Genomic DNA, 56,095 nt, shown 5'->3' with positions numbered 1-56,095 from the left:
CGACGCGGACCGGACCCATGCCGCGATAGCCCGGCAGCGCGGGCGCGACGCGCTCGACCAGGGTCGCCTCGCCGCCGACGCCGTAGAGCGGCTGGACATGCCCGCCCTTCGACGCGTCGACGATGTTGCGCAGATATTCGAGATACCCCTCGAGCACGTCGAGCGCGCCGAGCCGGTTGAGCGCCTGCACCGTGTAATAGGCGTCGCGGATCCAGCAATAGCGGTAATCCCAGTTGCGCTCGGACCCCGCATGTTCGGGGATCGACGTGGTAAGCGCGGCGACGATCGCGCCGGTCTCCTCGTGCTGGCACAGCTTCAGCGTGATCGCTGCGCGGATGACAACGTCCTGCCATTCGACCGGGGTCGCGAGCCCACGCACCCAGTGGCGCCATTCGTCCTTGGTCCGCGTTAGCATCGCCTCGGCCGCCTCGTGCAGCACGCCGGCAAAGCTCTCGTCGGGCCCCAGGAACAGGTGCATCGGCCGTTCGAGACGGAACCAGCGCTCGCCGACGATATGCCCGACCGGCGCATCGGTGGTGAGCCGCAGCGTCTGGTCGTCCATCAGGAACCGGATATGGTTCGAGCCCTGCGTGTGAACGGTGGGCTTACCCCAGTTGGTCGCGACGCGCAGGCGGATGCGGATCCGCGGGCTGCCTGCGACCGGCTTGACGATCCGCACGAAGCTGGTCGGGCGATAGGTCCGCCCCTCGCGCACGAAGCGCGGGCAGAAATCGGTGACCTCGACCGCGTTGCCCGCCTCGTCCTCGTGCCGGGTGACCAGGATCGGGGTGTTGCGGATATAGGTCTGAGTCGTCTTCGCGCTGCCCTCGAGCTCGATCGCCCACAGCCCCGTCTCGGGGGCGTCACCACCGAGCAGCGCGCAAAAGGCGGGGTCGCCGTCGACCCGGGGCACACAGCCCCAGACGAACGTGCCGGTGCGGTCGATCAGCGCGGAGACCTGGCAATTGCCGATCGGCCACAGGTTCATGTCCGGCGTCGGGTTGCTGTCGGACGGGCGGGGGGCGAGCGGGGTAGCGGTCATCATGATTCCAATATGGCGGCAATCCAGCCGCGAAGGGCTGCGACATCGTCGAGGCGGTAGGTGGCGGCGGTAGGGCGTTCGGGGCCGATCAGGATGCCCGCACCGCCCAGCGCGTGTGCGGCGACGAAACCATCCTCGTCGGTGACGTCGTCGCCGAAGAAGAACGGGCGGCTGCCGACCAGCGCCGGCGCGGCAATCAGGTCGCGCAGCGCCGCGCCCTTGTCGCCGGGAGTGCGCAGCTCGACCATCATCTTGCCGCGCTGAAGCGTCAGGCCGTGCGTGCGGGCGAGCTCTTCGGCAAGGCTCACCGCATCCGCCTCGAACGCCGGCGCCATCCGGTAATGCAGCCCGGCGCCGAGCGATTTCGCCTCATAGACCAGCGCATTCGCCTCGGCATAGGCGCGCAGCGCCTCCGCGGCGGTTTCGAGCGAGGCGGGGCGTTCGGCGGCGACATGGCCGTCCTCGGGCGTGCGGCGTTCGGCGCCGTGGCTGCCCGCAACCGCGAACCGGCGCGCATGCTGGCCGAGCATCGCGTCGAGCTGCGCGATCGACCGCCCGCTGATGATCGCGACGCGCGCCGGGAAGCGCAGAGCGAGCCGGTCGAGCTGGTCGAGCAGACCTTGGTCGACGACCACCGCATCGGGGGTCGGGGCCAGATCGACCAGGGTGCCATCGAAATCGAAGAACAGGCTGGCGTCGTCGCGGACGTGCGGCGGGGGTGCGAGGACTTCAGTCGCAGGCTGGCGTTCGGCAAGCATGGTCGTCTAACCCCCGGCTGTGACGCTCCGTTCCGCTGCACTGCAAAATTGGAACGGGTGCGGTTCGATTGCCGTCATAGCAGGGCTTGGGGTTCGGGGCGATGCTTCGGGGCCGTCACGCCCTTCTTCGTCATCCTGACGAAAGTCAGGACCCAGAGCCACGAGCGTCACGCTTTGTTACCCTGGGTCCTGACTTTCGTCAGGATGACGGGCGAGAGGCCACCCACCCACAGCTCGCCCCGGTTGCGACAGGTTGCGACACGAAACCACTGGACGAGGGAAGGGGCATTGCGTCATGCCTGCCGCCCATGTCCCGCGTCCGAGCTTTCCTCCTCATGCCCGTCCTGCTCGCCGGCTGTTCGGTCGGGCCGGATTATCGTCCGAAGGCGGCGGCCGAGCTAGGGGTGCCCGACGCCTATTCCGTCACCCCCGCGACCAGCCCCGAGGACCTGACACGCTGGTGGCAGCGGTTCGATGACCCCGTGCTCGGCCAGCTCGTCGAACAGGCGGCGGCGACCAATCTCGACATCGCGCAGAGCGTCGCCCGCCTCCGCCAGGCGCGCGAGAGCCTGGTCCAGAACCGCGCGTCGCTGCTCCCCACGCTCAGCGGCTCGGGCGGCTATCAGCGCAACGAGAATCTGCGCGGCGGCGGCCGGTCGTTCACCTTGCCCGACGGCACCGTCGTCGACACCGGTGGCGGCGGCACCAACAGCTTCACGCTGGGGGCAAGCGCCAGCTACCAGGTCGGCGTATTCGGCGAGATCCGCCGCACGATCGAGGCGAGCCGCGCGGAATATGCCGCGTCGGGCTTCGACTACGCGACCGTGCTGATCTCGATCGAGAGCGAGGTCGCGCGCAACTATGTGCTCGCCCGGCTGTATCAGCAGCAGCTCGCCAATGCGCGCGCGTCGCTGACGATCCAGGACGACAATCTCGAAATCGCCGGGTTCCGCGTCCAGGCAGGGCTCGTCTCCAGCCTCGACCAGGAACAGGCGCGTGCGCAGCGGGCGCAGACCGCCGCGACGGTCCCGAGCCTCGACCAGCAATATGCCGCAGCCGTCGCGCGGATCGGCGTGCTGACCGGACAGGCACCGGGCGCGCTCCGGCCGCTGCTCGCGCCGGTCAAGCCGATCCCGGTCGGGCCGAAGGCGGTCGGCGTCGGCATTCCCGGCGACACGCTGCGCCAGCGTCCCGACATCCGCTCGGCGGAGCGCGCGCTGGCCGCCGCCACCGCGCGGATCGGGGTGGCCAAGGCGCAGCTCTATCCTGCGCTCGCGATCACCGGCAACATCAACACCAACGCCACCTCGATCGGCAATATCGGCGATGCGATCACCGGCGGGCTGTTCGCGGGGCTGACCCAGGCGATCTTCAACGGCGGCCGGCTGCGCAGCCAGGTGCGGACCAGCGAGGCCGCCGCCGATGGTGCGCTCGCCTTCTACAAGTCGACCGTGCTGACCGCGCTCGAGGATGTCGAGAATGCGGTTGTCGCGCTCCAGACCGCACAGGAACGCGAGCGCCAGTTCGCCATCGCGCTCGATGCCGCGAACAACTCCGCGATCCTCAGCCGCAGCCAGTATCGCACCGGGCTGACCGACTTCACCACGCTCAACCAGCAGGAGGTCGCCCTGCTGTCCGCGCGCAACGGCGCGACCCAGGCGCGCGCCGACGCCGCGACCGCACTGGTCGCGCTCTATGCCGCGCTTGGCGGCGGCTGGGACGCGACCGTGATCCCGCAAGCGCCCATCTCCAATCCAGAGGCACGCTGATGGCCGACGCATCGATCGACGACTTTCTGGGCGTGAGGCCGCAGGCCCCCTGGAAACGCTACATCAAATGGGTCGCGATCGCGGTCGGCGTCGTGCTGCTCTGCCTGCTGCTCGCCAAATGCTTCGGCGCGAAGGAGCAGACGCAATATTCGACCCAGGCGGCCGAGCGCGGCAACCTGACCGTGACGGTGTCCGCGACGGGCAAGCTCGCGCCGACCAACCAGGTGACGGTCGGGTCGCAGCTGTCGGGGCTGGTCACCAAGGTGGTCGCCGACGTCAACGACCGCGTCGTCGCGGGCCAGCCGCTCGCGCTGATCGATCCCGAACAGCTCGACGACCAGATCCGCCAGGGCAATGCACAGCTCGCCGCCAACCAGGCGCAGGTGAACCAGGCGCAGGCGACCGTCGCCGAATCGCGCGCACAGCTCAACCGGCTCGAGGAGGTCGCGCGGCTGTCGGGCGGGCGCGTGCCGTCCAAGACCGAGCTTCAGGCCGGCCGCGCCGACTATCAGCGTGCACTCGCCGCGCAGAAGGTCGCCGAGGCCAATGTCGTCGCCAGCCGCGCCGCACTCGCGCAGAGCCAGACGCAGCGCGCGCGCGCGATCATCCGCTCGCCGGTGACCGGCGTCGTGCTCGCGCGGCAGATCGATCCCGGCCAGACCGTCGCGTCGTCGTTCAACACGCCGACGCTGTTCGTGATCGCCGAGGACCTGACCAAGATGAAGCTCGAGGTTGCGATCGACGAGGCGGACGTCGGCGAGGTCAAGATCGGCCAGCGCGCCAACTTCACCGTCGACGCCTTTCCCGGCAAGACCTTCCCCGCGACGATCACGCGTGTCGATCTCGGCTCGAACCTGACGGTCAGCTCGGCGACGTCGTCGAGTTCGAGCACCAGCACGACGACCACCACCGGCCAGGTCGTGTCCTATGCCGCAGACCTGACCGTGGCCAATCCGTCGCTCACGCTGCGCCCGGGGATGACCGCGACCGCCGATATCGTCACCTCGGACAAGCAGCGCGTGCTGCTCGTCCCGAACGCCGCATTGCGGTTCAAGCCGACCGCCGCGTCGGGCGATGCGGGCGGCGGCATTGCCGGGTCACTGACCTTCAGGCCGCGGCGCGGCGGCGGGGCGGAGCGCACCGCGACGCTCGGCCGCGGCGCGCAGCAGACCATCTATGTGAAGGGCGCCGACGGCACGCCGCAGCCGGTGCAGATCACCACCGGCGACACCAACGGGACGATGACCGAGGTGCTGTCGGGCAATCTCCAGCCCGGCGCGCAGGTCATCACCGGCCAGCTCGCGAGCGGCTCGGACGAGACGAAGCGCGGTGGCGGTGGCCGTCGCGGCGGTGGCGCGAGCAAGGGCGGGGGCGGTGGCCAGTAATCCGCCCCTGATCTCGCTGCGCGGCGTCACCAAGACGTACGGCGCGGGCGCGACGATGTTCCAGGCGCTGAAAGGCGTCGACCTCGACATTGCCGGCGGCGATTTCGTCGCGGTGATGGGCCCGTCGGGGTCGGGCAAGTCGACGACGATGAACATCCTCGGCTGTCTCGACGTGCCGAGCGCGGGGACCTTCCTGTTCCGCGGCCATCATGTCGAGACGCTCGACCGCGACCAGCGCGCGCTGCTCCGCCGCAAATATCTCGGCTTCGTGTTTCAGGGGTTCAACCTCCTCTCGCGCACCTCCGCGCTCGAGAATGTCGAGCTGCCGCTCCTGTACCGCGGCGACGAGAAGCGCGCGCGCCGCGCGGCGGCGATGGCCAGCCTCGACACGGTCGGGCTCGCCGACTGGTGGGACCACACCCCCGCCGAGCTGTCCGGCGGCCAGCAACAGCGCGTCGCGATCGCGCGCGCGCTGGTGACGAACCCCGACGTGCTGCTCGCGGACGAACCGACCGGCAATCTCGACAGCGAACGCTCGGTCGAGATCATGCAGCTGCTGACGCGGCTCAACGCCGAACAGAACATCACCGTCCTGATGGTCACCCACGAACCCGACATGGCCGCCTTCGCGCGCACCGTCGTGCACTTCAAGGACGGCCTGGTCGAACGCATCGAAAGCCGCCACGAGCAAGGCGAAAGGGTCGAGTCGTGATGGCCCAACCCCCGATAAGCCCCTCCCCTTCAGGGGAGGGGTTGGGGTGGGGAACCACACTCGCCAAGCGAGCAACGCACATGCGTCGCGACCCAACAGAACCCGAAAAACGCCTGTGGCGCGGCCTCTCGAACAGCCAGCTCGGCGGCTTCAAGTTCCGCCGCCAGGCCGTACTCGGCACGAGGATCGTCGATTTCTTCTGCCCGGCCACCGGGCTGATCGTCGAAGTCGATGGCCACACCCACGACCCCGACATCGATCGAAACAGGGACGCCCTGATGCAGCAACTGGGCTTCACGACCATAAGGGTCGGCAACACCGACGTGATGGAGAATGCCGAAGGCGTTCTGCTCCACATCCTTTCCGTCGCGCAGGCGTTGCCGGCGCGGGCACGCTGGCGGCTGCCCCACCCCAACCCAGTGCCGGGTGAAGGATGCCCCGCATCCTTCAGGCCATGCCGGGGGCATGGCCGATCCGACACTCCTGAAGGGGAGGGGCTTTAAGTCATGTTCGGCACCACCCTCTCGCTCGCGCTGCGCTCGATCCGCCGCCATATCCTGCGGTCGTTCCTGACCATCCTCGGCATCGTCATCGGCGTCGGGGCGGTCGTGACGATGGTCACGCTCGGCAAGGCGACGACCGCCGCGGTACAGCAGTCGATCTCCGCGCTCGGCACCAACATCCTCCAGATCCGGCCGGGCCAGGGCTTCGGCCGCGGCGGCGGCGGACCGCGGCCGCCCGATTTCAAGCCCGAGGACGTCACCGCGGTCGCCAACCAGATCGCCGGCGTCACCGCGGTCGCCCCCCAGGCGCAGGCGACCGCCACCGCGATCTATGAAGGCGCCAACTGGTCGACGACGATCAACGGCACCACCAGCGCCTATTTCCAGGTCCAGCCCTGGCCGCTGGCGACCGGGCGGATCTTCACGCCGGTCGAGGAAGCCTCGGGCAAGGCGGTGTGCATCATCGGCAATACCGTACGCACCAACCTGTTCCGCGGCGGCGACGCGGTGGGCCTTCGCATGCGGATCGGCGCGATCAGCTGCGACGTGATCGGCGTGCTGTCGACGCGCGGGCAGGCGGGGTTCGGCGGCGATCAGGACGACGTGGTCATCATGCCGATCAAGGCGGTGCAGCGCCGCTTTACGGGCAATCGCGACATCCGCCTGATGCTGGTGGGCGTCGACCAGAAATTCTCGACCGCGACCGTGCAGGCGTCGATCACCGACCTGCTGCGCGAACGCCGGACGATCACCGCGGGCAAGGAGGATGACTTCAACATCTTCGACACCAAGCAGATTTCCGACACGCTGACCGGCACGACGACGTTGCTGACCGGCATCGTCGCGGCGGTCGCGGGGATCAGCCTAGTCGTCGGCGGGATCGGGATCATGAACATCATGCTGGTATCGGTGACCGAACGCACGCGCGAGATCGGCATCCGGCTCGCGATCGGCGCGGTGGCGCGCGAGGTGCTGTTGCAGTTCCTCGTCGAGGCGATCGTGCTGTCGTGCCTGGGCGGGCTGATCGGGCTGGTGATCGCACAGCTGGCGATCGCGATCATCGCGCCGTTGATCAAGGTTCAGTGGCTGTTCGTGCCCGAGATCAACCTGTTCGCGTTCGGAATCTCCGCGGTGATCGGCGTCGTCTTCGGCTATTTCCCCGCACGCCGCGCCGCCGCGATGAACCCTATCGACGCGTTAAGGCACGAGTGATCGCCGCGCGCGGGTCATGGACCAGCGCCTGCAGCCGCTCCAGATCCTCGGGCGTGTCGATGTCGATCAGCTCGGCCGGCGCAGTCACCACGTGCCGCCCCGCCTTCACCAGGTCGCGGGCACCCGCATCGCCGTCGAGCGAGAGCAGGAAATCGAACCGGTCGCGGGCGAACAGGGCAGGGGGCGACGGCTTCACCCCGTCGCTCGACGCGACCACCGCATCCGCGCTGTCGGCGGCGTCGAGCATCCGGTAGACATGCGCCGCGGTCACGCGCGGCATGTCGGCCAGCGCGATCAGGACCGCCTGCGCGCCGTCGTCCTTGGCGCGCTGCACGCCCAGCTTGACCGACTGCGCCATCCCCGCCGCGGGATCGTCGTTATGCACCACCGCATAGCCATGGCTCGCGAAATCGAGCGTGCAGTCATCGGTGACGACCAGCCGGTCGCGGAACGGGATCGCCTCGAACGCGGTGACGACGTGGAGCCCGACCGGCTTGTTGAGGAACGGCACCTCGAGCTTGTTCGGGATGCCGAACCGCTGCGAGCGACCCGCGGCGAGCAGGATGAGGACGACGTCTTCAGCGGCGATCATGGAAGGCTCCGATCATGGCGGCGGCGACCGACAGCGCAATCTCGGACGGCCCGATCGCGCCGATGTCGATCCCGACGGGCGCGTCGATCCGGTCGATATTCTCAGGGGTCACGCCCGCCGCGGCCAGCCGCTCGCGCCGCGCCGCATGGCTCTTGCGGCTGCCGAGCGCACCGACATAGGCGGCGTCGCTCGCCAGCGCGGCGATCAGCGCGGGGTCGTCGATCTTGATGTCGTGGCTCAGCGTCACGACTGCGGTCGACGGACCCGGGCGCAGCGCGGCGATCGCCTCGTCGGGCCAGCGATCGTCGAGCGTGACGCCGGGAAAGCGCTCGTCGGTCAGGAAGCGCGCGCGCGGGTCGATCACGACCGTCGCGATCCCCAGTTCGCGTGCGAGACCCGCCAGCGCCTGCGCGATCTGCACCGCGCCGACGATCAGCAGGCGGCGCGGCGGATCATAGCGGTTGACGAACACCTCGCCCGTCTCCGCCGGCCGCGCATCGCTGTGCCCGGTGGCGAGATCGGTGGTGACGGTCAGCGCATCGCCCTGGTCGCGCGCCTCGGCGATCCGGTCGAACAATTCGGGGTCGAAGCCCTCGGCGGACACCGGCTGGACCATCACCGCGATCTCGCCGCCGCAGGGCAGGCCGACTTCCCACGCCGCCGCATCCGCGACACCGTAGTTCCGCAGCTGGAACGGCGCGCCCGCGATTACGTCGGCAGCGGTGGCGAGGATGTCGCTCTCGACACAGCCGCCCGAGACGGAGCCTTCGAACCGGCCGTCCTCGTGGACCAGCATGTGGCTCCCCTTGGGACGCGGCGCCGAGCCCCAGGTCGAGACGACCGTGGCGATCGCCATCTTCTCGCCCTTCCAGGTCTTTGCCGCGGCAATCACGCTATCGTTTTCGGCCATGTCTTCTCTCTCTTCTCGTTCCTCCGCATCGGCGTGGGAACAGACGTTATACCGCGGGCAAGCCCTCGAGCAGCTTGTCGAGCGTCACCGGGAAATCGCGCACCCGCACCCCCGTCGCATTGTAGATCGCGTTGGCGACCGCCGCGCCCGCACCCGAAATGCCGAGCTCGCCGACCCCCTTGGCGCCCGCAGGGTTCGCCGAATCGTCGATCTCCTCGATGAAATAGGCCTCGAGCTGCGGAATGTCGGCGTTCACCGCGACGTGATATTCGCCGAAATCGGGGTTCACGAACGCGCCGGTGCGCGTGTCGACGACGCCCTCCTCGGTCAGCGCATAGGCGATGCCCCAGGCCATGCCGCCGATGATCTGGCTGGTCGCGGTCTTGCGGTTGAGCACGCGGCCGACGTCGAACACACCGAGCATCCGCCGCACCCGCACCTCGCCGCTGACCGCGTTGACCGCGACCTCGACGAAATGCGCGCCATGGCTCGCCTGGCTGGTCCGCTTGCTCTCCTTGCCCGGCCCGGTCTTGCCCGTCGCGACGATCGGCGCCCCGCGCAGCAGGTCGGCAAGCTTCACCTGCCGCCCGCCCGCGCTGACGCACCCGTCCTTGAGGCTCAGCTCCTCGGGCGCCGCGTTCATCCGGAGCGCGAGCTCGGCGAGGATGTCCTCGCACGCCAGCACCACCGCGGACACCGCGCTGCCTGCACCGAACGACCCGCCCGACCCCGCGGTCGGCGGGAAGTCGGTGTCGCCCAGCCGGACGTCCACGTCCGCGACCGGTAGCCCGAGCATCTCGCCCGCGGCCTGTGCCAGGATCGTGTAGGTGCCGGTGCCGATATCTGTCATGTCGCATTCGACCGCAGCGCGGCCGTCCGCCTCGAGCCGCACGCGCGCCTGCGCCTGCACGGTGAAATTGCCGCGCAGGCTGGCCGCCATGCCGATCCCGATCAGCCATTCCCCCTCGCGCACCGATGCGGGCGCGGGGACGGCGGCGGGCCAGCCGAACCGCTCGGCGCCTTGCGTGTAGCAGTGGAGCATGCGCCGCGTGGAGAAGGGCTTGCCGCTGCCCGGATCGCAATCGGGCTCGTTGCGGCGGCGCAGCTCGATCGGGTCGATCCCGAGCTGGACCGCGAGCTCGTCCATCGCGCATTCGACGCCGAACGTGCCGACCGCCTCGCCCGGCGCGCGGACCGCACCGCTCGCGGGCAGGTCGACGCGGACGAGGTCGGTCCTGAACCGCCGGGACTCGCCGCGATAGAGCGGGATCGTCCCGAACGGCACGGGTTCGAGGAACGGCGCGTCATCATTCTGCGCGGCGACGCTCTCATGCCCCATGCCCTGGATCACGCCGCGTTCGTCCGCGGCGATGCGGATGCGCTGCGTCGTATGCGAGCGGTGGTGGACGACATAGGCGGTCTGGCGCCGCGGCAGCGCGATCTTGACCGGGCGTCCGACCGCCTCCGCGGCGATCGCGGCGAGGATCGCCTCGGGGCCGACGCCGGTCTTGCCGCCAAAGCCGCCACCGACATAGGGCGCGAGCACGCGGACCTTGTCGGCATCGATCTTGAGCACCTTGGCGATCGTCTTGCGCGCGGCGCCGATCACCTGGTTGCTCGACCGCACCGTCAGCCGGTCGCCGTCCCACCAGGCGGTGGTCGCGTGCGGTTCGAGCGCAGCGGGGAAATGCACCGGCGTCGTATAGGTCGCATCGAGCGTCACGGCCGCGTCGCGCATCGCCGCATCGAGGTCGCCCATGTCGACCGGCGGCACGAAGCCGATCGCCGGATCGGTATCGACCGGCTGTGCCTCGACGTCGAACCGGTCCTCGCCCGCCTCGGTCTCGACGCGGACGAGCGCTGCGGCATCGCGCGCGATCGCCTGGTCCTCGGCGACGACGACTGCGACGGGCTGGCCGAGATGAAGGATGACGTCGGTGTCGAGCAGCGGCAGCGCGCTCGAATTGGACTCGCCCGCAGGCATGCGCGGATCGCCGTGGAGCACCGCGATCACGCCGGGCATCGCCTCGGCCGCGCTCGCATCGATGCTGAGGATCCGGCCGCTGCCGACCGGTGTACCGACGATCGCGGCATAGGCGATCCGCTCGGGCGTGCCCTCATAGGCATAATCGGCGACGCCGGTGACCTTGGCCGGCCCCTCGACCCGATCAATCCCGCGCCCGAGAACCCCCTGCGTCGCCCGGTCGAGCCCGGCCGGGCGAAACGTGGCGTCCATTACATGGTCGGTCATAGGCTCGTCCTCGGGTGTGGAGGGTCTGAGATAGGGGGGGCGGGGGTGTTTGACGAGGGTGGCGGCGTGGTCTCAGCGCAACCCCGACGCAGGCCGGTGCCACGCCAGCCCGGCTCACGCGAGGCTCGCTGCCGTCCCCTCACCACCACCCCGGCGGAGGCCGGGGCCCAGTTGGTAAGGTCGTCATAACGAAGGACGATCCGCTGCCAGGAAAGTCCCCCAACTGGGCCCCGGCCTTCGCCGGGGTGGTAGTAGGGAAGGTAGCGCCCACTCCACCTGTTTCCCCGCGAAGGCGGGGATCCAGGGTCACAAGCGACACCGCCCGTGACCCCTGGGCCCCCGCCTCCGCGGGGGAACAGGTCAGACGGCCGGCAACTGATCCAACAGCTTGTCCAACGTAATCGGGAACTCCCGCACCCGGATCCCCGTCGCATTATACACCGCATTCGCAACCGCGGCGCCCGCGCCCGAAATCCCCAGCTCGCCAATCCCCTTGGCGTGGATCGGGTTCGCATGGATGTCGCGCTCGTCGACGAAGTGGACGTCCATCTGCGGCACGTCCGCATTGGCCGGCACGTGATATTCGCCGAGATCGTGGTTCACCAGCTTGCCGGTGCGCGTGTCGTGGATCAGATCCTCGGTCAGCGCGGTGCCGATGCCGAAGGTCATGCCGCCCAGGCACTGCGACCGCGCGGTCTTCGCGTTGAGCACGCGCCCCGCCGCGAACGACCCGAGCATCCGCCGCACGCGCGTCTCGCCGGTGATGACGTTGACCGCGACCTCGGCGAAATGCGCGCCGAAGCCTGCCTGCGACGTCTCCTTCTCCTGCTTGCCCGGCTTGATATGCCCGGTCGCCTCGAGACCCTTGCCGACCAGCTCGCCGATCGGGGTCGAGCGGTTGTCGCCGATCGCCTTGCCGTCCTTCAGCGTCAGGCCGTCCTCGTCGACGCCCATCGCCTTGGCGATCTTGCCGCGCAGCATCTCGCAGGCGAGATAGACCGCGGTCCCCGAAGAGGCCGCACCCCAGGACCCGCCCGAACCTGCCGCGGGGGGATCGTTGGTATCGCCCAGCGACATGGTGATGTTCTCGACCGGGATGCCCAGGATCTCCGACGCGATCTGCGCGAGGATCGTGTAGCTGCCCGTGCCGATATCGGTCATCGCCGACGATACGGTCGCGGTGCCGTCGGGATGGATTTCGACCTTGGCGGACGATTCCATCATCATGTTGCCGCGCACGGCGGACGCGACGCCCATGCCGATCAGCCACTCGCCCTCGCGGCGCGAGCCCGCCTTCTGGCGCTTGTCCCAACCGAACCGGGCCGCACCCTCGTCGAGCGCGCGCGTCAGGTTGCGCGACGAATAGGGGACGTCCTTCTCCGGATCGATCCGCGGATCGTTGCGCTTGCGCAGCTCGATCGGATCCATGTCGAGCTTTTCGGCGAGCTCGTCCATCGCACCCTCGAGCGCGAGCATCCCGACCGCTTCGCCCGGCGCGCGCATCGATCCCGACAGGACGAGGTTCACGTCGACCAGCTCATGCGTGATAAGCCGGTTCTCGCCGCCATAGAGCAGGTGCGTACCGATGCCCGCGGGCTCGAAATAGTCCTCGGTCGACTGGTTCGACGCGAGCGTCTCGTGCCCGATCGCGGTCAGCTTGCCCTCGGCATTGGCCGCGAGCCGGACGCGCTGCTCGGTGTTCGAGCGACGCACGGTCGCCTCGAACACCTGCGGGCGCGACATGACCGCCTTGACCGGACGGCCGAGCTGCTTGGCGGCGATCGCCGCCGCGACGCTCTCGGGCGCGATGCCGAGCTTCGACCCGAACCCGCCGCCGATATAGCGCGCGACGATCCGGACCTTCTTCTCCGACAGGCCGAGCGACTTGGCGAGCTGCTGCGCGTCGGACGTCGGCATCTGATAGGCGCCGTACAGCGTCAGTGAGCCGTCCTCTTCCCATACCGCGGTCGAGGCATGCGGCTCCATCGCCGCCGAATTCTGGCTCGGCGTGACATAGGTCGAATCGACCGTCACCGCCGCGTCGGCCATCGCCGTGTCGACATCGCCCTGCTTGAAATGCGCAGGGGCGGCATCGTCGGGGGGCGTCCGCGTCTCGTCGCGGTGCGCGGCGAAGTCATACTGGCCCTCCGCTTCGTCATAGACGATCGGCAGGCGGGCCGCCGCATCGCGTGCGACCTCGAAGCTCTCGGCGAGCACGATCGCGACGATCTGGCCGAAGAACGCGATGTCCTTGACGCCCTGAGTCGGTGCATCGGTCGCGCCGCCCTGTGCGGACACGCGGATGAACTGGTCGAAGTCGGTGACGACGTCGAGCACGCCGGGGATGCTCTTCACCGCGTCGACGTCGATCGACACGACCTTGCCCGCAGAGATCTTCGTACCGACGAGCACGCCGTAGGCCATGTCGTCGAACTGATATTCCGCCGCATAGGTCGCGGTGCCGCTGACCTTCAGCGGACCGTCGATGCGGTCGAGCGGCTTGCCGATGACGCCCTGGACGCCGCTGTCCAGAAGACTGTCCGGATGCGGCTTGTCCATCGTCAGGCTGTTGGTGGTTCCAAAACCGAACATGATTATGCTCCCGTTACGGTGCGCAGCGTCGCGATAAGCGTGCGACGCGCGAGGGGGATCTTGAAGTCGTTCGAGCCATAGCCCTTGGCATCGGCGAGCAAGGCGGTCGCCGCGGCCTCGAAGGCCTCGTCCGACGGCGCCTTGCCGACCAGCGCGGCCTCGACCGCCGGATTGCGCCACGGCATCGGCCCGAGCCCGCCGAACGCGAGCGAGGCGGACGCGATCACGCCGTCCTGCACGTCGACCACGGCCGCGACCGAGACGAGCGCGAAGGCGTAGGACGCACGATCGCGCACCTTGCGATAGGCCTGCTTGCCCTTGGGCGGTGCGGGCAGCTCGATATGCGTGATCAGCTCACCCGTCTCGAGCACGGTCTCGATCTCGGGCGTCGATCCCGGCAGGCGGTAGAATTCGTGCACCGAGATGCGCCGGCGATCGCCGTCCGCCTTCAGCGTCACGATCGTCGCGTCGAGCGCGCGCATCGCGACCGCCATGTCGCTCGGATGAGTCGCGATGCACTGCTCGCTCGTGCCGAGCACCGCGAGGATGCGGTTGAAGCCGCCGATCGCCGAACAGCCGCTGCCGGGCTCGCGCTTGTTGCACGCGGCGGCGGTGTCGTAGAAATAATAGCAGCGCGTCCGCTGGAGCATGTTGCCCCCGGTCGACGCCTTGTTGCGCAGCTGGCCCGATGCGCCCGCGAGCAGGGCGCGGCTCAGCACCTCGTACTTCGCGACGACGCGGCGGTCGGCGGCAAGGTCGCTGTTCGGCACCAGCGCACCGATCGTCAGCCCGCCATCCTCGCGCTCCTCGATCTTCGCCAGATCGAGGCGGCTGATGTCGACGAGCGTGTCGGGCGTCTCGACCTGCAGCTTCATCAGGTCGAGCAGGTTGGTCCCGCCCGCGATGAACCGCGCGCCGGTCGTCCCGGCATCCCGGACCGCGGCCTCGGGGGTCGCGGGTTTCTCATAGGTGAAGGTCTTCATGCTACCATCTCCCCGCGCGCATCGGCGTCCATCGCCGCATCCTTCTCGTCCGCGGACCGGCCCTTGGGCGCGGTGTCGCCGACTTCACGGATCGCATCGACGATGTTCGGATAGGCAGCGCAACGGCACAGATTGCCGCTCATCCGCTCCGAAATCTCGGCATCGTCGAACTTCGGATCGGTCAGGTCGCCCGAGGCGTGGCTGGCCCAGCCCTTCTTGACCTCGTCGAGCATCCCGACCGCCGAGCAGATCTGGCCGGGCGTGCAATAGCCGCACTGGTAACCGTCATGCCGCACGAACGCATCCTGCAGCGCATGAAGGTTGCCCGGCTGGCCCAGACCCTCGATCGTCGTGATCTCGTCATCCTGGTGCATGACCGCGAGCGTCAGGCAGGAATTGACGCGGCGGCCGTTGATCAGGACGGTACACGCCCCGCACTGGCCGTGGTCGCAGCCCTTTTTCGAGCCGGTGAGGCCAAGATGCTCGCGGCACAGGTCGAGCACCGAGGTGCGGATATCGGGCTCGGCGTCATATGATTGACCATTGATCGTGAAATGCATGGGGTCGCCCCTTCTGGAACCGGGAATTATGAGGACTGAACGCCGATGCGCCGAATGGTTTCCTATTGCGATTGGCTCTCACGGATTGCCGCACTGGTGCTTGGCGTCGCTGGCGGGCAATCTGTTGCGATGACACCGAAAAATCCTCCCTCGACACCCCCGATCGTGATCGCGCACCGCGGTGCGAGCGGGCTCCGGCCCGAACATACGCTCGCCGCCTACGACCTCGCGATCGATCAGGGCGCGGACTTCATCGAGCCCGACCTCGTCCCGACGAAAGACGACGTGCTCGTCGCACGGCACGAAAACGCGATCGCCGACACGACCGACGTCGCCGACCATCCCGAATTCGCCAGCCGCCGCACGACGAAGACGATCGACGGGCAGAGTCTTACCGGCTGGTTCGTCGAGGATTTCACGCTCGCCGAGCTGAAGACGCTGCGCGCGAAGGAGCGGCTGCCGAAACTCCGCTCCGCCAACACCGCCTATGACGGCCGGTTCGAGATCCCGACGCTCGCCGAGATCATCGCGCTCGCCAAGCGGCGCTCCGCCGAGACGGGCCGCACGATCGGCATCTATCCCGAGACCAAGCACCCGACCTATTTCGCCGGCATCGGCCATCCGACCGACCTGCCGCTGGTCGCGCAGCTCAAGGCGGCAGGCTGGGATTCGGCGACGGCACCGGTGTTCATCCAGTCGTTCGAGGTGAAGAACCTCCAGCGGCTCCACGCGGTGACGCGGGTGCGACTGATCCAGCTGATCGACGGCGAGGGCGGCCCCGCCGACGCTGCGCAGCCTAGCTATGCGGCGATGATCACGCCCGCGGGCCTGAAGGCGGTGGCGGGCTATGCGTACGGCATCGGCCCGAACAAGGGCATGCTGTGGGCGGGCACGACGCCGTCGCCGCTCGTCGCGGACGCGCATGAAGCGGGGCTGCGCGTCCATCCCTGGACCTACCGCGCGGAGAACATGTTCGTCCCCGACCGCTTCCGCCGCGGCACCGACCCCGCCGCGCAGGGCGACATCGCCGCGGAGATCGACGCCGGGCTTGCGCAAGGTATCGACGGATTCTTCACCGATTTTCCGCTATACGGGGCGCAGGCGCGCGATCGGCTGCGCGCGGGAGTGAAGTAGATGCGTAAGGTTCTTCTCGTTCTGGCGATCCTGCCCCTGATGACTGCGGGCTGCATCAGCACCGCGACGTCGATCGTGAAGGCGCCGTTCCAGGTCGCGGGCAAGGCGGTTGACTGGACCACCACCAGCCAGGAGGAATCGGACCGCAACTATGGCCGCAAGATGCGCAAGCAGGAGGCCGAGGAGGGCAAGCAGCGCAAGGAACTCGCCAAACGCTGCAGGAAGGACCCCCGGCGCGGCGAATGCGGGCAATATCAGGGGTACCGCGCGGGGGAGTGATAGCCCAAAAAAAACACCACCCCGGCGAAGGCCGGGGCCCAGGTGGGAAACGGAAGTAACCTAGCGCTGCCCTCAGTCAGCAACGTCCCCCAACTGGGCCCCGGCCTCCGCCGGGGTGGTAAGGTGAAATCCCTCCCGCTTCCTGTTCTCCCGCGAAGGCGGGAGCCCAGTCTGGGTCCCCGCCTTCGCGGAGACACAAAGGGGGGGGCAACCCTTCAAAACCACCACATCACCGTAGCCGGAAACGGCGTCCACCACCCGACCCGCACGCCTGCGAACCGCAGCGCATCCCCCGTCCACGCGTTGCACGTCGCCACCCCGCTATAATGCCCCCGCGCGTCGTAGAACGCGTCATAGGCGGCATAGCCCGGATAGGACCGCCCCCCCGGCCGGATCGTCGCCGCGATATACCCCGCCAGCCGCCGATACTCGCCCTCGCTCAGCATCACCGCGCGCACATCGCCACCGGGCACCGGCGCGGCGAGATGCTCGACATGCAGCAGCACCGCGTCGCTGCCGGTCGCCGACGCCACCACGGTCCGCAGCTTCACGTCCGCCCAGGTCGGCGTCTCGAGGAAGAACGCCTTCTCCCCCCAGCCGATCGCGAGGTGATCGGACGCGGCATAACGCGGGTCGCGCAGGTCACCGGGTCGCGCGAAGCCGCGCCAGTCCACCCCGGCCGCGACCTTCGGGACGATGATCCCGGTATGCACCCCGTTGCTCTCGACGAAGATGCGGATGCCGCGCGGGGAAGGGCGCCAGTCCCGGTTGGTCTGGATCGCCCCGCCGACCAGCCCCGCCACCGCATAGCCCGCAGCCAGTGCGAGAACGACTGCAAGGATCCTTAACGACCAATGAATCCAGCGCGTTTCCGTTGTCATTCGGTCATGCTAGACGATGGCCATGCTAGAAGAAACGCACGTGCTCAGCACGCCGCCCGAAGGGGCACCCGACTGGACGATCCCGCAAAACTGGTCGAGCTATACCGCCGAGGATCACGCGACCTGGGACACGCTGTTCGCGCGCCAGTCGAAGCTGCTCCCCGGCCGCGCCTCGAACGCGTGGCTGCGCGGGCTCGACGTGCTGAAACTCTCGAAGCCCGGCATTCCCGATTTCGAGGAACTGTCCGAACGGCTGATGAAGCTCACCGGCTGGTCGGTCGTCGCGGTGCCCGGCCTCGTCCCCGACGACGTGTTCTTCGATCACATGGCCAATCGCCGCTTCGTCGCGGGCAATTTCATCCGCCGTCCCGATCAGCTCGACTATCTCCAGGAACCCGACGTCTTCCACGACGTGTTCGGGCACGTGCCGATGCTCGCCGACCCGGTCTTCGCCGACTATCTTGCGGCTTATGGTCGCGGCGGCCAGCGCGCGCTCGGGCTCGACGCGCTCAAATATCTCGGCCGGCTCTACTGGTACACGGTCGAATTCGGCCTGATCGCCGAGCCCGAGGGGCTCCGCATCTACGGCTCGGGCATCGTCTCCAGCTTCGCCGAAACCCGCTTCGCGCTCGACGACCCCAGCCCCAACCGCATCGCCCTCGACCTCGCCCGGGTCATGCGGACGGAGTACCGGATCGACGATTTCCAGCAGAACTACTTCGTCATCCCGAGCTTCGACGAACTGCTGCGCCTGACGGTCGAAACCGATTTCGCACCGCTGTACGAAGATCTGAAGGCCCAGCCAGACATCCCCGTCGCCCGGATCGAACCCGGCGACGTCGTGCTGACACAAGGCACGCAGGCCTATGCGAACGCCAAGGCCACAGGCGCCGCATAAAGCCACCACCCCGGCGAAGGCCGGGGCCCAGTTGGGATAGCGGTGCGATTCATGCGCGAAGCTTCACCCAACTGGCCCCCGGCCCCCGCCGGGGCGGTGTAGAGTGTGAGGCAAGGCGCAGGCCGTACCCCAATGTTCCCCCGCGAAGGCGGGGGCCCAGACTGGACCCCCGCCTTCGCGGGGGAACAGGCGTCCTGGGGAGGCGCTCTCGGAGGCCCCGGGCCGAGCCGTATCACCTGGTAAGACCGAACGCCCCCCACCCACGAACCACCCCGGCGAAGGCGGGGGCCCAGTTGGGTGAACCCCGGAGATGGAACCGAACCGCCATCCCAACTGGGCCCCGGCCTCCGCCGGGGTGGTGTCCGGTGTGAGGCGAGCGACTGGCCGCACGCCAATGTGCCCCCGCAAAGGCGGGGGCCCAGTTTAAACCCCCGCCTTCGCGGCGGAGCAGGATCAGATATCCAGCGCCCACCCGTCGCGCCCCTTGGGATCGAACGGCCCGTCCGCCACGAACCGCGTCGCCCCCGCGCGCAGCCGCAGCACGCTCCAGTCGCCGCGCCGGTCGACCGCGTCCAGCGAGCACCCGCACGCCGTGTACGCCGCGACCACGCCCGCGCGCTGCGTCTCGAGCAGCCCCGCCAGCACGATCGTCGCCCCCGCATCGGCAATCGACGCGATCTCCGGCGCCATCGACACCAACGGCCCCGCCAGGATGTTCGCGATCACCAGGTCATAGGGCGCGCGCGCGACGATCGCGTCGTCGAGCGTCCCGTCGGCCACCACCAGGTCGATCCCCGCGACGCCGTTCAGGTCCGCATTCTCCTGCGTCACCTCGATCGAGACCGGATCGATATCCGTCCCCATCACCGCCGCATCGGGCCACAGATGCGCCGCGGCAAAGGCGAGCAACCCGGTCCCCGTGCCGATGTCGATGACGTTGGCGAAAGCCGCATCCGCCAGCCCGTCGAGCATCGCCAGGCACCCGCTGGTCGTCTCGTGATGCCCCGTCCCGAACGCGCGGCTCGCCTCGATCAGGAAGGCGCGCTTACCCGCGGGCACCGCATCGGCATGCGCGCGGGTGTGGACGAAGAACCGCCCGACCGACAGCGGCTCGAGCCCCGCCTGGCTCATCGTCACCCAGTCCGCCGCGGCCAGCCGCTCGACCGCGATTCTGGCCCCCGCCGCGCTCGGCACCAGCGCACGCACCGCCGCGACCGTGTCGGCCCCCGGCTCATGCTCGAAATACGCATCGAGCCGCCAGGATTCGACGTCGTCCTCGATCTCCTCGGTGGTCATCAGCACCGCGTCACCCGGGATCGCGTCCCCCAGATCGCCGCTCGCATCGATCGCCTCCGCTTCCGCGCGCGTGCAGGGGAGGGTGAGTTTCCAGCTCTCAGCGGACATGGCTCGCCCCGTTCACGTCGATCACCGCGCCGGTCATCGAGGGCGGCGCCTCGAGCGCGCAATAGCGTGCGACCGAGGCGACTTCGGCGGGGTCCGCCACCTTGCCGAGCGGAATGTCGGCGAGCAGCGCATCACCGCCGCGGCTCGACAGATAGTCCTCCGCCATCCCGGTCATCGTGAAGCCCGGGCAGATCGCAAACGCCAGGATCCCTTCGCGGGCATAGCCGCGCGCGATCGTCTTGGTCATCGCCACCATCCCCGCCTTCGACGCGGCATAATGCCAGTGCGCGGGCGAATCGCCGCGATAGGCGGCGCGGCTGGCGATGTTGACGATCCGGCCCGCAAACCCGCGCGCCTGCCAGTGCAGCACCGCAAGCCGGCACAGCTCGGCGGACGCGGTCAGGTTGATCCGCATCGTCCGCTCCCACTGAGCGGTCCAGTCGCCGTCACCCAGCGGGCTCGCCTCGAACACCCCGGCATTGTTGATCAGCACGTCGATCGTGCCGCCGGCCTGTTCGAGCGCGGCGGTCCACAAAGCGGTCGGCCCGGCGGGGTCGGCAAAGTCGGCGGGGAGCCCGCTCGCGCTGCCCCCGTTGCTGCTCTTGTGCCCGATGACAGTGGCGCCCGCGTCGGTCAGCGCCTGGTGAATGGCCGCGCCGATGCCCCGGCTCGACCCTGTGAGTAGGATGGTCATGACCCAGGGCCTTAGCGCGCCCGGTAAGGGTCCGTCACCTGCCCGATTGCACGGCGGTGATGTCGCTCACGCGACGCTGGACGAAAACCCGTCGGCGGCGCCGCGCAGCACGCTCAGCTTGTCGTCGATCAGCCCGAAATCCTGGCCCAGCAGCGTGATCTCGTTGGCGACCGCCTCCGCATCGCCGCGGATCATGTCGATCGTCGCGGACATGGTGTCGGCGGCCAGCGCGGTCTCGTCGACCGCGGCGGTGATCGACGCGACGGTCCGCGCCTGCGCGTCCATCGCTTGGCGGATCCGCAGCGCGCTGTCCTGGACCTCGCCGACGGTCGTGCGGATGCCGACGCTGGTCGTCACCGAGCTGTGCGTCGCGGCCTGGATCGCGGCGATCTTGGTCGCGATGTCGTCGGTCGCGCGCGCGGTCTGGCTGGCGAGGCTCTTCACCTCCTGCGCCACCACCGCAAAGCCGCGCCCGGCATCGCCTGCGCGCGCCGCCTCGATCGTCGCGTTGAGCGCGAGCAGATTGGTCTGCCCCGCGATCGTCCGGATCAGCCCCAGGATCGACTCGATCGACTGGGCATGCGCGCTCAGCGTCTCGGACATGCCGACCGCGTCGGTCGCCTGTGCCGACGCGCGATTGGCGATCTCGGCGGCCGCCTCGACCTCGATCCGCGCGCCCTCGATCGCGCAGATCAGCCCCGAGGCGGTGTGCGCGGCCTCGCGCATCGCCAGCGCGGACTGTTCGGCGGCGGCGGCGACCTCGCTCGTCTTGCCCAGCACGCTGCGGGTCGAGGTCGACGCGCCCATCGCCTGGACGCGGATCCGCGCGCCCAGCTCGGCGGTGTCCTCGATCGACGTCGCGATGCTCTCACGGAACGCCGCCGCCCGCGCGCTGCGGGCGATCCGCGCCGCCTCGGCATCGGACGCGCTCAGATGCGATGCCATGATGTCCGCCTCGATCAGCGCGAGCCGCTGGATCACGTCGCCCAGCATCCGCATCGACGCGGTGTCGGTGCCGACCCGTTCGGCGATCAGCCCGAGCGTGACGCTGTGCGCGAACGCCAGCGCGGCGAGCAAGGCGGGCAGGGGGATGTTCGCCTTGCGCGACTGGACCGCATGGTCGATCGCGATGTCCCGCCACGCCAGGTCATAGGGAGAGAGATATTTCAGCCGGACATACTCCGCGCTCGCGACGATGCTGCGCTCGAGTCGCTCGGGGGTGAAGGCGGGCCGGACATGAAGCGCGCTCTCGAGCGAGAGGTAATGCCGCCAGAACGTCTCCGCGATCAGCCGGTGGTCGGCGGCATCCAGCATCGCGGTCAGCGTCGCGCAGCTCGGCCCGATCGCGCCGTCCCAGTCATAGTCGCGCACGCGTTCGTACAGCGGCCGGCCATCATTGCCCCAGTCCAGCGTGCCGTGTGGCACGCCATTGCTCATGCGGTCGATTGGCGCGGTCATGCTCCCCCCTTGTGCCCTCCGTTATGCAGCCACCTTCGCGATGAATACGCCCGCGCTGGTCTTCAGATTGCTCAGCCGGCTGTCGAGCATGTCGAAGCCCCGGCCGACGCCGTCGATCTCGGTCGCCACCATTTCGGTATCCGCCCTGATCGCCGCGATCGTCGTCGACATCGAATCGGCGGCGAGCGCGGTCTCGTCGACCGCGGCGGTGATCGCGGTGACGGTCTGCGCCTGCGCCTCCATCGCGTGGCGGATCCGGTCGGCGCTGTCCTGCACCTCGGCTACGGTCGCCTTGATGCTCGCATTGGTCGCGACCGTACCGCGCGTCGCCGACTGGATCGCGGCGATCTTGGCGGCGATGTCGTCGGTCGCGCGCGCGGTCTGGCTGGCGAGGCTCTTCACCTCCTGCGCCACCACCGCGAAGCCGCGCCCGGCATCGCCCGCGCGCGCCGCCTCGATCGTCGCGTTGAGCGCAAGCAGGTTGGTCTGGCCGGCAATGTCGCGGATCAGCCCCAGGATCGACTCGATCGACTTGGCGTGATCGCTCAGCGCCTCGGACATGCCGACCGCGTCGGTCGCCTGTGCGGATGCGCGATTGGCAATCTCGGCCGCGGCCTCGACCTCGCTGCGCGCATCCTCGATCGCGCGGATCAGCCCCGCGGCGGTCTGCGCGGCCTCGCGCATCGCCACCGCGGACTGTTCGGCGGCGGCGGCCACCTCGCTCGCCTTGCCCAGCACCGCGCGGGTCGAGGCCGAGCTGCGCACCGCCTGCTCGCGCAGGACATGCCCCTCGTCGGTCGCGGTCTCGACCATCGTCGCGATTCCGTCGCGAAATTCGACCGCGAGCGTGTCGCGCGCGCCCTGGGCCGAGAAGTTGCGATATTTGGTATAGATCGCCACGGTGATCTCACCTTCCAGCGCCGACAGCCTCATCAGCGTGTCGATATACAGGGAAAGTCGGTCATTGTCGCGCGCCACGCTCTGCATCAGCACGCCGAGCGCGGCACGGTCGCTCGCGCTGATCATCGACAGCAACGCCATCGGCGACACGTCGGCGGCATAGGCCGCGGCGACCGACCGCTCGACCGATTCGACCCAGCCGCGCGCATTGGTGTTGAGGAAGCGGTCGCGCAGGAAATTGCAGCCGACCTCGATCATCGCGTCGGCCTCGTGCGGCGACCAGATGCGCTCGTTGCTGAAACAGCGCTGCCACTGTTCCCAATAGGCCTGGGAGATGGTGACGACATGCGGTTCGATCAGCGCCCAGAGCTCACGGCTCGCCGCCGCGAGCGAGCCGTCAAAATCGAACGCGCGCAGCCGTGCGGCCAGGTCGATCTGGGTGGCGATCGACCCGGGGGCCGGCATGTCGAGTGAGGTCAAAGGGTAAACTCCGGATCGCGTTGCCCGGCCAGCGCTAACGGTGATTCCTTAAGGCCAGGTTAGGGATCGATGTCGCGGGGCAGGGGGCGCCCGCCGCCCCGCCCGACCAACCGTCCGGCACCGCCTGCGCATTGCCCTGGGTTATCAAGCCGGGCGGCGATGGGTTGCATCGCAGCACATGGCGTCTAATAGACCGGCAAACCGTTCGTTACTCGCCCTTCGTACTCGAGGACACAGCCCTTGGCATCGCGCAACCCGGCACGCCCGCTTTCTCCCCATCTGCAGGTCTATAAATGGGGCCCGCACATGCTGGTCTCGATCCTGCACCGCGCGACCGGCAGCGGCATGGCGACCGTCGGCAGCCTGCTGCTCGTCTGGTGGCTCGCCGCGATCGCCTCGGGGGATCAGGCCTATGCGACCTTCGTCGACGTGTTCACGACCGATACGGGCGGGCTCAACATACTGGGCTATGTCATCGGCATCGGCCTGACCTGGTCGCTGCTCCAGCACATGATGACGGGCATCCGCCATCTGGTGATGGACACCGGCGCCGGCTTCGAACTCAAGCGCAACCGCATGGGTGCGCGCGCGACGATCCTGGCCAGCACGCTGCTGACGGTCGCCTTCTGGCTCTACATGGGGATGAAGTAATGGGTTCGGGTACGCCAGTCGGCCGCGTCCGCGGTCTGGGCAGCGCCAAGCACGGCACGCAGCATTGGTGGCAGCAGCGGCTGACCGCCGGCGCCAACATCTTCCTGATGGCCTGGCTGATGGTCGCGGTCGCGCGGATGCCCGCCTATGATTACGCCTCGGTGCATCTGTGGCTCCAGTCGTCCTGGGCGGCGATCCCGATGGCGCTGCTGATCCTGTCGGTCTTCTACCACTTCCGTCTCGGTCTTCAGGTCGTGATCGAGGATTACATGCACGGCGAAAGCCGCGTCGTGACGATGATCCTGCTCAACCTGTTCACCTTCACGCTGGGCGGCATCGCCCTGTTCGCGATCCTGAAGGTCGCCTTCTCCGGAGCTCCTGCGTAATGTCAGCTGCCTACAAGATCATCGATCATACCTATGATGCGGTCGTCGTCGGGGCCGGCGGCTCGGGCCTGCGCGCCACGATGGGCATCGCCGAGAGCGGGCTGAAGACCGCGTGCATCACCAAGGTCTTCCCGACCCGGTCGCACACCGTCGCAGCCCAGGGCGGCATCGCCGCGTCGCTCGGCAACAACTCGCCGGATCACTGGACCTGGCACATGTTCGACACCGTCAAGGGTTCCGACTGGCTCGGCGACCAGGACGCGATCGAATATCTGTGCCGCGAGGCCCCGCAGGCGGTCTACGAGCTCGAACATGCCGGCATGCCGTTCAGCCGTAACGAGAACGGGACGATCTATCAGCGTCCGTTCGGCGGCCACATGCAGAACATGGGCGAGGGCCCCCCGGTCCAGCGCACCGCCGCTGCCGCCGATCGCACCGGCCACGCGATGCTCCACGCGCTCTACCAGCAGAGCCTGAAGTACAATACGGACTTCTTCGTCGAGTATTTCGCGCTCGACCTGATCATGGAAAACGGCGTCTGCCGCGGCGTGATCGCCTTGTGCATGGAAGACGGTTCGATCCACCGTTTCCGCAGCCACCAGACCGTGCTCGCCACCGGCGGCTATGGCCGCGTCTATTTCTCGGCGACCTCGGCGCACACCTGCACCGGCGACGGCAATGCGATGGTGCTCCGCGCCGGCCTGCCGCTGCAGGACATGGAGTTCGTCCAGTTCCACCCGACCGGCATCTACGGCGCGGGCGTGCTCATTACCGAGGGCGCACGCGGTGAAGGCGGGTACCTGACCAACTCCGAGGGCGAGCGCTTCATGGAGCGCTATGCCCCGTCGGCGAAGGACCTCGCCTCGCGCGACGTCGTCAGCCGCTCGATGGCGCTCGAAATGCGCGAAGGCCGCGGCGTCGGCAAGAATGGCGACCACATCTTCCTGCACCTCGATCACATCGATCCGAAGGTTCTGGCAGAGCGCCTGCCCGGCATCACCGAGACCGGCAAGGTCTTCGCGGGCGTCGATCTCACGCGCCAGCCGCTGCCCGTCACGCCGACCGTGCACTACAACATGGGCGGCATCCCGACCAACTTCCACGGCGAGGTCGTCAACCTCGTCGGCGGCAACCCCGACGCGGTTGTCCCCGGCCTGTTCGCGGTCGGTGAGGCCGCCTGCGTCTCGGTTCACGGCGCCAACCGTCTCGGCTCGAACAGCCTGATCGATCTCGTGGTGTTCGGCCGTGCGACCGGCCTGCGGATCCGCGACACGCTCAAGCCCGGCACCGCGCACGCGCCGCTGCCCAAGGGCTCGGAAGACCTCGCGCTGACGCGTCTCGACACGTTCCGCAACGCGAGCGGCGGGTCGCCGACCGCGCAGATCCGTCTCGACATGCAGCAGACGATGCAGAAGCATTGCGCCGTGTTCCGCGACACCGAACTGCTCAACCAGGGCGTCGAGAAGATGGCGGGCATCTACAACCGGATGACCGACGTCGCCGTGAAGGATCGCAGCATGATCTGGAACACCGATCTGGTCGAGACGATGGAGCTCGACAATCTGATCGGCCAGGCCGTCGTCACGATGAACTCGGCCGCCAACCGCACCGAGTCGCGCGGCGCGCACATGCACGAGGATTTCCCCGAGCGTGACGATGCCAACTGGATGAAGCACACCATCACCACCTTCGACGGCTGGGGCGGCAAGGGCGGTCAGACCAAGATCGATTTCCGCCCGGTGCACGACTACACGCTTACCGACGACGTCGACTACATCAAGCCCAAGAAGCGGGTCTATTGATGATCTGGGCCATCATCGCGATCGGGTTCCTCGTGCCCGTCGCGGTGGGGCTGCTGACGCGGTTCCCGCCGATGATCGCCGGCTTTCTCTGGCCGGCGATCGTCGCGATCGGGACCGCGATCTATATCTACGGCATCGAAACGCGCGCGCCCGGCGAAGACCCGCAGAAGATCGCCATCACCTTCTTCGCGCTCTTCTCGCTCGCCGGCGGCGTCCCCGGCGGCCTGGTCGGCTGGATCCTCCAGCACAGGCGACAGGCCAATCCGGCACTCGACCGGGACATCTGACCTCAAGGGCTGGCGGGGCCTTTCGCCGTCGCTTCCAGACGATCCGCCAGCCACATCTTGATGAGCGCCTGACGCGTGACGCCACGCTTGCGGGCTTGCACGTCGAGACTCTCTACCATCCACGTGGGGAAATCGACGTTCACGCGCTTGGCCTCCAGCGCAGGCTTGCGCGGGCTGGACCAGTCGAAATACGCGCTGACATCCTCGCCCTCGTCGAACCGCCGGTCGAGTTCGTCGGCTGAGATAGCCTTGTGCAGCACGGATTTAGCCGGTGCGGGCGCGTTCATAAGCCAGTTCCTCATAATCTCTCGCGCGGCGAACCGAGATGATCCGGGTCGCCGTACCGCGATCGGTGACGATCGCCGTCCACAGGCGATCGCCGATCCGGCCGATCACCAGTTGCCGGTCTTCGCCCACATGGCGCTGGGCCGATCCGACGACGATCCGCTCGTCATCGCCCCACAGCGCCTGAGCTTCGACGAAATCAATCCCGTGCTTGACCGCGTTGGCCGCGCTCTTGTCCGGGTCGAATTCGAACATGGCCAACTCTACCGCAATTTCGGTATAGAATCTATACTCCCGGTCTTTTGCGGACGACATCGGAACCGCGCGATACCGCGGTAAGTTTGCCCGCGCATGACCGACACCTCCCCCGCTTCGAACGCGCGCAACTACCCGTTGCTCGCCGTCCCCCATGTCCAGCTGCACGGCCCCGTCGACGACGCGATGTACGACAGCTTCAAGGCGCAGGTCGCGGCTGCGCCGACCGAGGGGCCGCTCGTCGTCTCGATCACCACGCTTGGCGGCGACCCCGAAATGGCGCGCGCGATGGGCGACCATATCCGCCTGCTGCGCGAATATACCGATCGCGAGACGCTGTTCCTCGGCAAGGTCGCGGTCTATTCGGCCGGCGCGACCTTTATGTCGGCCTTCCCCGCCGACAGCCGCTTCCTCACGCGCAACAGCCGCCTGATGATCCATGAGCGCCAGATGACGAGCACGATCCAGCTCAACGGCCCGCTCAACGCGCTGTCCTATACGCTCAAGGCCAAGCTCCACGAGATCGAGGATTCGATCAACATCCAGGAAGAGGGCTTTCGCGATCTCGTCCGCGGCACCAAGGTCGATATCGAGGAGCTCAAGGCCAAGGCGCCGTCCAACTGGTATATCGAGGCGGAGGAAGCCCGCGATCTCGGGCTGATCCTCGACATCATCTGACGGTTGCGGCGGTCCGTGCCGCGCCCCACATGTGACTCATGTTGCACCCGCGAAGCTAAGGATTTGCGGGCAGGGCCCCTGTCATGTATCGGCTCTGACAACCTTGTCATCACACCACGGACGGACCGCTCGCAATGGCCGAATTCTCGCTCCCGAAAAACAGCGTCGTTAAGAAGGGCGTCAAGCATGCCTCGACCAGCGGGGGCAAGCGGCTGAAATCGTTCAAGGTGTATCGTTATGATCCCGATAGCGGCGAGAATCCCCGCTACGACACGTTCGAGCTCGACCTCGACGAGACCGGGCCGATGGTGCTCGACGCGCTGATCAAGATGAAGGGCGAGCAGGACAGCTCGCTGACCTTCCGCCGCTCGTGCCGCGAGGGCATTTGTGGCTCCTGCTCGATGAACATCGACGGCAAGAACGGTCTCGCCTGCACCACCGCGATCGAGGACTGCAAGGGCGAGGTCCAGATCACCCCGCTGCCGCACATGGACGTGATCAAGGATCTGGTCCCCGACTTCACGCATTTCTACGCGCAATATTCGTCGATCAAGCCGTGGCTCCAGACCGTCACGCCGCCGCCCTCGGGCAAGGAGCGTCTCCAGTCGCCCGAGGATCGCTCGAAGCTCGACGGCCTGTACGAGTGCATCCTGTGCGCCTGCTGCTCGACCTCGTGCCCGAGCTACTGGTGGAACGCCGACAAGTTCTTAGGGCCGGCGATCCTGCTCCAGGCCTATCGCTGGCTCGCCGACAGCCGCGACGAGATGACCGGCGAGCGGCTCGACGAGCTCGAGGATCCGTTCCGCCTCTATCGCTGCCACACGATCATGAACTGCGCGAACGCCTGCCCCAAGGGCCTCAACCCCGCCAAGGCGATCGCCGAGATCAAGAAGATGGAAGCCGAACGGATCGTCTGATTTGAAGGGGGGAGGGGGGTCCCCTCCACCCCGCTCCCGCCCGGCCTCGCTCCCCGTTCGTGCTGAGCGAAGTCGAAGCACAGGCCCGGGGCAGGGCGCGGCGCTCCCCCACCCCCGTTCGTGCTGAGCGAAGTCGAAGCACAAGCCCGGGGCAGGTGGTGGCGCTCCCCCAACCCCGTTCGTGCTGAGCGAAGTCGAAGCACAGGCCCCGGGGCAGGGGGTGGCGCTCCCAAAAGTCCTTCGACTTCGCTCAGGACGAACGGAACTCATGACCGATACCCCCCATTTCCTCGACGCCGAAGACCCCGCAAACCCCGGCTGGCGCAGCTGGACCCTGTCCGACCCGACCCGGTTCAACACGCTGCTCGGCCCCATGCTCTACCGCGTCGACGGCCACCGCGTCCGCGTCCGCATCACGCCCGAACGTCGCCATTCGAACCTGCAGGACAATGTTCATGGCGGCGCGCTGCTCGGCTTCATCGACGTCGCGCTGTTCGCCGCCGCGCGCGGCTTCGGGCTGATCACCGCCGGCACCGCGGTGACGCTCGACCTCAACACCCAGTTCATCGGTGGCGGCCGCATCGGCGCCCCGATCGAGGCGCAGGTCGAGGTGCTCAAGGAAACCGGCCGCCTCTTGTTCCTGCGGGGCCTCGTGGTGCAAGGCGACGACGAAGCGAAGATCGCGGCCTTCTCCGCGACGATCCGCAAGCCGTCGCCTAAGCCGCCGAAGGGCTGACCCCGACCGCTATCACCACCCCGGCGAAGGCCGGGGCCCAGTTGGGACACGATCATTGTTCAAGCGTAGCGTTCTATCACGGCGACCTTCCCCCCTGGGCCCCGGCCTCCGCCGGGGTGGTAAAGGCCAATGACCGTCCTCGCCGCCTACGAAGCGCTCGTCGCCTCGGGCGAACTCCGCCCCGACCCCGAACAGGCCGCCGCCGCCGCGCGCCTGAACACGCTCGCTACCGAACTCGCCGCACCCGTCGCGACCGGCTTCTTCGCGCGCTTTGCGAAAAAGCCGGCGCCGCGCGGCGTCTATCTCTGGGGCGGGGTCGGCCGCGGCAAGTCGATGTTGATGGACCTGTTCTTCGCCGAGGTCGCGGTCGACCGGAAGCGCCGCGTCCATTTCGGCGAGTTCATGCTCGAGGTCCATGCCCGCATCGCCGCCGAGCGTCGCAAGGAGGTCGGCGACCCGATCGTCCCCGTCGCCACCGCGATCGCCGAGGAGACCCGGCTGCTCGCGTTCGACGAGATGATGGTCACCAACAGCCCCGACGCGATGATCCTGTCGCGGCTCGTCACCTCGCTGCTCGATTCCGGCGTGACGATCGTCACCACCTCGAACCGCCCGCCCGCCGATCTCTACAAGAACGGCCTCAACCGCGAGCATTTCCTCCCCTTCATCGCGACGATCGAACAGCGGCTCGACGTCCTCCCGCTCAACGGCCCCGTCGATTACCGCCGCGACCGGCTCGGCAGCCAGGACACCTGGCTCGTCCCCAACGGGCCGGAGGCGACAGCCCAGCTCTCCGCCGCGTTCTTCCGCCTCACCGACTTCTCGCCCGACGACAGCGAGCACGTCCCGTCCGAGGAGCTGATCGTCCAGGGCCGGGCCCTGCGCGTGCCCAAGTCGCTGAAAGGCGTCGCGGTGTTCAGCTTCAGGAAGCTGTGCGGCGAGGCGAGGGGGGTGGCCGACTATCTCGCCATCGCCCGCAAATTTCACACGATCATCCTCGTCGGCATCCCCAAGCTCGGGCCTGAAAACCGCAACGAGGCGGCGCGCTTCGTCGGCCTCATCGACGCGCTCTACGAGCACAAGGTCAAGCTGCTCGCCGCCGCCGACGCGCAGCCGGGCGATCTCTACGCGAGCGGCGACGGCCAGTTCGAATTCGACCGCACGATCAGCCGTCTGGAAGAGATGCGCTCCGAGGAGTATCTGGCGGAAGGGCATATCTAAGCCGCCCCCGAGCCAGATTCACACCCACCCGTCATCCTGACGAAAGTCAGGATCCAGAGCCACGGGCGGCGCCGATTGTTACCCTGGATCCTAACTTTCGTCAGGATGACGGTGTTATTGCTCCTGCGAACGATTTGCAATAACGACACCACTTTTCCGCTTTAACGGTTGCCGTAGCGCCATAATGCGCGTAACCGGCGTCACCAATCACCCCGCACATCAGACGGAGACGGATTGGAATGGCTCGCAAGAAGATCGCGCTGATCGGCGCCGGTAACATCGGCGGCACGCTCGCGCACCTCGCAGCACTCAAGGGTCTGGGCGATATCGTCCTGTTCGACGTGGCTGAGGGCATCCCCCAGGGCAAGGCGCTCGACCTGTCGCAGTGCGGACCGGTCGAAGGCTTCGACTCGACGATCACCGGCTCGAACGACTATGCCGACATTGCCGGCGCGGACGTCATCATCGTCACCGCCGGTGTCGCGCGCAAGCCCGGCATGAGCCGCGACGACCTGCTCGGCATCAACCTGAAGGTCATGAAGGCCGTGGGCGAGGGCATCAAGGCCAACGCGCCGGGCGCCTTCGTCATCTGCATCACCAACCCGCTCGACGCGATGGTGTGGGCGCTGCGTGAGTTCTCGGGTCTGCCGCATCACATGGTCGTCGGCATGGCCGGCGTGCTCGACTCGTCGCGCTTCAGCCACTTCCTCGCCGACGAGTTCAAGGTCTCGGTCAAGGACGTCACCAGCTTCGTGCTCGGCGGCCACGGCGACACGATGGTCCCGGTCATCTCCTACTCGACCGTCTCGGGGATCCCCGTCCCCGATCTCATCGCGATGGGCATGTCGAGCCAGGAAAAGATCGACGCGATCGTCAAGCGCACGCGCGGCGGCGGCGGCGAGATCGTCGCGCTGCTGAAGACCGGCTCGGCCTATTACGCGCCCGCCACCAGCGGCATCGCGATGGCCGAAGCCTATCTCTACGACCAGAAGCGCGTCCTGCCGGCTGCGGCCTACGTCTCGGGTGAATACGGCCTCGACGACCTGTATGTCGGCGTCCCCGTGGTGATCGGTGCCGGCGGCGTCGAGAAGATCGTCGAGATCAAGCTCGACGACGAAGCCAAGGGCAACCTCCAGGTCTCGGTCGACGCGGTCAAGGAACTGATCGTGGCCTGCAAGGGTATCGACGGTAGCCTGAACTGATTTGAGGATTTGAGCTGAGGTAGGAGCGTACCGAAGGGAATAGCCACCACCCCGGCGCAGGCCGGGGTCCAGTTGCGAAAGCCACGATGATGGAAGAACAGGCGTTCGTTTACATCATGGCCAACTTCCCCAACGGGGCGATCTACCTCGGCTCGACAGTGAACCTGCCAAAGCGCGTGTGGGAGCACCGCAACGGTTTGAGCGGTTTCACCAAGCGTTATGGCTGCAAGCTACTCGTCTGGTACGAGGCGTGCGGCGAATGGGAAGCGGCGCGGCAGCGCGAGCTGCAAATGAAGGAGTGGAAGCGGGCCTGGAAAGTGCGTGAGATCGAAGGGCTTAATCCCGCTTGGGATGACCTGTACGATCGTATCGCCCTACCATGACCGCCTTCCCAACTGGACCCCGGCCTTCGCCGGGGCGGACCGGACTGGAGATAGAATGAGCATCCTCGTCGACAAGAACACCAAGGTCATCACGCAGGGCATGACCGGCGAAACCGGCAGCTTCCACACCAAGATGGCGCTGGAATACGGCACGCAGATGGTCGGTGGCGTCACCCCCGGCAAGGGCGGCACGACTCACCTCGACCTCCCCGTCTACAACACCGTCGCCGAGGCGAAGTCGGTCACCGGCGCGACCGCGTCCGTGATCTACGTGCCGCCCCCCTTCGCGGCCGACTCGATCCTCGAGGCGATCGACGCACAGATCGAGCTGATCGTCGCGATCACCGAGGGCATTCCCGTGCTCGACATGGTCAAGGTCAAGCGCGCGCTCGCAGGCTCCAAGTCGCGCCTGATCGGCCCGAACTGCCCCGGCGTCCTGACCCCCGGCGAGTGCAAGATCGGCATCATGCCCGGTTCGATCTTCAAGAAGGGCTCGGTCGGCGTTGTCAGCCGTTCAGGCACGCTCACCTATGAGGCGGTCTTCCAGACGTCGAACGCAGGCCTTGGTCAGACGACCGCGGTCGGCATCGGTGGCGATCCGGTCAACGGCACGAACTTCATCGACGTGCTCGAGCTGTTCCTCGCGGACGACGAGACCAAGTCGATCATCATGATCGGCGAGATCGGCGGCGACGCCGAGGAGCAGGCCGCGCAGTTCCTGATCGACGAGGCCAAGCGTGGCCGCAAGAAGCCGATGGCCGGCTTCATCGCGGGCCGCACCGCACCTCCGGGTCGTCGCATGGGCCATGCCGGTGCGATCGTCTCGGGCGGCAAGGGCGATGCCGAGAGCAAGATCGCGGCGATGGAAGCTGCCGGGATCAAGGTCTCGGAAAGCCCCAGCCTGCTCGGCGAGACGCTGCTGAGCGTGCTGAAGGGTTAAGTCAAAGAAGGCTGTTCCCCCGCGAAGGCGGGGGCCCAGTCTGGGCTCCCGCCTTCGCGGGAGAACACGGAAGGCGAGTGACATGGGCTACGAAGGCCAGGATTTCAGCGATATCGCAGCCGGCGTCAGTCCGGCGTTCGTAGAGACGCTCTACGCCAAGTTCACCGCCGATCCGGCCTCGGTCGAATCCGGCTGGCGGACGTTCTTCGAGGGGCTCGAAGGCTCCGCGCAGGGCCCGAGCTGGGAAAGCGCGCGCTGGCCGCTGACCACCACGGATGATCTGACCGCGGCGCTCGACCCGACCCAGATGGAGCCCGCGCCCAAGCCCGCAAAGGGTGGCGGCAAGCCCGCTCCCGCCGCCGCCGCGCCCGCGCCCGTCTCGAAGGACGAGATCGCCAAGGCCGCGGCCGACGCGATCCGCGCGCAGCTGCTGATCCGCACCTACCGCGTCCGCGGTCACCTCGCCGCCAATCTCGATCCGCTTGGTCTCTCGAAGCGCGAGATGCCCGAGGATCTGAAGACCGAATATCACGGCTTCTCCGACGCCGACATCGACCGCAAGGTCTATCTCGGCGGCACGATGGGCTTCGAATGGGCGACCATCCGCGAGCTCGTCGACACGCTCCGCAAGAATTATTGCGGCAATGTCGGCCTCGAATACATGCACATCGCCGATGTCGAGGAGCGTCGCTTCCTCCAGGAGCGCATGGAAGGCCAGGACAAGGCGATCGAATTCTCCGTCGACGGCAAGAAGGCGATCCTCAACAAGGTCATCGAAGCCGAGCAGTGGGAGAAGTTCCTCGGCAAGAAGTATGTCGGCACGAAGCGCTTCGGGCTCGACGGCGGCGAATCGATGATCCCCGCGCTCGAATCGGTCATCAAGTATGGCGGCCAGATGGGCGTGCGCGAGATCGTCATCGGCATGGCGCATCGCGGTCGTCTGAACGTGCTCGCCAACGTCATGGCCAAGCCGCTCCGCGTCATCTTCCACGAATTCGCCGGCGGTTCGGCCAACCCCGATGACATCGGCGGGTCGGGCGACGTGAAGTACCATCTCGGCACCAGCACCGACCGCGAGTTCGACGGCCACAAGGTTCATATGAGCCTCGTCGCCAACCCGTCGCATCTCGAGGCTGCCGATCCGGTCGTGCTCGGCAAGACGCGCGCGATCCAGACGCTCAACAACGATCTGAAGGATCATGTCGCGTCGCTCCCCGTGCTGATCCACGGCGACGCGGCGTTCGCAGGGCAGGGGATCGTCTGGGAGTGCCTCGGCTTCTCCGGCATCCGCGGCTACAACACCGGCGGCTGCGTCCACTTCATCATCAACAACCAGGTCGGCTTTACGACCAGCCCGCAGTTCGCGCGCTCGTCGCCCTATCCGTCTGACGTCGCCAAGGGCGTCCAGGCGCCGGTCTTCCACGTCAATGGCGACGATCCCGAAGCGGTGACCTTCGCCACCAAGATGGCGATGGAATTCCGTCAGAAGTTCCACCGCGACATCGTCATCGACATGTGGTGCTATCGCCGCTTCGGTCATAACGAGGGCGACGAGCCCTCCTTTACCCAGCCGCTGATGTACGACATCATCCGCAAGCATCCCGGCGTCAGCTCGGTCTATGGCAACCGCCTGATCAAGGAAGGCGTCATCGACCAGCCCTGGATCGACGAGAATGTGAAGCAGCTCACACTCCGTCTCGAGGGCGAGTTCGAGGCGGGTGCGTCGTACAAGCCGAACAAGGCGGACTGGTTCGGCGGTCGCTGGACCGGCCTCAGCGCGCCGACCGATGGTGCGTCCGCGCGCCGCAACGTCGAGACGGGCCTCAGCCAGAAGCTGTTCGACTCGCTCGGCCGCACGCTGACGACCGTTCCCGAGAGCGTGAAGATCCACAAGACGCTCGCGCGCGTGCTCGACGCGAAGCGCGAGATGTTCAAGTCGGGCAAGGGCTTCGACTGGGCGACCGGCGAAGCGCTCGCGTTCGGCGGCCTGCTCTCCGAAGGCTATGGCGTCCGTCTGTCCGGCCAGGACTCGGGCCGCGGCACCTTCTCGCAGCGTCACGCGGTCTGGGTCGACCAGACCGACGAGCACAAGTATGTGCCGCTGCAGGAAATCGAGCACGGCAATTTCGAGGTGCTCGACAGCCCGCTGTCCGAGTACGGCGTCCTCGGCTTCGAATATGGCTATGCGCTCGCCGACCCGAAGACTCTGGTCCTCTGGGAGGCGCAGTTCGGCGATTTCGTCAACGGCGCGCAGATCATGATCGATCAGTTCATCACGTCCGGCGAATCGAAGTGGCTCCGCGCCAACGGCCTCGTGATGCTGCTCCCGCACGGCTATGAAGGGCAGGGGCCAGAGCACAGCTCGGCCCGTCCCGAGCGCTTCCTTCAGTCCTGCGCCGACGACAATATCCAGGTCGCGAACTGCACCAGCCCGGCGAACTATTTCCACCTGCTCCGCCGGCAGATGCATCGCAACTTCCGCAAGCCCCTGATCGTGATGACCCCCAAGTCGTTGCTGCGTCACAAGCTCGCGGTGTCGAACGCCGAGGACTTCCAGGGCGACAGCCACTTCCGTCGCCTCCTGTCCGACACCAATGGTGCGGCGGATGTCGACACCAAGCGTCTCGTCCTGTGCACCGGCAAGGTCGCGTACGACCTGATCGAGGCGCGCGATGCGGCGGGCGACACCGACACGCAGATCGTCCGCGTCGAACAGCTCTATCCCTTCCCCGGCAACCCGATCGCCGAGCGCGTCGCGAAGATGCCGAACCTGGAAGAGATCGTCTGGGCGCAGGAAGAGCCGAAGAACAACGGCTACTGGTTCTTCGTTGAGCCGCTGATCGAGGAGGCGCTGGCCAGCGTGAATTCGCCGGTCAAGCGTGCGCGCTACGCCGGGCGCAGCGCCTCGGCCTCGCCCGCGACCGGCCTGATGAAGCGTCACCAGGCCGAGCAGGGCGCGCTCGTCGCCGACGCACTCGGCCACAGCGTCCGCGACGAAATCCGCCGCACCCGCGCGAACTAAACTGTCTTCTACCACCCCGGCGAAGGGGCACCCATCAAAGTAATACTTTGATGGGACCCAAGCCGGGGCCCAGTTGGGATGGTAGATATAATTGAGCGAAACGCCGGCCAATCAGCGTTTCGTAACTGGACCCCGGCCTACGCCGGGGTGGAGGAACCGAGAAAATGGCAACCGAAGTCACCGTCCCCGTCCTGGGTGAATCGATCACCGAAGCCACCCTCGGCGAGTGGCTGAAGCAGCCCGGCGATCCCGTCGCCGTCGACGAGCCCATCGCCAGCCTCGAGACCGACAAGGTCTCGGTCGAGGTGCCGTCGCCGGTCGCCGGCGTCATGGGCCAGCACGCCGTCGCGGTCGGCGACACGGTCCAGGTCGGCGCGATGCTCGCCACGATCGACTCGGGCGACGGCGCCGCTCCCGCCCCAGCCCCTGCCAAGGCCCCCGAGCCCGCCGCAACCGCAACACCCTCCGCACCCGCCAAGGACGAGTCCGGCGCAGGCTATGGCGACCAGCCCGGCGCCGGCACCAGCGACTCGCCCGCAGCCCTCTCGCCGTCGGTCCGTCGCGCGGTGCTCGAGCACGGCGTCGACCCCGGCACCGTCAAGGGCACCGGCCGCGACGGTCGCATCACCAAGGAAGACGTGACCGCCGCCGCCTCGAGCAAGCCCGCACCGGCCGCAGCACCTGCGCCCGCACCGGCCGCAGCCCCCGCAGCCTCGGGCCGCGGCGAAGAGCGCGTCCGCATGACGCGCCTGCGCCAGACGATCGCCAAGCGCCTCAAGGAAGCGCAGAACACCGCCGCGATGCTGACGACGTTCAACGACGTCGACATGACCGCGGTGATCGAGGCGCGCGCCAAGTACAAGGACCTGTTCGAGAAGAAGCACGGCGTCCGCCTCGGCTTCATGGGCTTCTTCGTGAAGGCCGCGACCATGGCGCTGCGCGACATCCCGTCGGTCAACGCGTCGATCGACGGCGACGACATCGTCTATCACGATTACGCCGACATCTCGGTCGCGGTCTCGTCGCCGGGCGGCCTTGTCGTCCCCGTGATCCGCGATGCCGACCAGATGTCGGTCGCGACGATCGAGAAGACGATCGGCGACTTCGGCAAGCGCGCCAAGGACGGCGCGCTCAAGATGGACGAGATGAAGGGCGGCACCTTTACCATCTCGAACGGCGGCGTGTTCGGCTCGCTGATGTCGACCCCGATCATCAACCCGCCCCAGTCGGCGGTCCTCGGCCTCCACCGCATCGAGGAGCGCCCGGTCGTCGTCAACGGACAGATCGTCATCCGCCCGATGATGTACCTCGCGCTCAGCTACGATCACCGCCTGATCGACGGCCGCGAAGCCGTGACGTTCCTCGTCGCGCTCAAGAACGCGATCGAAGACCCGACGCGGATCCTGATCGACCTGTAAATATCTAACCACCCCGGCGCAGGCCGGGGCCCAGTGGGGAAGGCCGCGGTGACGAAGCGCCTCGCCCTCCCCATATATCTCCCAACTGGGCCCCGGCCTGCGCCGGGGAAGTAAGAGAGAAGCGACAATGGCTGACTATGACTATGACGTCCTCGTAATCGGTGCGGGCCCCGGCGGGTACGTCGCCGCGATCCGCGCCGCACAGCTCGGGCTGCGCACCGCCTGCGCCGAGAGCCGCGAGACGCTTGGCGGCACGTGCCTCAACGTCGGCTGCATCCCGTCCAAGGCGCTGCTCCACGCGTCCGAGATCTATGAGGAGGCCAAGAGCGGCCACCTCACCAAGTTCGGCATCGATTTCCAGGGCGTCACGCTCAACCTCGACCAGATGCACGCCGAAAAGGCCAAGGCCGTCAAGGAACTGACCGGGGGCGTCGAATTCCTGTTCAAGAAGAACAAGGTGACCTGGCTCAAGGGCAAGGCCGCGTTCCAGGACGCGCACACCGTCGACGTCAACGGCCAGACGGTCACCGCCAAGAACATCGTCATCGCCACCGGCTCGAGCGTCATGCCGCTCCCCGGCGTCGCGGTCGACCAGACCACCGTCGTCGACTCGACCGGCGCGCTCGCGCTCCCCAAGGTGCCCGAGCACATGGTCGTCATTGGCGGCGGCGTGATCGGTCTCGAGCTCGGCAGCGTCTGGCGTCGCCTTGGCGCGAAGGTCACCGTCGTCGAATTCGTCGACCAGATCCTCCCCGGCTTCGACGGCGAAGTCCGCCGTGAGAGCGCCAAGCTCTTCAAGAAGCAGGGCATGGAGCTCAAGCTCTCGACCAAGGTCACCGGTGTGACCGTCGACAACGGTGTCGCGACCGTCACCGTCGAGCCCGCCGCGGGTGGCGCGTCCGAGACGATGACCGCCGACGCGGTGCTCGTCTCGATCGGCCGCAAGGCCAATGTCGACGGCCTCAACCTCGAAGCCATCGGCCTCGAGCTCAACAAGCGCGGCCAGATCGAGACCGACCACAGCTTCAAGACCAAGGTCGACGGCGTGTGGGCGATCGGCGACTGCGTCCCCGGCCTGATGCTCGCGCACAAGGCGGAGGACGAGGGCGTCGCGGTGGCCGAGAACATCGCCGGCCAGAACGGCATCGTCAACGAGGACGTCATCCCGTCCGTCGTCTACACGATGCCCGAAATCGCCGGCGTCGGCCTCACCGAGGAAGCCGCGAAGGATCTGACCGCCGAATCGGGTGGCATCAAGGTCGGCAAGTTCCCCTTCGCCGCCAACAGCCGCGCCAAGACCAACCGCGACACCGACGGCTTCGTCAAGGTCATCGCGGATGCCAAGACCGACCGCGTGCTCGGCGTCTGGATCGTCTCGAGCCTCGCCGGCACGCTGATCGCCGAAGCCGCCATCGCGATGGAATTCGGCGCGACCAGCGAAGACATCGCCTACACCTGCCACGCGCATCCGACGCATGCCGAGGCGCTCAAGGAAGCGGCGATGGCAGTCCAGGGCAAGCCGATCCACATCTGAGTCCGACCGCGCGACGGCCGTAGCGAAGCTACGGCCGAGCACCCGGCGGTCAGACCGGCCGGCGGCGCTCCAGCGCCGTCCGACGACAGGGGCTTCGCCCCTGTCAGGCCAAGCCCGCTCAAGCTACGTTTCGGAAGGGCGTCGGTGGAAACCCCACCGGCGCCCTCTCCACGTCTGCCGATCGCGCGCGAAACGTCCACGCTCTCAAGCCCAAACCCCATGAGCGACCCTCACCCTCCACCGTCATCCTGGCGAAAGCCGGCACCCACGGTCACGGCGAACCCGGCGATACCGCACTATAATAACCCGCTCCGCTACGATGAGTCCCGACGTCCGCCGGGACGACGGGGAGTGCGGGCGGGGGCGGGGGCGGGGGCGCGCGCGATAAAATCCCACCCGCAATCCCCGGAGCCGCGACGTTCGCCCCGCGGCAGCCCGCACCCGCAGCCCCGCACCCGCAGCCCCGCACCCGCAGCCCCGCACCCGCAGCCCCGAACCCGCAGTGATCCACCCCGGAGCAGCCCGTCCCCACAACCCTCCGGAGCCGCAACGACCTGCAACCCCATCCGTCATCCCGGCGAACGCCGGCACCCACGGTCACGGCGGACCCGGCGATACCGCGCCGTCATAACCCGGTCCGCGACCATGGGTCCCGGCGTCCGCCGGGATGACGGGGGATGGGGGCGGGAGCGCGATAAAGTCACACCCGCAGAGCCGGAGCCGCGGCGTTCGCCCCGCGGCAGCCCGGACCCGCAGCCCCTGGACTCGCGGTGAACCACTCCGAAGCAGCCCGCCCCCACAACCCCCTGGAGCCGCAACGACCCGCACCCCATCCGTCATCCCGGCGAACGCCGGGACCCATGGTTACGGCGGACCCGGCGATCCCGTGCCGCCATAACCCGGTCCGCGACCATGGGTCCCGGCGTCCGCCGGGATGACGGGAAGGGGAGGCGCCACAAAATCGCTCCCGCACCCGCCACAACCCGCCCCCTCCCGTCATCCTGGCGAAAGCCAGGATCCAGAGCCGCAAGCGTAACCCCCTGCGGCTCTGGATCCTGGGTCGAGCCCGGGATGACGGCAGGGGGTAGGCGCATCCTGTCTTTAGCCATCGATCGCCTGGCCACCGCGGCTGCCAAACTCGCGACGACCCGCCCCCGCAAAGGGCCGCGCACGCCACCGTCACGCCCACCCCCCTCTCGTCATCCCGGCGAAAGCCGGGACCCAGAGCCCCAAGCGCACCCGCCCGCGGCCCTGAGTCCCGGTTCGGGCCGAAATGACGACAGGCAGGGGGTTGCCTCGCACCCCGCCAATCTCCACCAACCGCTCACCCGCACCTCACCGCATCCATCCCTCACCTCGGGTCGAAACTGAGCCAGATCAGTGCAGTTGTTAGCAATCCGTTTACCAGCCCGGCATAGCCACTCGTCTCCACGCCGCGGCGACGCCATCGTCGCGACCGGCCGTGCAAGGAGCCTGCCCGTGCGTGCGTTGATGATCCTGGCGATAGGAACGGCCTGTCTCGCCGGCTGCGCGACGCAGCCCCGGGGCGGCAGCGCGGACAAGGCCCCGGCGGTGGCGGCGGACCCCGCACCGGCCGCCCCAAACTGGACGACGATCGCGACGCCCGACGACCGCGCGCGGCTCGCGGCGCTCGACGCCAGCTGGACGCGCGCGCGCGCCGCCGTGCCCAGACGGCTGGCGGGCCGCGTCGCGGCCGAGGGTGCGCTGCTCGATCCCGCAGGCGCACTCGACCTGCCCGCGCTGTCGCCGGGCTCCTATCGCTGCCGGCTGGTCCGGCTCGGCGGGCGGGCGGGCTATGCGAGCTTCGCGCCCGATTTCTGCTATGTCGACGGCGACGGCGCGGGGCTGTCCTTCACCAAGCAGACCGGCACGACGCTGCCCGGTGGCTGGCTGCACCCCGACGGCGACCGGCGGCAGGTGTTCCTCGGCACGGTGCGCACCACGCCCGCGCAGGTCGCGCCGCCCTATGGCACCAACCCGGCGCGCGACGTCGCGGGCGTCGTCGAACGTGTCGGCCCGCTGCGCTGGCGCCTCGTGATGACGCGCGCGGGGCAGGGCGCGATCCTGGATCTCTACGAGCTGGTCCCGGTGCCGCCTGCGACGCCCGCGACGCCGCGCTGAGCTTGGAATCCTCCCCCTTGCGGGGGAGGATCGGAAGCGTCAGCCCTTTGGCGGCTTGGCGAAGTTCGCCGCGAAGCGCTCCAGGCCCGATGCGAACGAGTCGATCACCTTGGCGAATTCGGGCGGCAGCGCAGCAGCGTCGCTCCTGGGCGGTTCCGGCGTCTCGCCCGCGAACGGTCCGCTGCCCGCCGACGACGCGCCCGGAGCCTCCGGCGAAGCCTCGGCCGAGGGTTCTGGCGGCTTGGGCGGCTTGGGTGGCTCGGGCGGTGCAGGTGGCGGCGTCGCACCGCGCATATCCTTCGCCGTGATCGCGGTCGCCGCCATCATCAGCCCGGCCGCGATCACCTGGCGTCCCGCGGGCGTCCCCATCTGCCGCGTCAGCGCCGCCGCGATCCCCGCGAACGGTGCCGCGCCGCCATGCTTGCCCGCCTTGGCGGACCAGCGCGCCTCGAACCCCTCGCCTTTCGTCGCGCCCGTCTCGGCCTCGCGCTCGCTCGCCTCGCGTTCGCGACGCTCCTTCTTCTTGCCCATCTCGGTCTCCAGCACTGTATTGTACTAACAATACACTATGTAACTATCGTCGGCACCTTGGACAATGGTTCGGCGTTACCCATCTTTGCGAGCACCCGCCCGGCGCCCTCCCGGGCTTGTCGCGTCCGAACAAATGTGGAACAGACTCTCCTATGCTGACCAAGATTTCCGTACGCGGCGCGCGTGAACACAATCTCAAGGACGTCGATATCGACATCCCCCGCGACACGCTGACGGTGATCACCGGGCTGTCCGGCTCAGGCAAGTCGAGCCTCGCCTTCGACACCATCTACGCCGAGGGCCAGCGCCGCTACGTCGAGAGCCTGTCCGCCTACGCCCGCCAGTTCCTCGAGCTGATGCAGAAGCCCGATGTCGACCATATCGAGGGCCTCAGCCCCGCCATCTCGATCGAGCAGAAGACGACGAGCCGCAACCCGCGCTCGACCGTCGCGACCGTCACCGAGATCTACGATTACATGCGCCTGCTCTGGGCGCGCGTCGGCATCCCCTATTCCCCCGCGACCGGCGAGCCGATCGCCGCGCAGACCGTCAGCCAGATGGTCGACCGCGTGATGGCGCTCCCCGAGGGAACGCGGCTCTATCTGCTCGCCCCCGTCGTCCGGGGCCGCAAGGGCGAGTATCGCAAGGAACTCGCCGAGTGGCAGAAGGCGGGCTTCACCCGCGTCCGCATCGACGGCACGATCCACGACATCGACGAGGCGCCCGCGCTCGACAAGAAGTACAAGCACGACATCGAGGTCGTCGTCGACCGCCTCGTCGTCGGCGGCGAGATCGCCACGCGCCTTGCGGAATCGTTCGAAACCGCGCTGAAGCTCGCCGAAGGCCTCGCCTATGTCGACCCCGCCGACCCGGTCGAGCCGCACACCCCCAAGTCCGAGATCCTCGGCAGCAACGCCCCCGACGGCCGCATCGTGTTCAGCGAGAAATTCGCCTGCCCGGTCAGCGGCTTCACCATCTCCGAGATCGAGCCGCGCCTCTTCTCGTTCAACGCCCCCCAGGGCGCGTGCCCGGCCTGCGACGGCCTCGGCGAGAAACTGCTGTTCGACGAGGACCTCGTCGTCCCCAACCACATGCTCAGCATCAAGAAGGGCGCGGTCGTCCCCTGGGCGAAATCCAACCCGCCCTCGCCCTATTACATGCAGGTTCTCGGCAGCCTCGCGCGCGAATATAAGTTCGACATCGAGACCCCCTGGGGCGAGCTCCCCGAAGAGGTCCAGCGCGTCATCCTGCACGGCTCGAAGGGCAAGCCCGTCACGCTCACCTTCATCGACGGCAAGAAGAAATACGACGTCTCCAAGCCGTTCGAGGGCGTCATCGGCAACCTCAACCGCCGCCTGCTCCAGACCGAGAGCGCGTGGATGCGCGAGGAGCTGAACAAATACCAGTCCGCCGCCCCGTGCGAGGTCTGCGCCGGCGCGCGCCTGAAACCCGAAGCGCTCGCGGTCAAGATCGCGATGAAGGACATCAGCTACGCGACCCACCTCTCGGTCGTCGACGCGCTCCAGTTCTTCACCGACATGCCGCAGCATCTCGGCGACCAGCAGAACGCGATCGCCGAACGCATCCTCAAGGAAATCGTCGAGCGCCTCGGCTTCCTCAACAATGTCGGCCTCGACTATCTCAACCTCGACCGCACCAGCGGAACGCTCAGCGGCGGCGAGAGCCAGCGCATCCGCCTCGCGTCGCAGATCGGCAGCGGCCTGTCGGGCGTGCTCTACGTCCTCGACGAGCCCAGCATCGGCCTGCACCAGCGCGACAACGACATGCTCCTCAAGACGCTGCGGCGCCTGCGCGATCTCGGCAACACCGTGCTCGTCGTCGAGCATGACGAGGACGCGATCCGCACCGCCGATTACATCATCGACATGGGCCCGGGCGCAGGCGTCCGCGGCGGCCAGGTCGTCGCGCAGGGCACGCTGAAACAGATCCTGAAGTCCAAGACCAGCATCACCGCCGACTATCTCAACGGCACGCGCGAAGTGCCGGTCCCCGCCACGCGGCGCAAGGGCAACGGCAAGAAGCTCACCGTCCACAACGCCACCGCGAACAACCTGACGGGCGTCACCGCGAGCTTGCCCCTCGGCACCTTCACCTGCGTCACCGGCGTCTCGGGGTCGGGCAAGTCGAGCTTCACGATCGACACGCTCTACGCCGCCGCCGCGCGCGAGCTCAACGGCGCGCGCATCGTGCAAGGGAAACACGACAAGATCACCGGCCTGCAATATCTCGACAAGGTCATCGACATCGACCAGTCGCCGATCGGCCGCACCCCGCGCAGCAACCCCGCCACCTATACCGGCAGCTTCACGCAGATCCGCGACTGGTTCGCCGGCCTCCCCGAAGCCCAGGCGCGCGGCTACAAGCCCGGCCGGTTCAGCTTCAACGTCAAGGGCGGCCGCTGCGAGGCGTGCCAGGGCGACGGCGTGCTCAAGATCGAGATGCACTTCCTCCCCGACGTCTATGTGCAGTGCGACGTCTGCCACGGCGCGCGCTACAATCGCGAGACGCTCGAGGTGAAGTTCAAGGGCCACAGCATCGCCGACGTGCTCGACATGACCGTCGAGGACGCCGCCGAGTTCTTCAAGGCGGTCCCCCCGATCCGCGACAAGATGGCGATGCTGGTCGAGGTCGGCCTCGGCTACGTCAAGGTCGGCCAGCAGGCGACGACGCTCTCGGGCGGCGAGGCGCAGCGCGTCAAGCTCGCCAAGGAACTCTCGCGCCGCGCGACCGGCAACACGCTGTATATCCTCGACGAGCCCACCACCGGCCTGCATTTCGAGGACGTCCGCAAACTCCTCGAAGTCCTCCACGCGCTCGTCGAGCAGGGCAACACCGTCGTCGTGATCGAGCATAATCTCGACGTCATCAAGACCGCCGACTGGGTCCTCGACCTGGGGCCGGAGGGCGGCGTCAAGGGCGGCGAGATCGTCGCCGAAGGCACGCCGGAAAAGGTCGCCAAGGCCAAGGGGAGCTTCACGGGCAAGTATCTGGCGCCGTTGCTGGAGAAGCGGGTGGCGGCGGAATAAGCCAAACTCCCGCTCCCTGTGCGCAGCGACAGACCGCGCGGAAGCATGGGAAGGGTGAGGATGCGACGTTCGGCTATTGCGACGCTATGGCCGACTCGACAACGCCAATAAATATTATAGGTTACGTTGCGAAGGGAAGCGCAATGGTAGCAGACTTAGGAGAGCAGGAGCTTCTGTCGGGCCAGGATTCACAGTCAGTTAGCCTAAAGGCAAGTTCCGAGAAAAAAAGAGAAATAAAAGGCGGGCTACCTTACTCCACTTCTCCCGTAACTTTTAAAAATACGCTTGATTCGATCATTGTTGCTGAAAGGCCAGAACGTTTTTCGAGCGACTTTATGGCTACAGTCTTGAAAGTGTCTGGAGGGTCAGCGCGTCCGATTCCTCCAATGCTGAAAAAGATGAACTTTATTACAAGCGACGGGATTCCCACCGATTTATATTCGAAATTTAAATCTGATTCGGCAAGGGGGCAGTCTGCTCTTGATGGATTAAAGGCGGCGTACGGCGAACTTTTTAAGCGAAACGAGTTTGTATATCGCGCTGAAGAGAGTGGCGTAAAAGACATTATAGTCGAGATCACTGGTCTCAAAAAAGCTGATCCGATTGTCAGTTTAATCTACCGGAGCTTCGACGCGATAAGGCAGTTTACAGACAGAGCCGCGACACCTGCCGGTGATAGCTCTGTTGTCACTGCTCGCCAAGACGATCCAGATGATCGCCCAGCCGTGGCTGACGTTACGACCGGCCATCGGAGGGGAGGGCTTGGGCTTTCTTATCACATTAACGTGATTCTGCCAGAAACTGAAAACATAGCAGTCTTTAACGCTATATTTCGAAGCCTGCGAGAGAATCTATTGTGACATCAACTCAGGCGATAGAACTACTTATCCTAAAATCGGCTGTTATTACCCGAGAGCTAAATCGGGTTATGTCGACTTTGAAGGTAACGAACGTTCGGTCTGCGCTTGAGCGGGAAACCGACACTTTAATAAGTGGCTACATCGATCAGATCAATTTCGAGATCGTTAGCAACGCCGAGAGAATGGCGGAGTTCTATAAAGTATTCTTTGCTCTTGAGAACGATATTAGAAACCTAGTCGAAGAGACGCTGCAATCTGAACGCGGTGACGAATGGTGGAGTAACGCCGTACCACAGAGCGTTCGAGAGAATGCGCAAAAAAATATAGACAGGGAGGCGTCTGAAGGTCTCCCGCCCCGGTCAACCAGACCGATAGAGTACACAACGTTTGGAGAGTTGAATGATATTATAAAGGAGAATTGGACTAGTTTTTCAGGAATATTTTCGAGGGTGTCAAAGAACCGAGTGCTTCGGGTTCTCATCAGGCTTAACCATGCTCGGGGACCGATCGCTCATTCTAATTTGCTACCCGAGGAAGAGGCTGTCCGCCTCAAATTGGCAATCAGAGACTGGTACAAGTTAATGGAGTAAAAACCGAAGAGAGGGCGATTGCTTCACAATCACCAGCAACGCCGGCTCGCTCTGCCCCTGGGCACCTCGGGCTGCTCTAGTTTAACTCTGCCAGTATATCGGGTCGATCGGCAGCTCCACCGGCTGCTTGGCGCGATCGCGTAGCAGCCGCCATGCAAGCCGCCGTACAGGCCGAAACATAGGCCAGCTTCCCGCCAACAGCTTCCGGGTCCCGTCGCCGCCTGCTATACTATGCGTATGGCCAAGCTCTCGCCCATCGGATCCGAATTCGAGACCACCGAAGAGGCGGAAGCCTATGACGCGTGGTTCCGCGCGAAGGTCGAAAAGGCGATGACGTCCACCGAGCCCGGCATCCCGCACGATCAGGTCATGGCGATGGTGCAGGAGATCATCGAGCAGCATCGGCCGCGGTGACGCTGCCGCTCGTCTGGACGGACGACGCTACTCGCGACTTGCTGGCAATCGCCAACTATATCGCGCCGCGAAATTTCGCCGCCGCGCAACGGCTGATCGTCGCGATCAGGCACACAGCGGAGACGCTGCCTGATCACCCCTATATCTACCGCCCCGGCCGCATCGCCGGCACCCGCGAGGCGGTGGTCCATCCCAACTACATCCTCGTCTACCGCGTCACCGGGACGATCGAGATCCTTGCCATCCTCCACGCCCGCCAGCGCTACCCCTGAAGCCCCGCCGCCGCGCACAACGCTGCATTGATCCGCCCCCGCCAGCCCGACCCGCCGTCGCGAAACTCCGCGCGGACGTCGGGATCGACCCGCACCGTTCCCTGCGGCCTGACCCTGCAACCCCTCGGCCGAGCCGCGCCGTCTCAGCCGCCCGATCCGGCCCCCCACCGCCGCCCGACCGCCGAATTGCACGAAACACCTCGCCAAAAGGTACGGAATGACCGCCCCGGGGGGCTGTCCTACTACCCCCGTTTCAGCATATCTGATCGGTCCTCTCCCCTCGGGATAGGATCAAACCGTGAACAAACGTTCCGACACGCCGCCCCGCGCACCGGCCTTCGCGACGGTCCCCGGCACCGACTATGCCGCGCTCTACGCGCCCGAGCCCATAAAGCCGCGGATCACCTCGACCGCCGACACCCCCAGATGGGGCGGCACGCCGGCGCGGCTGCGCGTGCAGCCCGGCCCCGCCGTCCCGGGCGCCGGTCTGTCGGTCCCCCGCGCGATCGTCTCCGGAGGCGGCGCCCCCGCGAGCTATCCCCGCACGGACGATCGCTACACGGCCGTGACGGCCTCGCCGCCCACCACCTTCGTCACCGGCGGCACGGAGGACGATGACGACGACCCCCTCGACGCACCCGCCGCCGTGGCGCCGCCCCGCGCGCCCGGCGACCCGGACGCGCCCGGCGACCACCCCGACCCGCACCAGCCCGCGCGCGACGCGCTCGACCTCATGCCACCGGGCGCCGCCTGCGGCTCGCGCCGCCAGGACGGCTGGTCCGCCGCCAACCAGCGCCGCTTTCTCGAGGCGCTCGCCGAGGGGCACGGGGTCGATGTCGCCGCGCGCCGCGTCGGCCTGTCCGCCACCTCGGCCTATGCGTTCCGCCGCACCGCCAAGGGCGCGGTGTTCGCGCTCGGCTGGCGCGCCGCCGCGCTCGTCGCGCGCGATTCGATCGCCGAGACGTTGCTCGTCCGCGCGCTCGAGGGGACGGTCGACACGATCGTCCGCGGCGAGACGGTCATCACCCGGCACAAATATGACAACCGGCTCGGCCTCGCGCTGCTCGCCCGGCTCGATCGCCAGGCGGAGAGCGCGCCCGATGCCGATGCCAAGGCCGCGCGGCTCGTCGCGCAGGAATTCGACGCCTATCTCGATCTCGTCGGGCGCGATCAGGGCGCGGCGCGCGCGGGGCTGTTCCTCGCGCGGCGGACCGGCGGGGCAGGGGCAGGGGCAGGGTGTGCTGACGAACCCGCGGGCGGCGACGCGCATTATCTCGGGCCGATCTACGCGCTCGCCGCCGCCGACCGGCTCGTCCGCACCGGCGTCGCGACCGCGGCCGAGGTCGATATCGCCGATCTCGATCCCGCCGCGCGCGCCGGCTGGAGCGGCGAGCAATGGGCGCGCGCCGAGGCCGCCGGGATGGTCGCGTTCGCCCCGCCGCCACCCGCGGCCCCTCCCGCCGGGGACGACGAAACCGCTTTATCGTCTCAACATTCGCAACATTCGGCCGAGGGGGAGGACGACGACGACGATTATGACGACGACGATGACTATGCGGAGGCGGGGGACGTCGGGGGCGCGGTGCCCGGTTTCGACCCGCCGGTCTGGCGCTGCGCGGCGACCGGCGCATGGCGCACCCGCTTCCCGCCGCCTGCGGGGTTCGCGGGCGCGGTGGTCGGCGACTATGGCGACGACGACTATGCCCGCGCGCTCACGCCGGCCGAGGCGGAGTTGATGGACGCGGCGCAGGATCTGTCGCGCGCGTCGCTCGCGGCGTCGGAGCGGCAGGATCGCGACCGCTGGTTCGCGCGCGTCACGAAGCGGATCGCCGCCCTGACGGTTCAGCTCGCCGCGTCGGCGGATCCCGGCGACGGTTCCGGTGCCGAACCCGGCCTCGATCCGGGAACAGGGTTGCACGCAAGCCGTTGAGGCTGCGCAACAACCAGGACATTCGTCATGCCAACCCCCGTGCGTCATCCGCACCGCAAGCCCAAGACCTTCGGTCGCACCGCGATCGCCGCGGGGGTCGCCGCGCTCGGCCTGGGCGGTGCGCTGCTCGCGGCCTGGCTGCGCCGCGCGCCCGCCAATCCGGCCGAGCATGCCGCCCCCGATCTCGCCCCCGCCCGCCCGCATCCCGGCCCCGCCGACCGCGCGCCGGAGGCCTTTCGCCCCGATCCCACCGCGGTCCCGACCAAGGCGGAATATGACTCGCTGCGTCCCGCGACGCTGCCGGTCACCTGATTTCAGTTTTTCTTTTTTGCGGAGAGTTTCATGAGCATTTTCAGCAAGATCAAATCCGCCATCTTCGGCGAAAAGGGCCCGCTCGGCAGCGGCCATTTCGGCACCCCCAAGCCCGCCGCACCGGCACCCGCGCCGGCCCCCGCCGCCATCGCCCCGAAGCCCGCCCCCGCTGCGCCGGCGGCCCCCGCTCCACAGACCGCCCCAGCCGCCACCCAGCCGGTCGACGTCGAGGCGGTGCTCTCGGGCATGGCGTCGCGCAAGAATTCGGACCTCAACTGGCGCAGCTCGATCGTCGACCTGATTAAGCTGCTCGACCTCGACTCCAGCCTCGACAACCGCAAGGAACTCGCGACCGAGCTCGGCTATACCGGCGCGAAGGACGGCAGCGCGGAGATGAACATCTGGCTGCACAAGGCCGTGATGCGCGAACTGGCCAAGAATGGCGGCACCGTTCCCGCAGGTCTGCAGGACTGAGTGGTCGGGCGCCGGCAACCAAGGCCGGCGCCAAGCATTGAGGTGATACCGACAACCCTCTGAAAGGACGCGAAATGCGCGCTATGACGCTGGGCCTTATGGCTGCCTCCACCCTGATCGCCGGTTGCGTCGGCGGTGGCGGCGACCGCTACGTCGTCGACCCGCGCTATCGGTCCTACGACTATAACCGGCCCGACCCTGCCTATGGCAGCTACGACGCCGGCCGCTACTACCGCGACGACCGCCGCTACCGCGAACGCCGCCTGTCGAACAACGACCGCATCTACCGCGGCAATGACGGCCGCTATTATTGCCGTCGCAACGACGGGACGACCGGTCTGATCGTCGGCGGCGTGGCCGGCGGCGTGCTCGGTAACGTGATCGCACCGGGCGGTTCGGGCCTGCTCGGCACCGTGCTCGGCGCCGCCGGCGGCGCGCTCGCCGGACGTGCGGTCGATCGCGGCAACACCCCGGCACGCTGCCGCTAATGTCCGGGGCTGGCGGCGTTCTGTTACGCCGCCGGCCTTGGCGCTGCGGGGGATCTTTCTGATGGTAATGGTCGTCTAAAAACACCGCCAGATTTGCAATTTCGGGTCGTCTGGCCCATATGGAGATTTGCTACAGTCGCATATCGACGGTTCTTGGCGCTTTGCGGCACCTTTCTCCTTCTTTCCCTGCTCCGCGGCATCGGGCGGTCCGAACCTCGGATTGCCCCATAACAAAGAAGGAGCCATCGCATGGCTATCACTGGCACCGTAAAGTTCTTCAACGCCGACAAGGGCTATGGCTTCATCGCTCCCGATGGCGGTGGCAACGATGCATTTGTGCACATCACCGCGGTTGAGCGCGCCGGCATGCCGACGCTGAACCAGAACCAGCGCGTCACCTACGAGCTCGAGCCCGACAAGCGCGGCAAGCAGTCGGCTGTGAACCTCCAGCCGGCCGACTGAGGCTGTCGGCGGACTTGTCCGCCGATGACTGATTTCGGTTGCGGCGCGGCGACCCCTCTGGTCGCCGCGCCTACTTCCTCTAGGTCCTCAGGAGCGCAGCAGCATGGCCGATAATCCAGAATTCTACCGGGCCCGCGCTGAAGAAGAGCGTCGCAATGGCGATGCCGCCTCGCTCGACAATGTCCGCGACCGCTGCCGCCGCGCCGAAAAGGCCTGGGATGACATGGCCAACCGTGCCGAGCGCACGCAGACGTTGCGCGCCGCCCGCGAAGCTGCCCCTCCCGGTGGCGAGCGCATGGCAAATACCACGATGATCCCCGCCGAATAAGATCGGCTTAGAACGGCCGCCGCCATCGGCGGCCGTTTCCATATTTAGCGTTTGAGCGTGGCTACACGCCGCACCGTCAGCGCACTCCACCTGTATCCTTCCATTTGTCGAGGATTTCCGGCGCGGGCGGTAATCGATCCGCTTCGATTGGCGTCGACGCACGAGCGACCGCACTTGTTGGAACCGTCGCCGACATGGTGTCAGCCGGACCTGAATCGCCTCTGGTGCCACCCGCGCTATCAGGCAGCGCTGTGGTCGAGAGTACTGCAAATGCCGCCCCGGTGGCCCCGCCTGGCACGGGCTCGTGACCGAGATAGTGCTGGTTAAAGGCAGCAACGGTGCCCCAATAGTCTCGCCACCGGTGGAAGAAATGTGCACCGACGACCGCCGTCATCACCAGACTACGGCTCCAGGGCGGCGTGACGGCATAGGTATGATAATGCGTTGCCAGTCCGACCGGAGTGTAGACATAGCCCGCCAAAGCCATCGCCGCATTCCGCTCAGCCCGGACCCAGGCAAACCTGGCCGGCGCGTGCGCGGTGGCACCGTCACAGGCAAAGCTAAACTGACATGCAGTCGGTGCCCCGCCCGAATGCGGCCCCTGATAGACCACGCCGCAGACGCTTGCCGGGAAGGCGGGATGGCGGACACGATTGAGAATGACCTGAGCAACCGCGCGTTGCCCGGCATCGGGCTCGGATGCGGCCTCGTAATAGATCGCAGTCGTCAGGCAGAACAACGCCCGCGCCCGGTCCGCCGCGCTGGTCCTCGTCATTGAAAAGGGACGCGCCGCCACGATGCCGGGATCCCCTGTACGAATATCAACGGAACTGGGCACCTTGGGGAGGGCGGTCGTTCCCGTCACCCCGGGGACGGGAGCCCCAAAGTCCCCGGGAATGCTCTTGAGGGCATTGCTATGGGGCCCCTCGCCATCACCGCCGCGCAGAGGTGTCCCGGCATCCCTTGGCGCGTAGCGGAACGCCGCGTGCGCAAACAGCGCGGTCGACGCGATCACGCCGGATATGGCCACCGGCAACCATCGACGTCTCGATGACCGGGAGGCCCAGCGCGTCGTGTTCAAAATCCCGCTATCCTTGCGCCACCGTCATCAAAGACGGCCAGCCATATCGCAGGAAACCCTACCGTTCCGCTACCGAATGCCCGCGGTCCTCCCGACGAGAGTCATTTAAGTGCGGCGGTATCGAGCTTTAACGCAGCCTCGGGGATCAGCTCGGTCTGCGGGTAGGCTTGACGGAGCGAGGGGGCGAACTGCCTGGCATCGCCGACAACCACAATACTGGCCTTTTTGGGATCGAGCAGCGCCGCGGCTGCGGTTTGGACCGACGCGGAATCAACTGCGCCAACCTTTGCCGTAAACTGCTGCAGTTCATCGACGCTGACGCCGTTCTGGACATAGGATCCCAGAATTCCCGCCACGCCGGACGTCGTCTCGATCCCGCGCCCGAAATTCCCGACAAGTACCGCCTTGCGTGTCTCCAGTTCGCCCGGGGATACGGGCGCCTTGCCCATGCCCGCCAGCTCCGCTGCGATCAGCGAGACGACTTCCGTTGCGGTAGGGTTCTTGGTCTGTGTCCGCGCGGCAACCGTTCCCTGTGTCTTCCCCGCGTCCAGCGTGCTGCCTGCGCCATAGGCCAGACCGCGCTTGATCCGGATTTCCTGGTTCAATCGTGAAGAGAAGCCTCCGCCAAGCACGGTGTTCGCTACCGCTAGCGAATAATAGCGGGGGTCGGTACGTGCGATCGCCGGCCGGGCGACGACGACGCCAGCTTGGCCCGCATCGGGCATGTCGACGACGATCACGCGAGGCGCCGGGTAATCGATCGCCATGGCGGGTGTCGTCGCCGCGCCGGTCTTCTTCCAGGGGCCGAATTGGGCGTCGGCCAGCGTCTTCGCCTGCGCTGCGGTGACGTCGCCGACCATGATGAGCGTAGCCTGATCGGGGCTGAAGCTGCGCGCATAGGCCGCGGTGATGTCGGCCCGGGTGATCGCCTTCAACGAGATCGGGGTGCCGCCGATCGGTGCGCCATAGGCGGACGCGCCGAGAACCGCCCGGTCGGCGACCAGTGCGGCAAGCTGCGCCGGATTCTTGAGCGCGAGCGATACCGCGTCGATTTGCTGCGTCCGTGCCCGTTCGATTTCGTCGAGCGCGAACGCGGGGTGCATCGCTACATCGGCAAGGATCGACAGGGCAGGGGAGAGCTGATCCGCCTTCACCGTGACATCGACGGCGGCACCGTCGCTGCCCGCATCGCTGCCGATCGATCCGCCGAGCCCTTCGATCTGCCGCGCAATCTGCGTGGCCGTCCGCGTGCGCGTGCCTTTGGTCAGCAACTCGGCCGCCAGGCTGCTGACACCTGCCCGATTAGCAGGATCGGTTGCCGCGCCGCCACCGGTAACGAGATAGGCGGTGACGATCGGCAGATCGTGCCGCTCTACGGTGATAAGCCGCATGCCATTGGCGAGCTGGGTCGAGATCGGCTGGGGTAGGGTCGGCGAAATCGGTGTACCGGGGGCGGGGGGAAGGACGCGCTGTCCTTCGGCGGCGGGGGTAACAATCTCGACGCTGGCAGGCGCCTTAAGATCGGCGACGCGGACGGTGGGGGCCACATCGATCGTCGCGACCCGCGTCGCGGCCGGCTTGGCATCGAGCGGGAGATACCGGATCGTCGCGGATTGCGCGTCAGCCAGATAGGTCCGTGCGACGCACTGGATATCTGCGGCCGTGACCTGCGCAATAGCCGCGAGCTGGCGGTCTGCGGCGCGCGGATCACCATCCACGATCACCGATGACGCAAGGGTGCTCGCCTTTCCTTCGGCGGTTTCCCGGGCGATGATCGACGCTGTCAGAATTTCGTTCTTCGCCTCGGCCAGTTCGGCAGGCGTGACGGGGGCATCGCGCAGCCGTGCGATCTCTCGCTTGAGCGCGGCCTCGCCAGCGTCAACGCTCTTGCCCCCGGCCATGATGGCATAGACGACCAGATTGCCAGTCGACTGCTTGCTGTCGATCATGGCGTCCGCGGACTGTGCGAGTTGATCGCGGTAGACGACGCTTTCGTAGAGCCGCGAGCTCTCGCCCTCCGACAATATCGCTTTCAGGAGACTGAGCGCGGGGATGTCGGCAGCGCGGTCCGCCGGAATATGATAGCTGATCAGCACCGCGGGGAGCGGCGTGTTGGGCTCGTAGACGGTACGCGTCACGGCTTGGGTACGGGCCGGCTCGGCGACCGTCACCCGGGGAATTTCCCCGCTCGGCTTCTTGATGGGGGCGAAGTAGGTGTCGATCCACCGGTCCAGCTGTGCAGGTTCGAAATTGCCCGAGACGACCAGAACCGCATTGTCGGGTCGGTAATAGGTTGCATGAAAGGCGCGGACGTCGTCGATGCCGGCGGCTTCGAGGTTTTCCAGGCTGCCGATTGTGCCACGTGCATAGGGATGTCGTACATAGGCAAGCGCGGGATAATAGAGTGAGAACAGCTTGCCATAGGGCCGGGCCAGCGTGCTCTGGCGAAGCTCCTCCTTCACGACGTCGCGTTCGGAGGCGAAGCTCTTGGGTTCGACCACAAGGCTCGCCATTCGGTCGGCTTCGGCGAACAGCAGACGCTGCAAGTGATTGGCCGGCACCACCTCGTAATAGTTTGTATAGTCGTCGTTGGTCGATGCGTTGTTATAGCCGCCGACGTCCTCGGTCAGCCGGTCCATCTGTTCTGACACCAGGTTGCGGGTCGATTTGAACATCAAATGTTCGAACATATGGGCAAAGCCGGACCGGCCCTTGGGATCGTCCTTCGACCCGACGTCATACCAGACCTGGACCGACACGTTGGGTGTCGCCGTGTCCCGGATGGCGTAGACACGCAAACCGTTGGCCAGCACGCGCTCAGTGAAGGCGAGCGGCTTTACGGAAACGTTCGACGTAGATTTTGGGGGGGCGGACTGCGCCACCACCGCTGCAGGACAACAGGCTGCACCAAGCAGCAAGGCGGAGCGGAGGAGGCGCATCTGTGTCCTTACTTCTGGGTACGCGAGCGGTTAAAAAGCACCGCGCCGGCGATGGCGGCTGAGCCTATGCCGACGCCAAGCCCGATCTTCGCAAGTGGCCAGGTCTTCGCTTTCTCTACGGTCGCCTTTGCCGCGGCTTCGGCGTGAAGCTTTGCTTCCTTGGCTGCGGCGAGGATTTCGTTGGGGGTATCGTCGTCGGCAGCCGTTGTGATGGGATCGGTCACGTCACTCTCCTAACTCGATTTCCGACCATACTCCGCTCGGAAATCATTTGCGAACTTCGTCAATGTGCCGGCGGCGATCGCAGCGCGCAGATCTGCCATCAGCGTTTCGTAGAACCAGATATTGTGCTCGGTCATCAACATCGCGCCCAGCATCTCGCCCGCGCGGACGAGATGATGCAGATAGGCCCGGCTCCAAGTGGCGCAGACCGGGCAGGCACAGTCGGCCGCCAGCGGCGACTGGTCCTCGGCAAACCGGGCGTTGCGGATGTTGATCGGCCCCTTGCGCGTGAACGCCTGGCCGGTTCGCCCTGACCGGGTCGGCATGACGCAATCGAACATGTCGATTCCGCGCTCGACAGCGCCCACGATATCATCAGGCTTGCCGACGCCCATCAGGTAGCGGGGTTTATCGGCGGGCAATTGTCCCGGCGCGAAATCCAGGCATCCGAACATCGCCTCCTGTCCTTCGCCGACCGCCAATCCGCCGACCGCATAGCCATCAAAGCCGATATCGATCAGCGCGTCCGCCGAGGATCTGCGGAACGACTCATTCAGCGCGCCTTGCTGGATTCCGAAGATCGCGTTGTTCTCCGCATGCGCACCGCCTGCATCGAAGGCATCGCGTGATCGCTTCGCCCAGCGCATCGATCGTTCCATGGCGGCGGCCTGAACCTCCCGCGTGGAGGTCGTCGGGACAAGCTCGTCGAACGCCATGACGATGTTCGACCCCAATAAACGCTGGATCTCGATCGACCGTTCGGGGCTGAGCAGGTGCCGGGTGCCGTCCAGATGCGATTTGAACGACACGCCCTCCTCGGACCGCTTGGTAAGATCGGCAAGGCTCATCACCTGATACCCGCCCGAGTCGGTCAGGATGGGCTTCGACC

At 67.1% G+C, this 56,095-nt stretch carries 55 protein-coding genes (2 of these 55 only partly in view); 34 read left to right on the top strand and 21 right to left on the bottom strand.

Annotated elements, in window-relative coordinates; all coding sequences use genetic code 11:
• Positions 1-1,045: the 5' portion of a glycoside hydrolase family 15 protein gene (locus tag IFT87_RS03000; protein WP_249403163.1), read on the bottom strand. Its footprint begins 782 nt before the window's first position; the window shows 1,045 of its 1,827 coding nt (coding positions 1-1,045); the start codon lies at positions 1,043-1,045; its stop codon lies beyond the left edge, outside the window.
• The gene (gene otsB, locus IFT87_RS02995) at positions 1,042-1,800 is read right to left on the bottom strand and encodes a trehalose-phosphatase (protein ID WP_192007413.1); all 759 of its coding nucleotides are present in this window, start codon (positions 1,798-1,800) and stop codon (positions 1,042-1,044) included. Before otsB ends, IFT87_RS03000 begins: the two co-directional genes overlap by 4 nt.
• 335 nt (positions 1,801-2,135) lie before the next feature.
• Between otsB and IFT87_RS02990 the strand changes: the two genes are divergently transcribed.
• From IFT87_RS02990 to IFT87_RS02970, 5 genes are all read left to right on the top strand, one after another.
• Positions 2,136-3,569: an efflux transporter outer membrane subunit gene (locus tag IFT87_RS02990; protein WP_249403162.1), complete on the top strand. Its 1,434-nt coding sequence runs from the start codon at positions 2,136-2,138 to the stop codon at positions 3,567-3,569.
• Complete coding sequence (locus IFT87_RS02985) at positions 3,569-4,954, top strand: efflux RND transporter periplasmic adaptor subunit (RefSeq protein WP_031440132.1); 1,386 nt, start codon at positions 3,569-3,571, stop codon at positions 4,952-4,954. Before IFT87_RS02990 ends, IFT87_RS02985 begins: the two co-directional genes overlap by 1 nt.
• A 55-nt stretch (positions 4,955-5,009) precedes the next feature.
• Positions 5,010-5,666, top strand: coding sequence for an ABC transporter ATP-binding protein (locus tag IFT87_RS02980; protein WP_081874217.1), 657 nt, complete (start codon positions 5,010-5,012; stop codon positions 5,664-5,666).
• A gap of 80 nt (positions 5,667-5,746) precedes the next feature.
• Complete coding sequence (locus IFT87_RS02975; RefSeq protein WP_084215168.1) at positions 5,747-6,169, top strand: endonuclease domain-containing protein; 423 nt, start codon at positions 5,747-5,749, stop codon at positions 6,167-6,169.
• 3 nt (positions 6,170-6,172) lie between these two features.
• Positions 6,173-7,381 (top strand): ABC transporter permease, encoded by a 1,209-nt coding sequence (locus IFT87_RS02970; RefSeq protein WP_031440131.1) that lies wholly within the window; start codon positions 6,173-6,175, stop codon positions 7,379-7,381.
• On the opposite strand, the gene IFT87_RS02965 is transcribed toward IFT87_RS02970, so the two are convergent.
• The 6 genes from IFT87_RS02965 to IFT87_RS02940 all read right to left on the bottom strand — a co-directional run bounded on the left by IFT87_RS02965 (position 7,356) and on the right by IFT87_RS02940 (position 15,269).
• Positions 7,356-7,973, bottom strand: coding sequence for a nucleotidyltransferase family protein (locus IFT87_RS02965; RefSeq protein ID WP_192007409.1), 618 nt, complete (start codon positions 7,971-7,973; stop codon positions 7,356-7,358). The genes IFT87_RS02970 and IFT87_RS02965 overlap by 26 nt on opposite strands.
• Positions 7,960-8,883, bottom strand: coding sequence for an XdhC family protein (locus tag IFT87_RS02960; RefSeq protein ID WP_192007407.1), 924 nt, complete (start codon positions 8,881-8,883; stop codon positions 7,960-7,962). The genes IFT87_RS02965 and IFT87_RS02960 overlap by 14 nt, the downstream gene beginning before the upstream one ends.
• 46 nt (positions 8,884-8,929) lie before the next feature.
• Positions 8,930-11,134 carry a xanthine dehydrogenase family protein molybdopterin-binding subunit gene (locus IFT87_RS02955; protein WP_037530013.1) on the bottom strand — a complete coding sequence of 735 codons (2,205 nt, stop codon included), beginning with the start codon at positions 11,132-11,134 and terminating at the stop codon, positions 8,930-8,932.
• Between the two features lie 360 nt (positions 11,135-11,494).
• A complete protein-coding gene (locus IFT87_RS02950; protein WP_037530015.1) occupies positions 11,495-13,726 on the bottom strand; it encodes a xanthine dehydrogenase family protein molybdopterin-binding subunit in 2,232 nt (743 codons plus the stop codon).
• A 2-nt stretch (positions 13,727-13,728) separates the two neighbouring features.
• Positions 13,729-14,709, bottom strand: a complete 981-nt coding sequence (locus tag IFT87_RS02945) for an FAD binding domain-containing protein (RefSeq protein WP_037530016.1) — start codon at positions 14,707-14,709, stop codon at positions 13,729-13,731.
• Entirely contained in the window at positions 14,706-15,269 is a 564-nt protein-coding gene (locus IFT87_RS02940) for a 2Fe-2S iron-sulfur cluster-binding protein (protein WP_081874216.1), read from the bottom strand. Before IFT87_RS02940 ends, IFT87_RS02945 begins: the two co-directional genes overlap by 4 nt.
• Before the next feature lie 129 nt (positions 15,270-15,398).
• On the opposite strand from IFT87_RS02940, the gene IFT87_RS02935 reads away from it, so the two are divergent.
• Both IFT87_RS02935 and IFT87_RS02930 read left to right on the top strand, forming a co-directional pair.
• On the top strand, positions 15,399-16,403 hold the full coding sequence (locus tag IFT87_RS02935; protein WP_192007405.1) for a glycerophosphodiester phosphodiesterase: 1,005 nt from the start codon (positions 15,399-15,401) through the stop codon (positions 16,401-16,403).
• A complete protein-coding gene (locus IFT87_RS02930) occupies positions 16,404-16,682 on the top strand; it encodes a hypothetical protein (RefSeq protein WP_192007403.1) in 279 nt (92 codons plus the stop codon).
• A gap of 215 nt (positions 16,683-16,897) precedes the next feature.
• Here IFT87_RS02930 and IFT87_RS02925 read toward each other — a convergent pair whose 3' ends face one another.
• Positions 16,898-17,563: a TIGR02117 family protein gene (locus tag IFT87_RS02925; protein ID WP_192007402.1), complete on the bottom strand. Its 666-nt coding sequence runs from the start codon at positions 17,561-17,563 to the stop codon at positions 16,898-16,900.
• Between the two features lie 22 nt (positions 17,564-17,585).
• Between IFT87_RS02925 and phhA the strand changes: the two genes are divergently transcribed.
• Positions 17,586-18,461, top strand: a complete 876-nt coding sequence (gene phhA / locus IFT87_RS02920; RefSeq protein WP_192007400.1) for a phenylalanine 4-monooxygenase — start codon at positions 17,586-17,588, stop codon at positions 18,459-18,461.
• 453 nt (positions 18,462-18,914) lie between these two features.
• Here phhA and IFT87_RS02915 read toward each other — a convergent pair whose 3' ends face one another.
• The 4 genes from IFT87_RS02915 to IFT87_RS20675 form a co-directional block, all read right to left on the bottom strand.
• Entirely contained in the window at positions 18,915-19,865 is a 951-nt protein-coding gene (locus IFT87_RS02915) for a 50S ribosomal protein L11 methyltransferase (protein ID WP_192007398.1), read from the bottom strand.
• Positions 19,855-20,559 carry an SDR family NAD(P)-dependent oxidoreductase gene (locus IFT87_RS02910; protein WP_192007396.1) on the bottom strand — a complete coding sequence of 235 codons (705 nt, stop codon included), beginning with the start codon at positions 20,557-20,559 and terminating at the stop codon, positions 19,855-19,857. The genes IFT87_RS02915 and IFT87_RS02910 overlap by 11 nt, the downstream gene beginning before the upstream one ends.
• 66 nt (positions 20,560-20,625) lie before the next feature.
• Positions 20,626-22,017: a methyl-accepting chemotaxis protein gene (locus IFT87_RS02905; protein WP_197975097.1), complete on the bottom strand. Its 1,392-nt coding sequence runs from the start codon at positions 22,015-22,017 to the stop codon at positions 20,626-20,628.
• 21 nt (positions 22,018-22,038) lie between these two features.
• Positions 22,039-23,382 (bottom strand): methyl-accepting chemotaxis protein, encoded by a 1,344-nt coding sequence (locus tag IFT87_RS20675; RefSeq protein WP_031393659.1) that lies wholly within the window; start codon positions 23,380-23,382, stop codon positions 22,039-22,041.
• Between the two features lie 321 nt (positions 23,383-23,703).
• Between IFT87_RS20675 and sdhC the strand changes: the two genes are divergently transcribed.
• The 4 genes from sdhC to IFT87_RS02880 are packed head-to-tail and all read left to right on the top strand — an operon-like array spanning position 23,704 to position 26,523.
• Positions 23,704-24,048, top strand: coding sequence for a succinate dehydrogenase, cytochrome b556 subunit (sdhC, locus tag IFT87_RS02895; RefSeq protein ID WP_031393660.1), 345 nt, complete (start codon positions 23,704-23,706; stop codon positions 24,046-24,048).
• Entirely contained in the window at positions 24,048-24,434 is a 387-nt protein-coding gene (sdhD, locus tag IFT87_RS02890) for a succinate dehydrogenase, hydrophobic membrane anchor protein (protein WP_031440117.1), read from the top strand. The genes sdhC and sdhD overlap by 1 nt, the downstream gene beginning before the upstream one ends.
• A complete protein-coding gene (gene sdhA, locus IFT87_RS02885) occupies positions 24,434-26,236 on the top strand; it encodes a succinate dehydrogenase flavoprotein subunit (protein ID WP_031440116.1) in 1,803 nt (600 codons plus the stop codon). Before sdhD ends, sdhA begins: the two co-directional genes overlap by 1 nt.
• Positions 26,236-26,523, top strand: coding sequence for a hypothetical protein (locus IFT87_RS02880; RefSeq protein WP_107932027.1), 288 nt, complete (start codon positions 26,236-26,238; stop codon positions 26,521-26,523). The genes sdhA and IFT87_RS02880 overlap by 1 nt, the downstream gene beginning before the upstream one ends.
• A 2-nt stretch (positions 26,524-26,525) precedes the next feature.
• On the opposite strand, the gene brnA is transcribed toward IFT87_RS02880, so the two are convergent.
• Positions 26,526-26,810, bottom strand: a complete 285-nt coding sequence (brnA, locus tag IFT87_RS02875; RefSeq protein ID WP_197975096.1) for a type II toxin-antitoxin system BrnA family antitoxin — start codon at positions 26,808-26,810, stop codon at positions 26,526-26,528.
• The gene (locus tag IFT87_RS02870) at positions 26,788-27,123 is read right to left on the bottom strand and encodes a BrnT family toxin (RefSeq protein ID WP_081874214.1); all 336 of its coding nucleotides are present in this window, start codon (positions 27,121-27,123) and stop codon (positions 26,788-26,790) included. The genes brnA and IFT87_RS02870 overlap by 23 nt, the downstream gene beginning before the upstream one ends.
• A gap of 36 nt (positions 27,124-27,159) precedes the next feature.
• On the opposite strand from IFT87_RS02870, the gene IFT87_RS02865 reads away from it, so the two are divergent.
• From IFT87_RS02865 to IFT87_RS02815, 11 genes are all read left to right on the top strand, one after another.
• Complete coding sequence (locus tag IFT87_RS02865) at positions 27,160-27,741, top strand: ClpP family protease (protein ID WP_031393666.1); 582 nt, start codon at positions 27,160-27,162, stop codon at positions 27,739-27,741.
• 134 nt (positions 27,742-27,875) lie between these two features.
• Complete coding sequence (locus tag IFT87_RS02860) at positions 27,876-28,658, top strand: succinate dehydrogenase iron-sulfur subunit (protein WP_031393667.1); 783 nt, start codon at positions 27,876-27,878, stop codon at positions 28,656-28,658.
• A 268-nt stretch (positions 28,659-28,926) separates the two neighbouring features.
• Positions 28,927-29,394 carry a PaaI family thioesterase gene (locus IFT87_RS02855; protein WP_031440115.1) on the top strand — a complete coding sequence of 156 codons (468 nt, stop codon included), beginning with the start codon at positions 28,927-28,929 and terminating at the stop codon, positions 29,392-29,394.
• A gap of 129 nt (positions 29,395-29,523) precedes the next feature.
• A complete protein-coding gene (gene zapE / locus IFT87_RS02850) occupies positions 29,524-30,615 on the top strand; it encodes a cell division protein ZapE (RefSeq protein ID WP_192007394.1) in 1,092 nt (363 codons plus the stop codon).
• Positions 30,616-30,854: 239 nt separating this feature from the next.
• Positions 30,855-31,817: a malate dehydrogenase gene (gene mdh, locus IFT87_RS02845; RefSeq protein WP_159510775.1), complete on the top strand. Its 963-nt coding sequence runs from the start codon at positions 30,855-30,857 to the stop codon at positions 31,815-31,817.
• An 89-nt stretch (positions 31,818-31,906) separates the two neighbouring features.
• The gene (locus IFT87_RS02840; RefSeq protein ID WP_192007722.1) at positions 31,907-32,200 is read left to right on the top strand and encodes a GIY-YIG nuclease family protein; all 294 of its coding nucleotides are present in this window, start codon (positions 31,907-31,909) and stop codon (positions 32,198-32,200) included.
• Between the two features lie 55 nt (positions 32,201-32,255).
• Positions 32,256-33,140 carry a succinate--CoA ligase subunit alpha gene (gene sucD / locus IFT87_RS02835; protein ID WP_031395407.1) on the top strand — a complete coding sequence of 295 codons (885 nt, stop codon included), beginning with the start codon at positions 32,256-32,258 and terminating at the stop codon, positions 33,138-33,140.
• Positions 33,141-33,222: 82 nt separating this feature from the next.
• On the top strand, positions 33,223-36,162 hold the full coding sequence (locus IFT87_RS02830) for a 2-oxoglutarate dehydrogenase E1 component (protein WP_031440110.1): 2,940 nt from the start codon (positions 33,223-33,225) through the stop codon (positions 36,160-36,162).
• Positions 36,163-36,326: 164 nt separating this feature from the next.
• A complete protein-coding gene (gene odhB, locus IFT87_RS02825; protein WP_192007392.1) occupies positions 36,327-37,580 on the top strand; it encodes a 2-oxoglutarate dehydrogenase complex dihydrolipoyllysine-residue succinyltransferase in 1,254 nt (417 codons plus the stop codon).
• 127 nt (positions 37,581-37,707) lie between these two features.
• Entirely contained in the window at positions 37,708-39,114 is a 1,407-nt protein-coding gene (gene lpdA / locus IFT87_RS02820; protein ID WP_192007390.1) for a dihydrolipoyl dehydrogenase, read from the top strand.
• 1,479 nt (positions 39,115-40,593) lie between these two features.
• Positions 40,594-41,256 carry a DUF4893 domain-containing protein gene (locus IFT87_RS02815; protein ID WP_342211121.1) on the top strand — a complete coding sequence of 221 codons (663 nt, stop codon included), beginning with the start codon at positions 40,594-40,596 and terminating at the stop codon, positions 41,254-41,256.
• A 39-nt stretch (positions 41,257-41,295) separates the two neighbouring features.
• On the opposite strand, the gene IFT87_RS02810 is transcribed toward IFT87_RS02815, so the two are convergent.
• The gene (locus tag IFT87_RS02810; protein WP_192007388.1) at positions 41,296-41,787 is read right to left on the bottom strand and encodes a hypothetical protein; all 492 of its coding nucleotides are present in this window, start codon (positions 41,785-41,787) and stop codon (positions 41,296-41,298) included.
• A 152-nt stretch (positions 41,788-41,939) separates the two neighbouring features.
• On the opposite strand from IFT87_RS02810, the gene uvrA reads away from it, so the two are divergent.
• From uvrA to IFT87_RS02785, 5 genes are all read left to right on the top strand, one after another.
• On the top strand, positions 41,940-44,834 hold the full coding sequence (gene uvrA / locus IFT87_RS02805) for an excinuclease ABC subunit UvrA (protein WP_037530537.1): 2,895 nt from the start codon (positions 41,940-41,942) through the stop codon (positions 44,832-44,834).
• A gap of 86 nt (positions 44,835-44,920) precedes the next feature.
• Entirely contained in the window at positions 44,921-45,694 is a 774-nt protein-coding gene (locus tag IFT87_RS02800; RefSeq protein ID WP_192007386.1) for a DUF5343 domain-containing protein, read from the top strand.
• Between the two features lie 68 nt (positions 45,695-45,762).
• Positions 45,763-46,284, top strand: a complete 522-nt coding sequence (locus IFT87_RS02795) for a Swt1 family HEPN domain-containing protein (protein ID WP_192007384.1) — start codon at positions 45,763-45,765, stop codon at positions 46,282-46,284.
• 237 nt (positions 46,285-46,521) lie between these two features.
• The gene (gene relB, locus IFT87_RS02790) at positions 46,522-46,698 is read left to right on the top strand and encodes a type II toxin-antitoxin system RelB family antitoxin (RefSeq protein ID WP_192007382.1); all 177 of its coding nucleotides are present in this window, start codon (positions 46,522-46,524) and stop codon (positions 46,696-46,698) included.
• A complete protein-coding gene (locus IFT87_RS02785) occupies positions 46,695-46,970 on the top strand; it encodes a type II toxin-antitoxin system mRNA interferase toxin, RelE/StbE family (protein WP_192007380.1) in 276 nt (91 codons plus the stop codon). Before relB ends, IFT87_RS02785 begins: the two co-directional genes overlap by 4 nt.
• Here the strand turns inward: IFT87_RS02785 and IFT87_RS20275 are convergent.
• Positions 46,961-47,065, bottom strand: coding sequence for a BrnA antitoxin family protein (locus IFT87_RS20275; protein ID WP_084215206.1), 105 nt, complete (start codon positions 47,063-47,065; stop codon positions 46,961-46,963). The genes IFT87_RS02785 and IFT87_RS20275 overlap by 10 nt on opposite strands.
• A 203-nt stretch (positions 47,066-47,268) precedes the next feature.
• Here IFT87_RS20275 and IFT87_RS02775 point away from each other — a divergent pair, with 203 nt between their 5' ends.
• The 6 genes from IFT87_RS02775 to IFT87_RS02750 all read left to right on the top strand — a co-directional run bounded on the left by IFT87_RS02775 (position 47,269) and on the right by IFT87_RS02750 (position 50,964).
• The gene (locus tag IFT87_RS02775) at positions 47,269-48,900 is read left to right on the top strand and encodes a hypothetical protein (protein ID WP_192007378.1); all 1,632 of its coding nucleotides are present in this window, start codon (positions 47,269-47,271) and stop codon (positions 48,898-48,900) included.
• A gap of 27 nt (positions 48,901-48,927) precedes the next feature.
• The gene (locus IFT87_RS02770) at positions 48,928-49,212 is read left to right on the top strand and encodes a hypothetical protein (RefSeq protein ID WP_156360224.1); all 285 of its coding nucleotides are present in this window, start codon (positions 48,928-48,930) and stop codon (positions 49,210-49,212) included.
• A 30-nt stretch (positions 49,213-49,242) separates the two neighbouring features.
• Positions 49,243-49,686: a DUF3597 domain-containing protein gene (locus tag IFT87_RS02765; protein ID WP_192007377.1), complete on the top strand. Its 444-nt coding sequence runs from the start codon at positions 49,243-49,245 to the stop codon at positions 49,684-49,686.
• Between the two features lie 74 nt (positions 49,687-49,760).
• Positions 49,761-50,174: a glycine zipper 2TM domain-containing protein gene (locus tag IFT87_RS02760; RefSeq protein ID WP_192007376.1), complete on the top strand. Its 414-nt coding sequence runs from the start codon at positions 49,761-49,763 to the stop codon at positions 50,172-50,174.
• 249 nt (positions 50,175-50,423) lie between these two features.
• Positions 50,424-50,636 (top strand): cold-shock protein, encoded by a 213-nt coding sequence (locus IFT87_RS02755; RefSeq protein WP_031394996.1) that lies wholly within the window; start codon positions 50,424-50,426, stop codon positions 50,634-50,636.
• A gap of 103 nt (positions 50,637-50,739) precedes the next feature.
• Complete coding sequence (locus IFT87_RS02750; protein ID WP_056405216.1) at positions 50,740-50,964, top strand: hypothetical protein; 225 nt, start codon at positions 50,740-50,742, stop codon at positions 50,962-50,964.
• Positions 50,965-51,040: 76 nt separating this feature from the next.
• Here IFT87_RS02750 and IFT87_RS02745 read toward each other — a convergent pair whose 3' ends face one another.
• The 4 genes from IFT87_RS02745 to tgt form a co-directional block, all read right to left on the bottom strand.
• Positions 51,041-51,979 (bottom strand): cell wall hydrolase, encoded by a 939-nt coding sequence (locus IFT87_RS02745; RefSeq protein ID WP_306286355.1) that lies wholly within the window; start codon positions 51,977-51,979, stop codon positions 51,041-51,043.
• Between the two features lie 167 nt (positions 51,980-52,146).
• Positions 52,147-54,984 (bottom strand): M16 family metallopeptidase, encoded by a 2,838-nt coding sequence (locus IFT87_RS02740; RefSeq protein WP_192007375.1) that lies wholly within the window; start codon positions 54,982-54,984, stop codon positions 52,147-52,149.
• A gap of 8 nt (positions 54,985-54,992) precedes the next feature.
• Positions 54,993-55,208 (bottom strand): hypothetical protein, encoded by a 216-nt coding sequence (locus IFT87_RS02735; RefSeq protein ID WP_197975095.1) that lies wholly within the window; start codon positions 55,206-55,208, stop codon positions 54,993-54,995.
• A gap of 9 nt (positions 55,209-55,217) precedes the next feature.
• Positions 55,218-56,095 carry the 3' portion of a tRNA guanosine(34) transglycosylase Tgt gene (gene tgt, locus IFT87_RS02730; protein WP_192007374.1) on the bottom strand. 268 nt of this gene lie beyond the right edge of the window, so the window shows 878 of its 1,146 coding nt (coding positions 269-1,146); the start codon falls outside the window, past its right edge; it ends in the stop codon at positions 55,218-55,220.

The organism is Sphingomonas sp. CFBP 8765 (assembly GCF_014841445.1).
Lineage (GTDB): Bacteria > Pseudomonadota > Alphaproteobacteria > Sphingomonadales > Sphingomonadaceae > Sphingomonas > Sphingomonas aerolata.
Note: the sequence above shows the minus strand (reverse complement) of the source record. Positions and strands in the feature narration are given on the sequence as shown.

Excerpts from the sequence above, each read along its gene's own strand:
- otsB (WP_192007413.1), bottom strand. The coding sequence starts at position 1,800 with ATGCTTGCCGAACGCCAGCCTGCGACTGAAGTCCTCGCACCCCCGCCG.
- IFT87_RS02990 (WP_249403162.1), top strand. The coding sequence starts at position 2,136 with ATGCCCGTCCTGCTCGCCGGCTGTTCGGTCGGGCCGGATTATCGTCCG.
- IFT87_RS02985 (WP_031440132.1), top strand. The coding sequence starts at position 3,569 with ATGGCCGACGCATCGATCGACGACTTTCTGGGCGTGAGGCCGCAGGCC.
- IFT87_RS02980 (WP_081874217.1), top strand. The coding sequence starts at position 5,010 with ATGTTCCAGGCGCTGAAAGGCGTCGACCTCGACATTGCCGGCGGCGAT.
- IFT87_RS02975 (WP_084215168.1), top strand. The coding sequence starts at position 5,747 with ATGCGTCGCGACCCAACAGAACCCGAAAAACGCCTGTGGCGCGGCCTC.
- IFT87_RS02970 (WP_031440131.1), top strand. The coding sequence starts at position 6,173 with ATGTTCGGCACCACCCTCTCGCTCGCGCTGCGCTCGATCCGCCGCCAT.
- IFT87_RS02965 (WP_192007409.1), bottom strand. The coding sequence starts at position 7,973 with ATGATCGCCGCTGAAGACGTCGTCCTCATCCTGCTCGCCGCGGGTCGC.
- IFT87_RS02960 (WP_192007407.1), bottom strand. The coding sequence starts at position 8,883 with ATGGCCGAAAACGATAGCGTGATTGCCGCGGCAAAGACCTGGAAGGGC.
- IFT87_RS02955 (WP_037530013.1), bottom strand. The coding sequence starts at position 11,134 with ATGACCGACCATGTAATGGACGCCACGTTTCGCCCGGCCGGGCTCGAC.
- IFT87_RS02950 (WP_037530015.1), bottom strand. The coding sequence starts at position 13,726 with ATGTTCGGTTTTGGAACCACCAACAGCCTGACGATGGACAAGCCGCAT.
- IFT87_RS02945 (WP_037530016.1), bottom strand. The coding sequence starts at position 14,709 with ATGAAGACCTTCACCTATGAGAAACCCGCGACCCCCGAGGCCGCGGTC.
- IFT87_RS02940 (WP_081874216.1), bottom strand. The coding sequence starts at position 15,269 with ATGCATTTCACGATCAATGGTCAATCATATGACGCCGAGCCCGATATC.
- IFT87_RS02935 (WP_192007405.1), top strand. The coding sequence starts at position 15,399 with ATGACACCGAAAAATCCTCCCTCGACACCCCCGATCGTGATCGCGCAC.
- IFT87_RS02930 (WP_192007403.1), top strand. The coding sequence starts at position 16,404 with ATGCGTAAGGTTCTTCTCGTTCTGGCGATCCTGCCCCTGATGACTGCG.
- IFT87_RS02925 (WP_192007402.1), bottom strand. The coding sequence starts at position 17,563 with ATGACAACGGAAACGCGCTGGATTCATTGGTCGTTAAGGATCCTTGCA.
- phhA (WP_192007400.1), top strand. The coding sequence starts at position 17,586 with ATGCTAGAAGAAACGCACGTGCTCAGCACGCCGCCCGAAGGGGCACCC.
- IFT87_RS02915 (WP_192007398.1), bottom strand. The coding sequence starts at position 19,865 with ATGTCCGCTGAGAGCTGGAAACTCACCCTCCCCTGCACGCGCGCGGAA.
- IFT87_RS02910 (WP_192007396.1), bottom strand. The coding sequence starts at position 20,559 with ATGACCATCCTACTCACAGGGTCGAGCCGGGGCATCGGCGCGGCCATT.
- IFT87_RS02905 (WP_197975097.1), bottom strand. The coding sequence starts at position 22,017 with ATGACCGCGCCAATCGACCGCATGAGCAATGGCGTGCCACACGGCACG.
- IFT87_RS20675 (WP_031393659.1), bottom strand. The coding sequence starts at position 23,382 with ATGCCGGCCCCCGGGTCGATCGCCACCCAGATCGACCTGGCCGCACGG.
- sdhC (WP_031393660.1), top strand. The coding sequence starts at position 23,704 with ATGCTGGTCTCGATCCTGCACCGCGCGACCGGCAGCGGCATGGCGACC.
- sdhD (WP_031440117.1), top strand. The coding sequence starts at position 24,048 with ATGGGTTCGGGTACGCCAGTCGGCCGCGTCCGCGGTCTGGGCAGCGCC.
- sdhA (WP_031440116.1), top strand. The coding sequence starts at position 24,434 with ATGTCAGCTGCCTACAAGATCATCGATCATACCTATGATGCGGTCGTC.
- IFT87_RS02880 (WP_107932027.1), top strand. The coding sequence starts at position 26,236 with ATGATCTGGGCCATCATCGCGATCGGGTTCCTCGTGCCCGTCGCGGTG.
- brnA (WP_197975096.1), bottom strand. The coding sequence starts at position 26,810 with ATGAACGCGCCCGCACCGGCTAAATCCGTGCTGCACAAGGCTATCTCA.
- IFT87_RS02870 (WP_081874214.1), bottom strand. The coding sequence starts at position 27,123 with ATGTCGTCCGCAAAAGACCGGGAGTATAGATTCTATACCGAAATTGCG.
- IFT87_RS02865 (WP_031393666.1), top strand. The coding sequence starts at position 27,160 with ATGACCGACACCTCCCCCGCTTCGAACGCGCGCAACTACCCGTTGCTC.
- IFT87_RS02860 (WP_031393667.1), top strand. The coding sequence starts at position 27,876 with ATGGCCGAATTCTCGCTCCCGAAAAACAGCGTCGTTAAGAAGGGCGTC.
- IFT87_RS02855 (WP_031440115.1), top strand. The coding sequence starts at position 28,927 with ATGACCGATACCCCCCATTTCCTCGACGCCGAAGACCCCGCAAACCCC.
- zapE (WP_192007394.1), top strand. The coding sequence starts at position 29,524 with ATGACCGTCCTCGCCGCCTACGAAGCGCTCGTCGCCTCGGGCGAACTC.
- mdh (WP_159510775.1), top strand. The coding sequence starts at position 30,855 with ATGGCTCGCAAGAAGATCGCGCTGATCGGCGCCGGTAACATCGGCGGC.
- IFT87_RS02840 (WP_192007722.1), top strand. The coding sequence starts at position 31,907 with ATGGAAGAACAGGCGTTCGTTTACATCATGGCCAACTTCCCCAACGGG.
- sucD (WP_031395407.1), top strand. The coding sequence starts at position 32,256 with ATGAGCATCCTCGTCGACAAGAACACCAAGGTCATCACGCAGGGCATG.
- IFT87_RS02830 (WP_031440110.1), top strand. The coding sequence starts at position 33,223 with ATGGGCTACGAAGGCCAGGATTTCAGCGATATCGCAGCCGGCGTCAGT.
- odhB (WP_192007392.1), top strand. The coding sequence starts at position 36,327 with ATGGCAACCGAAGTCACCGTCCCCGTCCTGGGTGAATCGATCACCGAA.
- lpdA (WP_192007390.1), top strand. The coding sequence starts at position 37,708 with ATGGCTGACTATGACTATGACGTCCTCGTAATCGGTGCGGGCCCCGGC.
- IFT87_RS02810 (WP_192007388.1), bottom strand. The coding sequence starts at position 41,787 with ATGGGCAAGAAGAAGGAGCGTCGCGAACGCGAGGCGAGCGAGCGCGAG.
- uvrA (WP_037530537.1), top strand. The coding sequence starts at position 41,940 with ATGCTGACCAAGATTTCCGTACGCGGCGCGCGTGAACACAATCTCAAG.
- IFT87_RS02800 (WP_192007386.1), top strand. The coding sequence starts at position 44,921 with ATGGCCGACTCGACAACGCCAATAAATATTATAGGTTACGTTGCGAAG.
- IFT87_RS02795 (WP_192007384.1), top strand. The coding sequence starts at position 45,763 with ATGTCGACTTTGAAGGTAACGAACGTTCGGTCTGCGCTTGAGCGGGAA.
- relB (WP_192007382.1), top strand. The coding sequence starts at position 46,522 with ATGGCCAAGCTCTCGCCCATCGGATCCGAATTCGAGACCACCGAAGAG.
- IFT87_RS02770 (WP_156360224.1), top strand. The coding sequence starts at position 48,928 with ATGCCAACCCCCGTGCGTCATCCGCACCGCAAGCCCAAGACCTTCGGT.
- IFT87_RS02765 (WP_192007377.1), top strand. The coding sequence starts at position 49,243 with ATGAGCATTTTCAGCAAGATCAAATCCGCCATCTTCGGCGAAAAGGGC.
- IFT87_RS02760 (WP_192007376.1), top strand. The coding sequence starts at position 49,761 with ATGCGCGCTATGACGCTGGGCCTTATGGCTGCCTCCACCCTGATCGCC.
- IFT87_RS02755 (WP_031394996.1), top strand. The coding sequence starts at position 50,424 with ATGGCTATCACTGGCACCGTAAAGTTCTTCAACGCCGACAAGGGCTAT.
- IFT87_RS02750 (WP_056405216.1), top strand. The coding sequence starts at position 50,740 with ATGGCCGATAATCCAGAATTCTACCGGGCCCGCGCTGAAGAAGAGCGT.
- IFT87_RS02740 (WP_192007375.1), bottom strand. The coding sequence starts at position 54,984 with ATGCGCCTCCTCCGCTCCGCCTTGCTGCTTGGTGCAGCCTGTTGTCCT.